Source organism: Symplocastrum torsivum (genome assembly GCF_059505465.1).
On the sequence record NZ_JCACKQ010000035.1, the window covers coordinates 1 to 57,671 of the forward strand.

Annotated in this window: 57 protein-coding genes and 2 pseudogenes (1 of these 59 running past the window's edge); 36 read left to right on the forward strand and 23 right to left on the reverse strand. The window is 45.8% G+C overall.

The window, feature by feature from the left end; translation table 11 throughout:
- Positions 1-22 precede the first annotated feature (22 nt).
- Together AC5JL3_RS11345 and AC5JL3_RS11350 are read left to right on the forward strand one after the other, a co-directional pair.
- Positions 23-214: a hypothetical protein gene (locus AC5JL3_RS11345; RefSeq protein WP_496074592.1), complete on the forward strand. Its 192-nt coding sequence runs from the start codon at positions 23-25 to the stop codon at positions 212-214.
- A 198-nt stretch (positions 215-412) separates the two neighbouring features.
- Entirely contained in the window at positions 413-967 is a 555-nt protein-coding gene (locus AC5JL3_RS11350) for a hypothetical protein (RefSeq protein WP_496074593.1), read from the forward strand.
- Between the two features lie 190 nt (positions 968-1,157).
- On the opposite strand, the gene vapC is transcribed toward AC5JL3_RS11350, so the two are convergent.
- From vapC to AC5JL3_RS11370, 4 genes are read right to left on the reverse strand one after another with little or no spacing between them, the layout of a single operon-like run.
- On the reverse strand, positions 1,158-1,556 hold the full coding sequence (gene vapC / locus AC5JL3_RS11355; protein WP_496074594.1) for a type II toxin-antitoxin system VapC family toxin: 399 nt from the start codon (positions 1,554-1,556) through the stop codon (positions 1,158-1,160).
- Complete coding sequence (locus tag AC5JL3_RS11360; RefSeq protein WP_496074595.1) at positions 1,553-1,753, reverse strand: type II toxin-antitoxin system VapB family antitoxin; 201 nt, start codon at positions 1,751-1,753, stop codon at positions 1,553-1,555. The genes vapC and AC5JL3_RS11360 overlap by 4 nt, the downstream gene beginning before the upstream one ends.
- On the reverse strand, positions 1,695-1,973 hold the full coding sequence (locus AC5JL3_RS11365; protein WP_496074596.1) for a DUF5615 family PIN-like protein: 279 nt from the start codon (positions 1,971-1,973) through the stop codon (positions 1,695-1,697). The genes AC5JL3_RS11360 and AC5JL3_RS11365 overlap by 59 nt, the downstream gene beginning before the upstream one ends.
- Complete coding sequence (locus AC5JL3_RS11370; protein WP_496074597.1) at positions 1,970-2,203, reverse strand: DUF433 domain-containing protein; 234 nt, start codon at positions 2,201-2,203, stop codon at positions 1,970-1,972. The genes AC5JL3_RS11365 and AC5JL3_RS11370 overlap by 4 nt, the downstream gene beginning before the upstream one ends.
- Positions 2,204-2,393: 190 nt before the next feature.
- On the opposite strand from AC5JL3_RS11370, the gene AC5JL3_RS11375 reads away from it, so the two are divergent.
- Together AC5JL3_RS11375 and AC5JL3_RS11380 are read left to right on the forward strand one after the other, a co-directional pair.
- On the forward strand, positions 2,394-2,768 hold the full coding sequence (locus AC5JL3_RS11375) for a DUF433 domain-containing protein (RefSeq protein WP_496074598.1): 375 nt from the start codon (positions 2,394-2,396) through the stop codon (positions 2,766-2,768).
- A complete protein-coding gene (locus AC5JL3_RS11380) occupies positions 2,765-3,160 on the forward strand; it encodes a DUF5615 family PIN-like protein (RefSeq protein WP_496074599.1) in 396 nt (131 codons plus the stop codon). Before AC5JL3_RS11375 ends, AC5JL3_RS11380 begins: the two co-directional genes overlap by 4 nt.
- 252 nt (positions 3,161-3,412) lie before the next feature.
- Here the strand turns inward: AC5JL3_RS11380 and AC5JL3_RS11385 are convergent, their stop codons facing one another.
- A complete protein-coding gene (locus AC5JL3_RS11385) occupies positions 3,413-3,760 on the reverse strand; it encodes a DUF5615 family PIN-like protein (protein WP_496074600.1) in 348 nt (115 codons plus the stop codon).
- Between the two features lie 3 nt (positions 3,761-3,763).
- Positions 3,764-4,105 carry a DUF433 domain-containing protein gene (locus AC5JL3_RS11390; RefSeq protein ID WP_496074601.1) on the reverse strand — a complete coding sequence of 114 codons (342 nt, stop codon included), beginning with the start codon at positions 4,103-4,105 and terminating at the stop codon, positions 3,764-3,766.
- A gap of 279 nt (positions 4,106-4,384) precedes the next feature.
- Here AC5JL3_RS11390 and AC5JL3_RS11395 point away from each other — a divergent pair, with 279 nt between their 5' ends.
- A complete protein-coding gene (locus tag AC5JL3_RS11395) occupies positions 4,385-4,816 on the forward strand; it encodes a nucleoside deaminase (RefSeq protein WP_496074602.1) in 432 nt (143 codons plus the stop codon).
- 48 nt (positions 4,817-4,864) lie between these two features.
- On the opposite strand, the gene AC5JL3_RS11400 is transcribed toward AC5JL3_RS11395, so the two are convergent.
- The 6 genes and pseudogenes from AC5JL3_RS11400 to acs form a co-directional block, all read right to left on the reverse strand.
- Entirely contained in the window at positions 4,865-6,238 is a 1,374-nt protein-coding gene (locus AC5JL3_RS11400; protein WP_496074603.1) for a cytochrome P450, read from the reverse strand.
- Between the two features lie 208 nt (positions 6,239-6,446).
- Complete coding sequence (gene rbsK, locus AC5JL3_RS11405; protein ID WP_496074604.1) at positions 6,447-7,382, reverse strand: ribokinase; 936 nt, start codon at positions 7,380-7,382, stop codon at positions 6,447-6,449.
- Positions 7,383-7,426: 44 nt separating this feature from the next.
- Positions 7,427-7,627 (reverse strand): annotated as a pseudogene (locus AC5JL3_RS11410) (Uma2 family endonuclease); the annotation flags it as partial.
- Between the two features lie 227 nt (positions 7,628-7,854).
- Entirely contained in the window at positions 7,855-8,946 is a 1,092-nt protein-coding gene (locus AC5JL3_RS11415; RefSeq protein ID WP_496074605.1) for a phosphotransacetylase family protein, read from the reverse strand.
- A gap of 33 nt (positions 8,947-8,979) precedes the next feature.
- Positions 8,980-9,354: a type IV pilus biogenesis protein EbsA gene (gene ebsA, locus AC5JL3_RS11420; protein ID WP_192222327.1), complete on the reverse strand. Its 375-nt coding sequence runs from the start codon at positions 9,352-9,354 to the stop codon at positions 8,980-8,982.
- A gap of 394 nt (positions 9,355-9,748) precedes the next feature.
- Positions 9,749-11,719 carry an acetate--CoA ligase gene (acs, locus tag AC5JL3_RS11425; RefSeq protein ID WP_496074606.1) on the reverse strand — a complete coding sequence of 657 codons (1,971 nt, stop codon included), beginning with the start codon at positions 11,717-11,719 and terminating at the stop codon, positions 9,749-9,751.
- Between the two features lie 886 nt (positions 11,720-12,605).
- On the opposite strand from acs, the gene AC5JL3_RS11430 reads away from it, so the two are divergent.
- On the forward strand, positions 12,606-15,353 hold the full coding sequence (locus AC5JL3_RS11430) for an ATP-binding protein (protein ID WP_496074607.1): 2,748 nt from the start codon (positions 12,606-12,608) through the stop codon (positions 15,351-15,353).
- Positions 15,354-15,501: 148 nt separating this feature from the next.
- Here the strand turns inward: AC5JL3_RS11430 and AC5JL3_RS11435 are convergent, their stop codons facing one another.
- Both AC5JL3_RS11435 and AC5JL3_RS11440 read right to left on the reverse strand, forming a co-directional pair.
- Complete coding sequence (locus AC5JL3_RS11435; protein WP_192222324.1) at positions 15,502-15,684, reverse strand: hypothetical protein; 183 nt, start codon at positions 15,682-15,684, stop codon at positions 15,502-15,504.
- 127 nt (positions 15,685-15,811) lie between these two features.
- Complete coding sequence (locus tag AC5JL3_RS11440) at positions 15,812-15,946, reverse strand: hypothetical protein (RefSeq protein ID WP_496074608.1); 135 nt, start codon at positions 15,944-15,946, stop codon at positions 15,812-15,814.
- A gap of 494 nt (positions 15,947-16,440) precedes the next feature.
- Between AC5JL3_RS11440 and AC5JL3_RS11445 the strand changes: the two genes are divergently transcribed.
- From AC5JL3_RS11445 to AC5JL3_RS11455, 3 genes are all read left to right on the forward strand, one after another.
- Complete coding sequence (locus tag AC5JL3_RS11445) at positions 16,441-17,928, forward strand: helix-turn-helix domain-containing protein (protein WP_496074609.1); 1,488 nt, start codon at positions 16,441-16,443, stop codon at positions 17,926-17,928.
- A gap of 2 nt (positions 17,929-17,930) precedes the next feature.
- Positions 17,931-19,289, forward strand: coding sequence for a DUF1822 family protein (locus AC5JL3_RS11450; protein ID WP_496074610.1), 1,359 nt, complete (start codon positions 17,931-17,933; stop codon positions 19,287-19,289).
- Between the two features lie 526 nt (positions 19,290-19,815).
- Positions 19,816-20,211 (forward strand): hypothetical protein, encoded by a 396-nt coding sequence (locus AC5JL3_RS11455; protein ID WP_496074611.1) that lies wholly within the window; start codon positions 19,816-19,818, stop codon positions 20,209-20,211.
- A 170-nt stretch (positions 20,212-20,381) separates the two neighbouring features.
- On the opposite strand, the gene AC5JL3_RS11460 is transcribed toward AC5JL3_RS11455, so the two are convergent.
- Complete coding sequence (locus AC5JL3_RS11460; RefSeq protein WP_496074612.1) at positions 20,382-20,981, reverse strand: Uma2 family endonuclease; 600 nt, start codon at positions 20,979-20,981, stop codon at positions 20,382-20,384.
- 215 nt (positions 20,982-21,196) lie between these two features.
- On the opposite strand from AC5JL3_RS11460, the gene glpK reads away from it, so the two are divergent.
- From glpK to mnmG, 3 genes are all read left to right on the forward strand, one after another.
- The gene (gene glpK, locus AC5JL3_RS11465; protein ID WP_496074613.1) at positions 21,197-22,714 is read left to right on the forward strand and encodes a glycerol kinase GlpK; all 1,518 of its coding nucleotides are present in this window, start codon (positions 21,197-21,199) and stop codon (positions 22,712-22,714) included.
- 208 nt (positions 22,715-22,922) lie between these two features.
- Entirely contained in the window at positions 22,923-23,621 is a 699-nt protein-coding gene (locus tag AC5JL3_RS11470; protein ID WP_496074614.1) for a GntR family transcriptional regulator, read from the forward strand.
- 172 nt (positions 23,622-23,793) lie between these two features.
- The gene (mnmG, locus tag AC5JL3_RS11475) at positions 23,794-25,743 is read left to right on the forward strand and encodes a tRNA uridine-5-carboxymethylaminomethyl(34) synthesis enzyme MnmG (RefSeq protein WP_496074615.1); all 1,950 of its coding nucleotides are present in this window, start codon (positions 23,794-23,796) and stop codon (positions 25,741-25,743) included.
- Between the two features lie 83 nt (positions 25,744-25,826).
- Here mnmG and AC5JL3_RS11480 read toward each other — a convergent pair whose 3' ends face one another.
- A complete protein-coding gene (locus AC5JL3_RS11480) occupies positions 25,827-25,982 on the reverse strand; it encodes a Rieske 2Fe-2S domain-containing protein (protein WP_496074643.1) in 156 nt (51 codons plus the stop codon).
- A 187-nt stretch (positions 25,983-26,169) separates the two neighbouring features.
- On the opposite strand from AC5JL3_RS11480, the gene AC5JL3_RS11485 reads away from it, so the two are divergent.
- The 5 genes from AC5JL3_RS11485 to AC5JL3_RS11505 all read left to right on the forward strand — a co-directional run bounded on the left by AC5JL3_RS11485 (position 26,170) and on the right by AC5JL3_RS11505 (position 31,922).
- Complete coding sequence (locus tag AC5JL3_RS11485) at positions 26,170-26,463, forward strand: hypothetical protein (RefSeq protein ID WP_496074616.1); 294 nt, start codon at positions 26,170-26,172, stop codon at positions 26,461-26,463.
- 194 nt (positions 26,464-26,657) lie between these two features.
- Positions 26,658-27,098: an Hsp20/alpha crystallin family protein gene (locus tag AC5JL3_RS11490; RefSeq protein ID WP_496074617.1), complete on the forward strand. Its 441-nt coding sequence runs from the start codon at positions 26,658-26,660 to the stop codon at positions 27,096-27,098.
- Between the two features lie 279 nt (positions 27,099-27,377).
- Positions 27,378-27,521 (forward strand): TPR end-of-group domain-containing protein, encoded by a 144-nt coding sequence (locus AC5JL3_RS11495; RefSeq protein ID WP_496074618.1) that lies wholly within the window; start codon positions 27,378-27,380, stop codon positions 27,519-27,521.
- Positions 27,522-27,866: 345 nt separating this feature from the next.
- Positions 27,867-29,390 carry a carboxypeptidase M32 gene (locus AC5JL3_RS11500; RefSeq protein ID WP_496074619.1) on the forward strand — a complete coding sequence of 508 codons (1,524 nt, stop codon included), beginning with the start codon at positions 27,867-27,869 and terminating at the stop codon, positions 29,388-29,390.
- Positions 29,391-29,501: 111 nt separating this feature from the next.
- The gene (locus tag AC5JL3_RS11505) at positions 29,502-31,922 is read left to right on the forward strand and encodes a sucrose synthase (protein ID WP_496074620.1); all 2,421 of its coding nucleotides are present in this window, start codon (positions 29,502-29,504) and stop codon (positions 31,920-31,922) included.
- On the opposite strand, the gene AC5JL3_RS11510 is transcribed toward AC5JL3_RS11505, so the two are convergent.
- Genes AC5JL3_RS11510 through AC5JL3_RS11520 form a run of 3 tightly spaced genes read right to left on the reverse strand, consistent with a single transcriptional unit; the run spans position 31,869 to position 33,699 of the window.
- Positions 31,869-32,096, reverse strand: coding sequence for a hypothetical protein (locus tag AC5JL3_RS11510; RefSeq protein ID WP_496074621.1), 228 nt, complete (start codon positions 32,094-32,096; stop codon positions 31,869-31,871). The genes AC5JL3_RS11505 and AC5JL3_RS11510 overlap by 54 nt on opposite strands.
- Before the next feature lie 13 nt (positions 32,097-32,109).
- Positions 32,110-32,694 carry a DUF1517 domain-containing protein gene (locus AC5JL3_RS11515; RefSeq protein ID WP_496074622.1) on the reverse strand — a complete coding sequence of 195 codons (585 nt, stop codon included), beginning with the start codon at positions 32,692-32,694 and terminating at the stop codon, positions 32,110-32,112.
- Between the two features lie 42 nt (positions 32,695-32,736).
- Positions 32,737-33,699: a DUF1517 domain-containing protein gene (locus AC5JL3_RS11520; protein WP_496074623.1), complete on the reverse strand. Its 963-nt coding sequence runs from the start codon at positions 33,697-33,699 to the stop codon at positions 32,737-32,739.
- 10 nt (positions 33,700-33,709) lie between these two features.
- On the opposite strand from AC5JL3_RS11520, the gene AC5JL3_RS11525 reads away from it, so the two are divergent.
- Positions 33,710-34,054 carry a hypothetical protein gene (locus AC5JL3_RS11525; RefSeq protein WP_496074624.1) on the forward strand — a complete coding sequence of 115 codons (345 nt, stop codon included), beginning with the start codon at positions 33,710-33,712 and terminating at the stop codon, positions 34,052-34,054.
- A gap of 485 nt (positions 34,055-34,539) precedes the next feature.
- Here the strand turns inward: AC5JL3_RS11525 and AC5JL3_RS11530 are convergent, their stop codons facing one another.
- Entirely contained in the window at positions 34,540-35,580 is a 1,041-nt protein-coding gene (locus tag AC5JL3_RS11530; protein ID WP_496074625.1) for a DUF1517 domain-containing protein, read from the reverse strand.
- Between the two features lie 116 nt (positions 35,581-35,696).
- Positions 35,697-36,401 (reverse strand): tRNA (guanosine(37)-N1)-methyltransferase TrmD, encoded by a 705-nt coding sequence (gene trmD / locus AC5JL3_RS11535; RefSeq protein ID WP_496074626.1) that lies wholly within the window; start codon positions 36,399-36,401, stop codon positions 35,697-35,699.
- Between the two features lie 622 nt (positions 36,402-37,023).
- On the opposite strand from trmD, the gene AC5JL3_RS11540 reads away from it, so the two are divergent.
- The 4 genes from AC5JL3_RS11540 to AC5JL3_RS11555 all read left to right on the forward strand — a co-directional run bounded on the left by AC5JL3_RS11540 (position 37,024) and on the right by AC5JL3_RS11555 (position 42,665).
- A complete protein-coding gene (locus tag AC5JL3_RS11540) occupies positions 37,024-37,875 on the forward strand; it encodes a cyanophycinase (RefSeq protein ID WP_496074644.1) in 852 nt (283 codons plus the stop codon).
- A 217-nt stretch (positions 37,876-38,092) separates the two neighbouring features.
- The gene (locus AC5JL3_RS11545; protein WP_496074627.1) at positions 38,093-38,275 is read left to right on the forward strand and encodes a hypothetical protein; all 183 of its coding nucleotides are present in this window, start codon (positions 38,093-38,095) and stop codon (positions 38,273-38,275) included.
- A gap of 225 nt (positions 38,276-38,500) precedes the next feature.
- Positions 38,501-41,185 (forward strand): cyanophycin synthetase, encoded by a 2,685-nt coding sequence (cphA, locus tag AC5JL3_RS11550; protein ID WP_496074628.1) that lies wholly within the window; start codon positions 38,501-38,503, stop codon positions 41,183-41,185.
- A 262-nt stretch (positions 41,186-41,447) separates the two neighbouring features.
- Positions 41,448-42,665: a hypothetical protein gene (locus AC5JL3_RS11555; protein ID WP_496074629.1), complete on the forward strand. Its 1,218-nt coding sequence runs from the start codon at positions 41,448-41,450 to the stop codon at positions 42,663-42,665.
- 90 nt (positions 42,666-42,755) lie between these two features.
- On the opposite strand, the gene AC5JL3_RS11560 is transcribed toward AC5JL3_RS11555, so the two are convergent.
- The gene (locus AC5JL3_RS11560) at positions 42,756-43,787 is read right to left on the reverse strand and encodes a YdcF family protein (protein ID WP_496074630.1); all 1,032 of its coding nucleotides are present in this window, start codon (positions 43,785-43,787) and stop codon (positions 42,756-42,758) included.
- 294 nt (positions 43,788-44,081) lie between these two features.
- Between AC5JL3_RS11560 and AC5JL3_RS11565 the strand changes: the two are divergent.
- The 10 genes and pseudogenes from AC5JL3_RS11565 to AC5JL3_RS11610 form a co-directional block, all read left to right on the forward strand.
- Positions 44,082-44,315: pseudogene (locus AC5JL3_RS11565) on the forward strand (UDP-glucose 4-epimerase GalE); the annotation flags it as partial.
- 208 nt (positions 44,316-44,523) lie between these two features.
- The gene (locus AC5JL3_RS11570; protein WP_496074631.1) at positions 44,524-44,808 is read left to right on the forward strand and encodes a hypothetical protein; all 285 of its coding nucleotides are present in this window, start codon (positions 44,524-44,526) and stop codon (positions 44,806-44,808) included.
- 67 nt (positions 44,809-44,875) lie between these two features.
- Positions 44,876-45,316 carry a hypothetical protein gene (locus AC5JL3_RS11575; RefSeq protein WP_496074632.1) on the forward strand — a complete coding sequence of 147 codons (441 nt, stop codon included), beginning with the start codon at positions 44,876-44,878 and terminating at the stop codon, positions 45,314-45,316.
- Positions 45,317-45,483: 167 nt separating this feature from the next.
- A complete protein-coding gene (locus AC5JL3_RS11580) occupies positions 45,484-46,626 on the forward strand; it encodes a glycosyltransferase (RefSeq protein ID WP_496074633.1) in 1,143 nt (380 codons plus the stop codon).
- Positions 46,627-46,720: 94 nt separating this feature from the next.
- Complete coding sequence (locus tag AC5JL3_RS11585; protein ID WP_496074634.1) at positions 46,721-47,452, forward strand: undecaprenyl-phosphate galactose phosphotransferase family protein; 732 nt, start codon at positions 46,721-46,723, stop codon at positions 47,450-47,452.
- 377 nt (positions 47,453-47,829) lie between these two features.
- Positions 47,830-48,909, forward strand: a complete 1,080-nt coding sequence (gene gmd / locus AC5JL3_RS11590; RefSeq protein ID WP_496074635.1) for a GDP-mannose 4,6-dehydratase — start codon at positions 47,830-47,832, stop codon at positions 48,907-48,909.
- Positions 48,910-49,017: 108 nt separating this feature from the next.
- The gene (locus AC5JL3_RS11595; RefSeq protein ID WP_496074636.1) at positions 49,018-49,962 is read left to right on the forward strand and encodes a GDP-L-fucose synthase family protein; all 945 of its coding nucleotides are present in this window, start codon (positions 49,018-49,020) and stop codon (positions 49,960-49,962) included.
- A 215-nt stretch (positions 49,963-50,177) separates the two neighbouring features.
- Entirely contained in the window at positions 50,178-50,354 is a 177-nt protein-coding gene (tatA, locus tag AC5JL3_RS11600) for a twin-arginine translocase TatA/TatE family subunit (RefSeq protein WP_192222290.1), read from the forward strand.
- Positions 50,355-50,536: 182 nt separating this feature from the next.
- Positions 50,537-52,282: an ABC transporter ATP-binding protein gene (locus tag AC5JL3_RS11605; RefSeq protein WP_496074637.1), complete on the forward strand. Its 1,746-nt coding sequence runs from the start codon at positions 50,537-50,539 to the stop codon at positions 52,280-52,282.
- Positions 52,283-52,534: 252 nt separating this feature from the next.
- Complete coding sequence (locus AC5JL3_RS11610; protein WP_192222288.1) at positions 52,535-52,960, forward strand: allophanate hydrolase-related protein; 426 nt, start codon at positions 52,535-52,537, stop codon at positions 52,958-52,960.
- Between the two features lie 119 nt (positions 52,961-53,079).
- On the opposite strand, the gene AC5JL3_RS11615 is transcribed toward AC5JL3_RS11610, so the two are convergent.
- The gene (locus AC5JL3_RS11615) at positions 53,080-53,676 is read right to left on the reverse strand and encodes an HNH endonuclease signature motif containing protein (protein WP_496074638.1); all 597 of its coding nucleotides are present in this window, start codon (positions 53,674-53,676) and stop codon (positions 53,080-53,082) included.
- 472 nt (positions 53,677-54,148) lie between these two features.
- On the opposite strand from AC5JL3_RS11615, the gene AC5JL3_RS11620 reads away from it, so the two are divergent.
- The 4 genes from AC5JL3_RS11620 to AC5JL3_RS11635 form a co-directional block, all read left to right on the forward strand.
- Entirely contained in the window at positions 54,149-55,036 is an 888-nt protein-coding gene (locus AC5JL3_RS11620; RefSeq protein WP_496074639.1) for an ABC transporter permease, read from the forward strand.
- Positions 55,037-55,044: 8 nt separating this feature from the next.
- Positions 55,045-55,950, forward strand: coding sequence for an ABC transporter permease (locus AC5JL3_RS11625; RefSeq protein WP_496074645.1), 906 nt, complete (start codon positions 55,045-55,047; stop codon positions 55,948-55,950).
- 27 nt (positions 55,951-55,977) lie between these two features.
- Positions 55,978-57,066: an ABC transporter substrate-binding protein gene (locus AC5JL3_RS11630; RefSeq protein ID WP_496074640.1), complete on the forward strand. Its 1,089-nt coding sequence runs from the start codon at positions 55,978-55,980 to the stop codon at positions 57,064-57,066.
- A gap of 108 nt (positions 57,067-57,174) precedes the next feature.
- Positions 57,175-57,671, forward strand: partial view of an ABC transporter ATP-binding protein gene (locus tag AC5JL3_RS11635; protein ID WP_496074641.1) — the 5' portion only. The gene runs 679 nt beyond the window's last position; the window shows 497 of its 1,176 coding nt (coding positions 1-497); its start codon is at positions 57,175-57,177; its stop codon lies off the right edge, out of view.

The following is a 57,671-nucleotide window of genomic DNA, read 5'->3' on the forward strand; positions in this document are numbered from 1 at the left end:
AGGGTAAGGCTTTGGCGGCATAATGGCAGGTAGACTTCCGCCGAAGTCTACTAGTCGTATCCGCACGGCTCACAGTGCACAAAACTTTGCTTTGCTACGACGCATTGCTTTAAATCAGCTTCAGCGAGAAACCAGCGTCAAAAGTAGTATCCGCCAGAAACGCTATCGGGCGGCACTAGATAATCAGTATGCCATTAAAGTACTTCTTGCTTGATTAATTCGGGTGGCTCCCAAACATTTTGGATGATAGTTTTGAGAAAAGGCTGGCTTCAAGTGAGAGTCCTTTGTTCCAGCTACAGCTTTCACTTTGTTGACCTGCCTACTGCCGTCTACTCAACCTTTGAACTGTGAGAGTTATTTGTTGATTTAATCACTGACAATTTAGCCAAGCTGCTATTGCTCCAGCCTGATTATGGCGCTCGTAAAATCCAATTTTTCTGGTATGAGAATATTGGTTATAGTTCGGCATTCGTTTTTTTATAACTCTATACATCGGAGTTTTGTCAATAATATTAAGATGCGTTTACCCTGGAAAATCAACACTGAGCTAGCTGAGGACTCACGTTTTTCTTTTTTCTTTAAGCCAATTGAGCGATTAGGCGGAGCTTCGGATGAGAAGATTAGCATATTCACAACACAAGAAGCGCGAGAAGATGCAATTAGATTTCTACAAAGCCACTTGAAATATCAAAAAACAGCTTCTACTCTCAACTCGATGAATGATTATGTGTGTTATGCCTCAAAAGCTAACTCTCTAGCAATCCGCTCTAACGGCGATATTGCGAAGTGTACAGTTGCATTATCTGATGAGCGTAATAGGATAGGTCACCTTAACAAAGATGGAACTGTAGAAATTGATAAAACTCTCTTTCGTCTCTGGCTGAAGGGATTGCAGTCGGGTAATGATATGGAGTTAGCTTGTCCCTATGCTGCAATGGAAACTTTGGTGAATCTTTCAAGTAAGTAGTATAGCAGTCCTATTTGAGCTGGTAGGTTAGAACGCTCTCGCACCTCCTACTATTACATGAATGAGAGATGCTTGTACGGGGGCGATCGCTTGACTCAAAACAAAGAGCGATCGTACCTCCAACAATTACATGAATGAGAGATGCTTGTACGGATGCGATATCACCATCAAAAGAAAGAGCGATCGCACCTCATAGCAATGTAACTGGAATATGCAATCGGAAATTCTCAAAATCTTTATCAGAGGTGAAAATACTGTAGCCCCGACGATGAGCGACTGCACATAGCAGAAAATCACTATTAGAACCCTGAACACCATTGCTGCGGCAGGTGTTGAAAAACTCTGCCGCTAGTTCATAGTCTTCAGATGTTAATTCTAGGTCAGGAAAAGCACGAAGATAGTCTCGCAATCGAATGAACTGTTCTGAATAGCGAACGCCAGAAAGCACTTCCTGACGAATCACTCCCAGTAAAACGACTCGTCCGTCTGCAATCAAATCACGCAGTATATTAACGATTGAGAGCGCATCATTTGGCGTGTTGCGCCGCAATGCCAGCGACCAAACAGAAGTATCAACAACAACATTCATATTATTTGTCGCTGTTGCTTGTAGTTATACCCTTCCTCGTAGTCAATAGTACCGAACAATTCCAATACTTTCAGTTGTTTGCGACGTTGGATGTACTCGCGTAAAGCGGCTTCGATCAATGCAGTAGCTGTTGGATGGTTACTCAAAGCAAGGGCTTCTTGAAGCAGAGTTTGGTCTATCTGGAGGGGAGTTACCATGTATTTTCTTCCTAAACCTAATAGGTGTAAACTTAGCTCTATGGTAAGTGATCGCACTTCCTACAATTTCCTTATTTGCAACTTGCGCCGCCTCAAAGATCTCGATATCCTTGGCATCTATTAATCCAAAATCTCGCAGCGCCATCGCATTTACTTCAAATGAATTGTTCAGCAAGCTAGCCAATGTTGGAGGTAACTGAGCGTCAATCCAAATGTTCATGCAGTCAACTGAGGAAAGTCAGTGCGCCGTGCAGCAAATAGCAAGCAAGCTTGAATGTCTTCAGGCTCTAGATCAGGAAAATCTTCCAAGATTTCTTTAACATTGACATTTTCAGCTAACATCTCTAAAATATCACTCACTCGAATTCTCATCCCTCGAATGCAAGGGCGACCGCCACACTGACCGGGAGTTTGAGTGATACGAGTTAACAAGTTAGATAACTGGTTCATTATTAGGATGTAGATAATGGGTTAGAGTTGCTGTCTTCATAATAGAAGTCGGCGCTTATTATTCATGCTTAGTGGAACTATCGCACTCTTACAATTCCCCTTTGAGAGATGCTTGTACAGGTGTGATCGCCTAAAAAGAAACAGCGATCGCCTAGGGTAGTATGAAGTTAGTTTTTAAGAGGCTACAGCTATGACTTTAGCTCCTGATGAACAAGCTGCCATCATTCGTACAGAGCGAGGACTAACGATCGCAGGAACGCGCATCACTTTGTATGACGTAATGGACTACGTAACAGAACAGTACCCGCCTAAGTTTATCCGAGGCTTGTTCGATCTGACAGAAGAACAAATTAATGCTGCTCTAGCTTACATCGGGGCAAACCGTGCCGATGTTGAAGCTGAGTATCAAATGGTTCTAAAGGAAGCTGAAGAACTTCAGCAGTACTATGAACAGAAAAATCGCGATCTCATTGCCCGGATTGCAGTAAAGCCTCCAAAGCCTGGAACTGAAGCTGCTTGGAAAAAACTTCAGGCAGCCAGGGCAAAGCGTGAATCTAAAGCATGATTTTTTTGATCGATCACAATCTCAAGGGATATGCTCTAGTTTTGTTTGGTACCATTGCTAGTCAAGGTTGGCTTGATACAGTCTCGATTCAATTTGTCACATTTGCTGAGATAGAGTTGCCAATCAATAGTGATGACAGGGTAGTTTGGCGACTAGCTCAGGAAAACCAGATGATTTTGCTCACAGCCAATCGCAGCATGAAAGGAAAAAATTCATTAGAGCAAGTCATGCGTGAAGAAAACACAGCGATATCTTTGCCCGTGATTACGATTGGAAATGCCGACCGACTGCTGAATGACTCTAAATATCGTGAACGGTGCGTTGAACGTTTGATTGAGATTGTGCTTAATATTGACGACTATAGAGGTTCGATGCGGATTTTTATTCCGTAAAGTGTTCAGTAGTGAGTGATCGCCGAGCTTGTAGGTTGGGTTGACGCAAGTAAACCCAACATCATTTTGCACTTACAATCTTACCCATTTCCACCATGCCAATGGGAGCGTACCTCCTACAATTACTTTTTGATAGATGCTTGTACGGATGTGATCGCACCATCACAAGAAAAAGCGATCGCACCTCCTACAATTAAATGAATGAGAGATGCTTGTACGGGTAGCGATCGCATGGTTATACCTTGCTTGATTCTATGGTGACATAGCAGGACGCACAACACGAATCAACTTGCCTTGCAAAGGTTCCTCTGCTGTAATTGCAGTTTGGATTCGGTTAGCTAACGCTTCCCAATTGCGATCATTCGTGCAAGCGATAATGCCAGCATGATCTGGCTGTATACGGTGCAACTGAAAGAAATCTTTACGATTTTGGGTAAGGACAGCACGGTTCTCACTAGTTGCGAAAGCTAATACATCCAGGTCAGGAATTCCCTGATTTGCTCTGCCTGCTTCTTGAACAGTTAAAACATCATGCCCCAAAGCTCTTAGGAATTCTACAACAGGATATGGGTATTGCTCATCGGCATAGAGACGCGCCACGAGCTACAAATCCTCATGCATCACTTCATCGTTTTCCCGAATTTCTGTTTCAATTTCGCCGGGGAAAGCTTCAGCATATGCCCAGGCGTTAGCAATATCAGTAGCAGATAGTGATGGATAACTTTTAAGTAAGTCAGCTTCGCTGTAACCAATGCGACGAGCTTCTACAAGTCCCCAAACGGTGATGCGAGTTCCCGCAATACAGGCACTTCCACCGCAAACACTCGGTGTTTTTTGAATACCGCGCCCCTGGATGATTTTGCCTTGGCATAGGAGTTGAACAACTTGAGCTTTTTCGTCGTCAGACAGTGCCAGTAATTGAGGCTCTAATTCTTTCAGGGTCATTGCAGACAATGGAATTGCGGCTACTTACTATTCTATCGAACCCCATCCAGCCATCTACCCCATCACTGTATTACCCCACCAGGGATAAAGAGCGATCGCACCTTACAAAAATATCAAACAGGACGAGGCTTGCACTCCAAGCGCAATCCCAACAGCGACAGGGGAATCTTGCCCAAATTCAACGCTTCCTACGGTGCGATCGCTCCCCCAAACCTTGCGGGAGTAAAAAGTGCTTCATTGAGGGGTATTGTAAAACTGATGTGTTGAGGAGAAGGTGTTATGGATGATTTCATGGAAGCTGCGATCGCTGAAGCCAAACAAGGACTCAGTGAAGGCGGGGTTCCCATTGGTTCAGTCATTATCAAAGATGGACAGATTGTTGGTAGAGGACACAACAAGCGTGTCCAAGATAATGACCCTGTTACTCATGCTGAGATTGACTGCCTACGCAACGCTGGCAGAATCGGCAATTACAAAGGGACAACGCTTTATTCTACCTTGATGCCCTGCTATCTCTGTGCGGGTGCTGTTGTTCAATTTGGCATCAAAAAAGTAATTGCTGGTGAATCAGAAACCTTCTCTGGGGCAAAGGAATTTATGGAATCCCACGGCGTTGAAGTTATTGATTTAAACCTAGATGAATGTAAGCAACTGATGAGCGATTTTATCCAGAACAATCCAACGCTATGGAATGAAGATATAGGAAAATAAATAGCCTCCCTATGTTTTAGGTTATAAATTCTATGAATTGCTCCTTTCTCAGAGCGAAACAAGGGTATTTTTGCGCTGACGCTGGTTGACGACCATTCGCATATTACCAGGAGGGGCAATAGTGAACCCACGGCGGGCAGGCTTGATGGGACGGCTATCTGCCAGCATTAGGTTGTACCGAGACAGAATGGTGGCTAGTACCAACTTCATTTCATACTGGGCAAAAGCCATCCCGATACAGAGACGATTTCCGCCACCAAAAGGTAGATACTCGTAGGGTGAAAATTGCCTTTCTAGGAAGCGCTCAGGTTTAAACCGCTTAGGTTCCGGGTATATATCCTCTCGATGATGGGTCAAATAAATAGAGATTAGCAGGTTTGTTCCAGGCTCGAACTGGTACCCCATTATCTCCATCGGTGCTTTCAAGGTTCGAGGGAAGGGATTGATTGCGATTGGGTAGATACGCAGTGTCTCTTGACAAACGGCGCTGAGATAGGGAAGTCGGGCAATGGTAGTTGGGTCGGTGTCAGGAGAGAGGGTATCGAGTTCGCTCAAAAGGCGATCGCGCACTGCTGGTAGATGGTCAGTCCAGTACAAAGCCCATGATAAGGCGGAAGCCGTAGTCTCATGACCTGCAAATAGCAGTGTCAGCAGTTCATCCCGTAACTCCTCATCCGTCATCGGCTGACCCGCTTCGTCACGAGCAGACAATAGCAAGCTGAGGATATCATCACCACAAGGATCGGCTTGCTCTCGACGTTGCTGAATTTCGTCATAGAGGAGTTGGTTAATTTGCTGCTTTTGGCGAAGAAACCGTCCCCAAGGACTCCAAGAGCCTAAATCCTTCTGGAGTGAAGGAAAAAACAGGAAGCTGGAGGTCAAGGGAGAGCCAATCACATCCAACAGTGAAGAGAGGAGTTGCCTGAGTTGGTCGAAACGCTGTCCCTTGTCCAGTCCAAAAACAGCACTCAGGATTACTCGTAGAGAAATCTCTTGCATCGCCGAGCGAACGTAGAAAGCTTCGCCAATCTTCCACTGACTCATTACTTGTTCCGTAATGTCACAGATCAGCTTGCCATAGGCTCGCATCCGTTCCCCATGAAAAGGGGGCATCAATAGCCGTCGCTGGCGCTGATGCTTCTTGCCGTCGAGTAAGATCAGTGAGTTTTCTCCCAGCAAAAACTGGAGAGGTTTGTTTGCACGACCACTCTCAAACATTTCTGGGTCAGCCGTCAAGATTTGCCGAATCGCCTCCGGGTTACTCACATATACGAGTGGGGTTGATGTGTTTTTCCCCAAGGCGAAGGTGTCACCATAACGCTGGGCACGTTCCTCTAGTACGTCCAAGGGCTGAAAAATCCACTGGAGCGTCCGTAGTATTCGTAGATAGCGTGGAGTTGTCGGACCATCAGGCAGTTTCATTAGGGCTTCTCTTTCAGAATTTGCTTTTTATTCTCGCTGCATGTAGCAGAAAGCCGTCAGCTATCAGCTATCAGCTTCTTGGTTTTCCTTGTTCTCTACGCAAGTTTCACACATATCGACGCTGTACCTCATCCAACTGAAAACTGCTGTATAAAGATGCGATCGCGCTTTAGGAGGTTCAACTACCTCTTGTGGTTAAAGACAAACCTCACCCTATCTCCACATCCCTTTCCTTGAGAAACCTCTCAAACGTCTCCCGATCAGGTAGAGAAGGCTGCGCTCCTACTTTCGTCGCCGAAAGTGCCCCAGTCGCCGCTCCCCAGAGGATAGCTTGCCGTAAAGGTAGTCCCTCCGCCAATGCGGCCGCTAACCCTCCATTAAAAGCATCCCCAGCCGCAACTGTATCAACAGATTGGACTGAAAAGGCTGGAACAAAGAATGTTTCAGAGCCAGTGGCACAGAAGACACCTTGAGCGCCCAACTTTATAATCACAGTACCGATACCCCGTTGCCGTAACTCGGCTGCTGCTTGGCTAGCTGTCTCTTGTCGATCTACAGGAAAGCCTACAAGTTGAGTGGCTTCCACTTCATTTGGTGTGATAATGTCTACCAACAGGTAAAGTTCTGGTGGAATATCCCCTCTAGCAGGTGCCGGGTCAAGTATTACCGGAACACCAGCCTTTTGTGCTGCCTGAGCGGCTGCCAAAACTGTAGATATTGGAACCTCAAGCTGTAAAAGTAGCGCCGCCGCATTTGGTAATAAATTAGTAAGACGCTCTACATCATCCTGATTTACCCGCCCATTAGCACCCGCAACAATAATGATGTTGTTTTCTCCCACATCATCTACGGCAATCACCGCAACACCAGAACTTGCGCTATCGTCCAACAAAACATTGTCGATATGAACACCTGCTGCTTGTAACCCACCTCGCAGTTGATGCCCAAAATTATCATTACCCACACGGCCTACCATTTGCGTGGAGATTCCGAGCCGCGCTGCTGCTACGGCTTGATTTGCTCCTTTCCCACCAGCAGCCGTGAAAAATTCATAACCTTGCAGTGTTTCACCAGCTAGTGGCAACCGAGGTGTCCTGGTTACCAAATCCATGTTGATGCTACCGAAAACAATCACTGGTTTCATTAGAGTTCAGGCTAATGCCTCGACTTCAGTCTTGAGAATAAAAGTTACTCGAACTCAACAGACCATAGTTCAGAAATAGGAACCTCCCAGCCAGGAAATAGTTCTGGAATTGTGAGGATATCTGCATCCGTCAACACGACTGGCTCAGTTGTTGAACGGTAGATAGTGACAGTCTGCTTATCTGGGTCAATTAATATCCCTACTCTTGCACCCAGTTCTAGGAATGACTGGATTTTCTCTCGAATCTTTGACAGTCAGGGACATGGGAGGACACATAGAAATATCTCTTTCTATGCTATGTCAAACCAGAGTTTCAGGGCTTGAGCGATGGCGTGCGATCGCGGAATATATGATGAAAAACTCCACCCACGAGAGGATGGAGTTTTCGGGAATATTGAGAACAAGCTTAAATCTTTAGAAAATAAAACTCCGTCTCTAAAATACAAACAACCAACAACCAACAACCAACAACTCAATGTGCTGGCACGGCGGGTTCTAAACCAAGCTGACTCATCAACCGCTCAATGTCGAAATGCCGATCCATCATCTGCCGGATACACTGCACCTTAATCGCTTCGTTTAGGCGCACCTGACCAAAGGCATCATCAACAATTTCCACTGTTGTCAGGGTGTCCAAGTCAACTGACAGAACTGGGATTTCCAATTCTTCAGCACGACTAAGGATAAAGGGTTGCGGTGGCAATTGACCTGTAAGGATGAGGCAATGAGTTGAGGTTTCTAGCGCTGCCATCTGAATGTCTGCGCGATCGCCTCCTGTCACTACTGCCATGTTTCTTCCCTTGCGGAAATACTTCAGTGCTGAATTAACATTCATCGCACCAATTTTCAAGGTTTCTACCATCAAGTCCAGCCGATCCGAACGGCAAAGCACTTCAGCATTCAACTGACGCACGAGTTCCCGAACGCTGACACTCCGCAACAAATCACTTCTCGGCATCATTGCTAATACTGGAATTCCTTGCTGTTCCAGAAAAGGGCGCACTGTCGATTCTGCTATGGATAGTTGTTCAGCGGGAATATCGTTAATCAAAACTCCCAGCAAATGATCACCGAGAAGTTGTTTTGCCGACAGCAGCGTTTCCACGAGTAACACGGAGTGAAAACGGGTGACAAGTAGGACAGCCGCATCAGCCGCTTGAGCGACTTCTAGTAACGATAAGTTAAACAGGCTTCCTTCACAGAGAGTTCCTGGCCCTTCTAGCAACATTAAATCGCCATCGGGTTGTTGGAGATATTGCAAGAGCGATTGGCGATAATTCGTTGAATCCTCTCCCCGCAGTCGCTTTTGAATCGTTTCATCATCTAGAGACAGCAGAGGCGATCGCACCCGTCTTTCCGGCAAGTTAAGGGTTTGGCTCATAAACCGAATATCTTCTTCCATCGCCTCAGAGGGATTGGTACTTAGACGGGTTCCCAACGGTTTACCGTAGGCGATATCCAACCCTTTTTCTTGCAGTTGATAGGCGACTCCTAAAATCGTTGCTGACTTACCGCTGTAAGCTTCTGTTGACCCGATTTGCAAATACTTCGCGGATTTTGCCACCCCTTTTTTCACTCCTATTATTTCAACTTGTGCTTACTCGTCGATGCGTAACAGCTTTCGGTAGAAGGCTTGGGAAAAATCCGTTAAACGCGATCGCCTGAAATTCATGATTACGTCGATTAAGTAATTCATAAACTCAGAATTTGGCATCGTCACTTCGTAACTGAGTTCCGCATTTCCATCAAACTGTAATCGGCAACGGGTTAACTCCGCAGGAAGTTTTGATACAAACCAAGTCGCAACAAAGGGAATACTGTCACTGCCTTCAATTCGGCGCTGACCTTCCAAGGAACCCTGTTGGTAGAGGCTAATTGCCAGGGGGAGCATATTTCGCTTAGCACCCTGGTAGTAAGGCATATAAACACCGACGGCACCCTTGTCGGCAGGCTGAAGTTTTTCGATTGACATATGCTGTTTTTCCTCAATGTCCGTTGATAAAAGCGGTTCAGGCTATTGTTTGGTAGTTAAGACCAGCGGTTAGAAACGGGTTTGGCTGAGGTTGTTGATTCAAAAAAATTATTCATCGTTATGATTTTAGGCTCTTTCATTGAGCGCATCTAGCCTCATTTAAGCATTTATACTGAGTAGGACTTGATTGAATCTAGTCTAGCTGAACAGTTTGAGAAGCCTCATACTACTATCGGCTAGAGTTTTTTGTAGAAGGGATGTATAGTTTAGCAAAATATTCCTTCATCTTTCTTAAAATTAATTCTTCTCATATGAAACAAAACCCGCCTAAGCGGGTTTAAGACGAAGTTCACTGATTATGTTGATAGAGAAAAATGTGTCAGATCAATAGTGATTAGGCTCCTTCCCGCAACTTATCGAGAACACCCAGATCTTCGAGAGTGGAGGTATCACCAGCGACTTCCTGACCTGCCGCCAGTGACCTGAGTAACCGCCGCATAATTTTCCCCGATCGCGTCTTGGGCAAAGCATCGGTAAAGCGGATTTCACCAGGACGTGCGAGTGCCCCAATTTCCTGAACGACGTGCTTCTTCAGTTCTTTCTGTAACTCCTCACTAGGGCTTTGGTTGCCTTCTAGGGTGACAAACGCGAAGACTTCTTCTCCTTTCAAGTCATCCGGCTTACCAACTACAGCAGCTTCAGCAACAGCAGGGTGAGATACCAGTGCTGACTCAATTTCCATCGTGCCGAGTCTGTGGCCAGAGACATTAATCACATCATCAACTCGACCCATTACCCAGAAGTACCCATCTTCATCTCGACGCGCACCATCCCCTGCAAAATAGACATATTTTCCATCTTTCGGGGGAATATGTTCCCAATAGGTGCGACGGAAGCGGTCTGGATCGCCATAAACGGTTCGCATCATCCCAGGCCAAGGATGCTGAATGATTAGGTAGCCGCCTTCATTCGCTCCAAGCGAATTGCCTTCTAAATCGACAATATCTGCCAAAATTCCAGGGAAAGGCAACGTAGCAGAACCCGGCTTCGTCGGAATTGCTCCTGGTAGTGGCGTAATCATAAATCCACCCGTTTCCGTCTGCCACCAGGTATCAACAATTGGACACTTGTCGCCCCCGATATACTGCTGATACCACATCCAAGCTCTAGGATTAATTGGCTCACCCACAGTTCCTAGCAATCTTAAAGACGACAAATTTCGAGCTTGAGGGTGCTGTTCACCTATTTTCATAAAAGCGCGAATCGCAGTAGGGGCAGTATAGAAGATGTTGACACCGTGTTTTTCAATCACATCCCAAAAAGCGCCAGGATTAGAAGCACGGGGCGCACCTTCATACATCAGCGTCGTTGCCCCATTGGAAAGTGGTCCATAGACGATGTAGCTGTGACCTGTAATCCAACCAACATCTGCTGTACACCAGTAGACATCAGTATCCTGGATGTCGAATGCCCATTTCAGGGTCATGTGGGTGTAGAGGTTGTAACCTGCTGTGGTGTGGACAACGCCTTTGGGTTTACCCGTGGTGCCACTGGTGTAGAGAATGAACAGCATATCTTCACTGTCCATTGGTTCAGCGGGACAATCGGCAGAGGCTTTGAGTTGTAATTCATGCCACCAGTGGTCACGTCCCTCTTCCATGTGAACGTCTTGCTTAGTGCGCTGAACTACGAGGACGTTTTCAACACTCGGCGCACCGTTATTGGCTAAGGCTTTATCAACCTGATTTTTGAGAGCAACGATCGCATCTTTGCGCCACCCCCCATCAGCAGTGACAACGACTTTCACTTGAGCATCAACCATTCGATCTTTTAAGGCTTCCGCACTGAATCCGCCAAAGACAACTGTATGAGCCGCCCCAATTCTTGCACAAGCCAGCATTGCGATCGCGGCTTCGGGAATCATCGGCATATAGATACCAACGCGATCGCCTTTTTGCACACCTAACTGCTTTAAGACATTGGCAAACTGGCAGACTTCCCGATGCAACTGAGCATAAGTCAGAGTCCGCGAGTCTCCCGGTTCCCCTTCCCAAATTAATGCCGCCTTATTGCGACGCCAGGTAGTTAGATGTCTATCAAGGCAGTTGTAAGAAATATTAATCTTGCCACCGACGAACCACTTCGCAAACGGGGGTTGCCAATCGAGTACTGTATCCCACTTCTGGAACCAGTCCAACTCTGTTTCTGCCAAATCTGCCCAAAACTTCTGTGGATCAGCTTTCGCTTTTTCATAAAGTTGCTGATACTCTTCCAGACTCTTGATCTGAGCCTTTTGTGAAAATTCAGCAGGCGGCGGGAATATACGCTTTTCTTGAAGGATTGATTCTATGGTGGGCTGAGACATAGGACTAAACTCTGGATCTAAATCAAAAACTCTTGCGCTCGTGGGAATTATCCCTTCCAAACAATACTTTGTTCTTTATGCAGATTAACGCCTGACTATTTTGAGTTTCTTTAAGCGTATGGCAAATGCTTGAAACTGTAGCAGAGTTGCCACAACTCAGACCGGGCGAAGATGGCTCATCCTATTGTGGATTTTAAGGTTTGACTTGTAAATAGCTCATTGAGTAAGGAGATTAAGGGAAGTCAGAGGATTTTTAGGGTGGCAAAACAAGAGTCTTTTTATTAGTAGCGATCGCACCTTTCCTGACCCAATACCCAACTATCTGTATTTATTTGATAATGTAAAGTAATCGAAACCTAAATAAACTTCTAAAGTTTCTGGTGGTAAATTATCTTTATTAGGCAACAAAGCTTGCCCTAAAAAGAATTAAAATCCACCCTTCCTGAGATTAGCCACTGTCATTAATTCAGAACGGCTGTAGAGCAAAGGAACTTGCATGACGCTACTTTAACCTTGGCTGAATGCTTGCGCCTGTCTACTGCAAGGGGGAGCATAATCACTCACTAGTGCAGTATGGCGGAAATAACTATTCAGTTGAAAAAGGTTAAAAGGCTTACCTTACAAGCAATATTCATAAAAGCCTTGTGCCTCCTGCCTCCTGCCTTCTTGCACTAGTGAGCCAGCCCTACCAACGCAAAGCAAGTCTAGACGTTGTTCAATCGTCCCCTAACCTCTTGTTTCGTCAATTAGTAGAAATCCCCTCAGAAAAAACCTGGTGCAGTTAGGAATACGGGAATACTGTAGTAAGCCATCTCGCTTGGCTCAGTCAACTTCTAAGCTCATATCCCTTAGCAACCACACTCAACACTGGTGTTCTAACTCCGTAATGCTCCTGAAATATTTAACCAATCAGGTTTCAAAGGTTTCTGAGAAAATACCGCTGCGTATCTTGCTTGTGGTGCCGTTCGTGCTTCAAATCTTTGTGGTAGTTGGGTTTACAGGCTGGCTATCCCTACGCAACGGGCAAAAGGCAGTTCAGAGCGTGACAACTCAGTTACATAGCGAAATCACCGAGCGCCTTGAACAACACCTCAATGTTTATCTCAAGGTTCCTCATGTTGTCAATCAGCTTAATGCTGATGCAATTAATTTGGGTTTATTAGATGTACAAAATATTCCTACCCTAGAGCGCTACTTCTGGCATCAACTCCATACCTTCAAGTCACTGGAACACATTGCCTTAGGTAATACAAACGGAGATTATATTGAGGTTTTGCGCCAGAAAGATGGTCAATTTATTGTCAAGGTTAAAGATAATACAACTAGCCCATCGCGCCACACCTATAGGCTCTCCAGCCAGGGGAAACGAACCCAGCTTTTACAAAGTGAACCAAACTACGACCCTCGATTTCGCCCCTTTTATCAGGTAGCTGTAAAAGCCGCAAGTCCTATTTGGACAGATGTTTATTTAGGGTTTTCTACTCAAGAACTCCATACTGATGCCGTTCGACCCATCTACGAGCAAACTGGAGCGCTTAAAGGAGTTTTGGATGCGGGTTCAAATCTTTCCCAAATCAGTGAATTTTTACAGAGCTTAAAAATTGGTCAAACAGGGCAAACATTCATCATTGAACGCTCTGGTATGTTAGTTGCAAGTTCTACGGCTGAGAAACCATTTGTTGTCACAGATGGTAACGCTACTCGGATTAAAGCTTTAGAAAGCCGCGATTCTTTAACTCGTTCAACAGCAGACTATTTAACTAAATACTTTGGTAACTTCACCCAAATTAACAGTAGCCAACAGCTTACCTTTAATATCAATAACCGCCGACAATTTTTACAGATAACGCCCCTACGTGAAGGAAATAGCCCTGAAACTGACACTTTACTGCTTCCAGATTGGCTAATTGTCGTAGTCGTGCCTGAAGCAGACTTTCAAGAACACATTGATGTGAATACCCGCTCTACTATTCTCTTGTGTTTAGCTGCTTTAGCAATCGCTACGTTATTTGGAATTCTGACCTATCGCTGGATTACTCAACCAATATTACATCTAACGGCTGCGGCTACTGCTCTTTCTAGAGGAGAATGGAACCAAGTTGTATCAGTTGAGCGTTCTGATGAACTGGGTGTTCTTGCCAAAGCATTTAATCAGATGGCACTTCAGTTGAAAAAGTCCTTCCTTACACTTTCTCAGCGTCAAGCCTCCCTTGCTGAAGCCCAAAAGCTGGCTCATGTTGGTAACTGGGAACTAGATTTAGCCACTTATACGATTACGGGTTCCGATGAACTCTTCCGCATCTTTGGTTGGGAACCAAGTGAAATCGGGCATAGATATCTTAAGTACACTGACTATCTCAAACGAATTCATCCCGAAGATGCAAAGGTTTATAGGGAAATAATTTCCGAAGCCATTTATCAAGGCAAACCTTATGAGTTTGATTGCCGAATCCAAATTCCTAATGGTTCAATTCGGCATATTTCGACCAAAGGGGAACCGAATCTTGATCACAAGGGTGAAGTGATTCGATGTTTTGGAACGGTGATGGATATCACTGATCGAAAATTAGCGGCTCAAGCCTTGGAACAAGCCAAGTTAGACTTAGAAATTCGAGTCGAAGAACGAACAGCAGAATTGAGCCAAGCATTAGAGCAATTGCAGCAATCAGAAGTCCAACTCAAGAAAAAAGCCTTTCAACTCAAAAAAACCTTACGCGAACTGCAACAAACTCAAACTCAGCTTGTTCATACTGAAAAGATGTCTTCGCTTGGTCAACTTGTTGCTGGTGTTGCTCATGAAATTAACAATCCAGTTAGCTTTATTTACGGCAATCTTACTTATGCCAGAGCTTATATGAGCGACTTGTTTGAACTGCTGCAACTTTATCAAGAACATTATTCATCACCACCAGCCACGATCCAGAATCAAACAGAAGCAATTGAATTGGATTTCTTGATGGAAGATTTTCCAAAACTACTTGACTCAATGCAAGTTGGGGCAGAACGTATCAGCGAAATCGTTCACTCCTTAAAGAACTTCTCTCGTTTTGACCAGGCTCAAATGAAAGAAGTCAATATCCATGAGGGGATAGACAGTACCTTAATGCTTTTGCAAAGCCGCCTCTCAGAAACTGTTAGTCACTGTGGAATTAAGGTGATTAAGGAGTATGGCGACTTGCCAATGGTACAGTGCTACGCTGGTCAGATGAATCAGGTGTTTATGAATATCCTGAGCAATGCGATCGATGCTTTAGAGGAGAAGAGAATTAGGATTAAGGAAACGGGAGATAGAAGTTGGCAGGAAAAAGACTATCCCCCAGTATTTATTAAAATTCGCACTCGCCTTCAGGACATGGCAAGTCATAAAAATACTCATCAGCCCTCAGCCTTAACCCCTCACCTCCTCATTCAAATTTCAGATAATGGATGTGGGATGATTGAGCCGATACGCTCTCGGATTTTTGACCCCTTTTTTACAACTAAGCCGATTGGTTCTGGTACTGGATTGGGTTTAACGATTAGCTACCAAATTGTCGTGCAATCTCACAAAGGTAAGCTAAACGTTACATCAACAGAGGGACACGGCACTGAGTTTGCAATTGAGTTGCCTTTACGACAAACTATCCTTCCGTGAACTACTTACGCTTCTCTTCGAGTAAGCGTGAGCTTCCCAAATCTCTAAGAAATCTGAGAACTTCCCTTGCGGTACTATGGGTGTCTAAATCATTACAAGAGACAGCCTTAGATTATTTCCCAGTCCCCAGCCCCCAATCCCCAGACAGTTAGCCAAAAGCGATCGCAAACGCTTGCACAAGCTTAACAATTTCAAAGGTTACAAAGATACTGAGAATAACTGTCACCAAGTTATTCAGGATGGGGATGTTGCCATAGCCGAACATCGAAGCGGCAAACTTAAGCACAACAATTACAAGCCCAATAATGACGGCAATTTGTAGGGGTGTCATAGTTCTCTTCTCGATCAACGATCAACCTTGAGGGTATACCGTTTTGTGACACCTTGGGAATAGGCATTACATTAACAATTGTGGCTCTTTGTTACCACTTCAGTATTGCCTAAGTAACCTCTATCGCTTAGCGCATCAGATTTAATGCCAGGTGAAGCGGATGGTTAGAGGTTGTGCCTGGTGGTTGATGCCGGGAATCCGAAAGATTTGCTATTGCCCACAAACAACCAGTTAGGAAGATGCTAGAGACAAGACGTTTCATCGTTTCTACCTCCAAACAGATGGTCTTAGGGACTTATCTCTCTACGAGCCGAGTCGTTATGCACCATATTAAATAATTCATGCCTTTTAACAGATGAAGAATTTTTTCTAGCTCTCTAATCTAGATTTGTACTCTCTAGAGCCAGTAGCACGAATTCCCTAGCTGTCTCGTTAACCTACAAGGGTCAGAGTTCTCCTACAGAAATTAAGCGAAACTGCATAAGCTGAATTTGACGAGAGTTAATTAATGCTGACAGGCTCTGATGCCACTGACTTAAATCTCGATTAGGGAGGTGAACAACCTTGGGAGGATGAATTAAAACGATATGGCGGTGACAGAGGCTATAGCTTCCCTTTCGTTAGTAGAACCGTTAATCGCTCTAGAAAACATAGTCCAGCACCACAGCCAGCCAATCATCCATCAGGCGACTCGGTTATCAGGATTTCTGCGACACTTCATAGATAAACAGTAAATTGCCTCAGCTGTAACATTCGATGATTTCTTCCCCTGTCAGAATTGCTATGGGTGCTGCCTTAAGATACTGGAGACTTGTGAGAATTGATGCTACCGGAAAACGCAGAATTAAGGAAATTCCTGAAGCCCAAGAGTTTTTCTTGCTATCCTTTCCGGAATTCATGGCTCAAAGCGATGTCCCGGATACCCTCATCCAACGTCAACTCCTGCACTGGATGAAACAGGCTAACCAAGGAAGCCTTCAAGCAACATCCCGTCAAGAAGAACAGCAAGGTTTTTTGGCTCAACGTTGTCTACAGTGCTTTATTTCTCATCAAATCGAGCGAGTTTGCCTGAAATTGGAAGCGCAGTTTGGCGCAGATCATGGCTTCACCTGCAATGATTTACTACCTTTTGTCTTAGATGATGACGGGATAAGACAACAGCGAAACCCAACTCGCTCAGTTGCGACTCCCTATCAATCGCTAATAAGCGATATTTTACAAACCTTCGAACCAGAGCAGAGCAGCCTAGCGACTTGGGCAACGCGGCGAGTAAAACACCACAAAGAGCTGAATGCTTTCTTGCTGGAACACGGGGTTTACCTGGTCAGTGACTGGGCAATCCTTAACGATACCCGCCCCAAGCAGTTGCAACGGATTTTCACGCAGTTTCACGGCTTAACGCCTGTTGAAGTCCAGCAGGCGACACGACTTCTAGAAAACTATCACGCTGTTTATCGCGCTCAACGCTTGCTTGCACGTCAGACAGGAACCCAAGGACAGTGCCTACCACCGACGACCGAACAACTCCAGCAAATGGCACAACGCTTATTCAACCAAACTCACGAGATGCTTGCTCCCGAAATCCTGATGACACAATTACAAGAAATTGGTTCTCGTCTGCGGGAGTACCGAATTTACGTCCGGGGTGGCTCTCTGCCAACAGAATCTCTGGATGCCAAAGTGAATGACACTAACACGTTGAGTGAGCGTCTTCCAGCTCTTGAGGGGGATAACCAGGATACTGACGAGCAAACAGAATTTTTAAGCTTCTATCGCCAACAACTCGTGGAATGTTTAGACCAAGCTGTAGCGCAGGTAACGGACGACCAAGTTAGGAAGTTAAAACGTAAAGATCCCGATAAAGCAGAAAAATTTCTGGCGGCATTGCAGTTGTTCCACTGTCAGGAATTGTCGATGAGTGAAATTGCGCCCCTAGTGAATTTGCAAGCGCAGTTTCAAGTCAGCCGCTTGCTCAAGCTGAAGTCTCTTCGTGCAGATATCCGACAGCGATTGCTCTTGCAATTACGCGATCGCATTTTTGAGCAAGCCAAAGTCTACACAACCCCAGAACGCCTTCAGACACTCAATCAACAGCTCGAAGAGGTACTCAGTGAACAAATTGACACCGTAATCCAAGAGGCACTAACGGAAGCCAGTACAGCAACAACCGCAAGAAAACAAACCCTACCAAGCAGTCTTTTTGCCCAAAGACTCTGCCGCTATCTTGATTCTAGGAGAAACTAACTATGAATTATTCCTTAGATCGTACCGCCCAAATTTGGCTCGACTTTGAACCCTTAGCTACAGAATCGGTTAACCTCTCACCAGAGGTTGTAGACCAAGCTGTAGCACTGAGCCTAAATATTCCTAATGAAGAACGACAGTGGCAGACGTATCTAAACGCCTTAGCCCTATTTGGTTTCGAGGAATGGCTGGAGGGACGCTCGGCTGATGTAACGATCAATCGGGAGCATTGCTCAGTCTTACAACCCTCTCTTGCCAATGCCATTGAAGCCGTATGTAACCTGAAGGTTAATGGGTTCAACATTTGCTTAATTGCTACTGGTAGCCTGAGTGATGAAGAAGTCATGTTACCCAGGGCAGTTGTAGATTTACCAGAATTTGTCCCTCATTTTTACGTGTTGGTGGAGGTTGAAGAAGAATTTTCAAGTGTTACGGTTCAGAGTTTCCTCTCTCACGCACAGTTAACCAATCGACTAAGACAAGTCAATTTAGAAGCTGAGGACGATTGGACTTATCAGCTACCTTTAACCTGGTTTGAGGGTGAGCCAGATCGTTTGTTGTTAAATCTGTCCGGATTGGAACCGACAGCAGTGTCTCTACCTCAACGCGATCGCATTCGTTCCTTATCCTCAATTCGCTCGGAACTAGAAACACAGTTATCTCAATTACACTCATCAGAACGCCAACTCTCTTCAATTTTGACTTGGGAACAAGGAGCGGTTGTCCTCACTAGTCCAGAGTTACTCGATTGGGTGTATCAAGTAGAACGACAGGAGCGTTCCGCGCCAAACTCACCCAGTTTACTGACTCAATCTCGCCAGCATCTTGCAGATATCCTACAGCTTTTAACACAACCTGCTGTGAATGTAGGGCGCTGGTTGTGGAACGAGTTGGATGAGTTCGCACAGGAACTCTCTTGGGTACTACTGCCAACCTTTGCTGCCAATGCCCCGGTGCGATCGCCTGTGGAAGAATTTGAAGCGATCGTGACACGACTGGAGCAAACAGGCGTAGAAATTCCTGTGGAAGCGCGTGGTGCTTATCGTGACTTGCGGTTAGGGGGAATGCCATTACGGCTGTATGCCGTTACCTGGTCTGTGCTATCAAATCCGATTCCTGAATGGACATTGTTACTAATATTGGGGGCCACGCCTGGTACGAGTCTACCTCTAGGTTTGCAGTTACGAGTCAGTGACCAGACAGGCGTTTTGGTAGAACAAGTATTGGATGCTGGACAGCGTGATTCCTACTTCTTTACCAGTGTCGTTGGTACGTGGGATGAGAAATTTATCGTGTCAGTGGGCTTACCTTCTGGGATTCAACAGACTTTTCCCCCCTTTAGCTTTAACCCAGAGCGATAAATTTTAGCAAAAGGCAGAAGGCAGAAGGCAGAGGGTTTTTATGTTTATTACTAGTACGTGTTGTTTGGGTCGTTATCGAAAAATTGGGTAACGCTCACCTCAACCCAAACTACAAAGGTGTCAATGTGGCTTATGTCAGTGCCATTCCGCTTAAATAAGCGATCGCTTTTCTTAGGGTTCTTTAAGACGGCAAGATATAGAATACGTTTTTCTTAAAAATAGATAAAATAATCGCGATTGATACAAAATCCATGATTACTAAAAAAGTGTAATGTGTATCACACTAGCGTTTGGATTTCTCTTGATGAGATAAAGAATGGTTCGATTAGTTACAGAATTGGTAGCTAATATCTTATATAGATAAAAATACTTCTTGACTTATTCAGTAGCTTTGTAACGTGCTTCATAAAAACTATTGCTATATCTAGCGATAGAGGTAAAATTCTCATCAATATCAACACACTATAAGTAAAGAGAAAGCTTGAAGTAAAAGTTTAAAACAAAATAAAACCAGGGAGTAAAGTTAATGCTACGCAGATCGCTTGTTGTCTTAGGAATCGGAGCAGTAGTTGTTGGCTTCGCACCAGTTACCCTTGCACAGACAGCTACCCCATCTCGCGCAAACGATAATTCAGTCACTCTGTCTGGTGAATCTCTCCAGATTGAGAGTCGTACAATCTCTGACTTCCAAAATTTCTTTGATGATGGAACACCACAAGTCACTCAGCCGAATTCTGCAACTAGTATTGGTAGACTCACTCGCTCTCAATCAAGCCTTTCAATTGGCGAAGACTTGGGAATAAACGAACAAGTTGACGTTGTTGTTGGGGATACTCTAAATGGTTCAACTAGTCCAGCAACGTTCCGTGCGGGAGAACTAGACAATGAACGGGTAAGAGTGCAACTTCAGCTAGGGCAATAAACTATAGGGAGCAAGACGCTGCACAATTCCATAATAATGATTTCGTAGAAGCGATAGCATGGGCAGCCGCTTCCTTCGTTTTAGGGGCAATCTCTAAGGTTTGCGCCTGCTTTTATTTGTCGCTATAAAATCCAGAACAAACGGATGCCACGGTTGATAGTGAGCAGTGGCTAATTGGGCTTGCGGGCGTTGCGAAATGCGGTTGCTGCCTCTAGCCGAGACATTTGGGCAATCAACACGCAACGGGTGAGCAAATCTATATCGAGGGTTGCGAGTTCTGGAATCTCGCTGCGGGAGATTTTTTCGTAGTGATTCTCCCGCAAGCGATAGAGGCTGAATAGCCCATCTTGCCAAAACCACACTTCGGGCACTCCAATCGCCTGATATCGCTGAAGTTTGTTGGGACCACCGCTAGTAAATACGACTTCGATGGCGAGATCGGGGGTTGGCTTTGATTGCCCAAAGCAGTAAGATTCATCCGCCTGGACTGAGACTTCCCCTTCTCGCTCTTGAGTCATTGAGCCTGTAGGTTCAAATTCGATATTATTTTCCAGGCAGAACAACCCAATCAAAAAGCCGATGAGCCGACTAAAAACTTCGTGTTCACGTCCCGGCATAAGAATTTCGATCGCGTCATTGTAGTAGAACAACCTGACACCCGGAGACTCGGCAAAACCTGCCTGAATCAGCTTGAACTGTTGCCAGGTAATGCCACCATAAATGAGGCGTTGATCGGTGGAGGGCTGATTGAGAAGGGGAGTTTGTGTCATCGCCTTAGCTCATAATTGCGCTGCATCGCACCTTGATTTTAACTATTGGAGAGTTTGAGGGGATACGTCCAAAATATCTTGCAAATAGTCTTCAATCTGGGGTGAGATCACAGGTAGATGACCTTCTTATTCATTTCTACCTACTTACCAGGTTTCTGCAAGTCTCAACATACAGCAAAATGGTATAAGAACTAACAATTGCTTTTCCTTAAGCCATGACTGCTGATGCTTCTGCGTATGTTCTAGCCCTAGACCTTGGTACTACAGGCAACCGGGCAATTTTGTTTGACAACGGTGGGGCAATTGTTAGTCAAGCGTATAAAGAACTCACGCAGTACTATCCTCAACCCGGTTGGTTAGAGCATGACCCAAGAGAGATTTGGCAAGATACCTTGTGGGTAATGCAGACTACATTGGAGAAAGCAGGGGTCAAGGCTTCGGAGATTGCTGCAATTGGAATGAGTGTGCAGCGAGAAACCTGTTTGCTATGGGACAAAGATACAGGGCGACCTCTACATAATGCTATTGTTTGGCAAGACCGCCGCACTGCTCCCTTATGTAATCAGTTGACCGAAGAGGGTTATGCCGCCAAAATAAGCGATCGCACAGGCTTAGTACTGGATGCCTACTTCTCTGCAACTAAGTTGGCGTGGATATTAGAGCATATTCAACAACAAGACCCTCCCATCGACCTAGATAATGTTTTGGCAGGTACCATTGATACCTGGATTCTCTGGAACCTAACTGGAGGAGAGGTTCACGCAACAGAACCTAGCAATGCTAGCCGCACGATGTTGTTAAATCTAAGAAAGCAGCAGTGGGATGGCAAACTATTAGACTTATTTGGCATTCCGGCGCATTTCATGCCAAGTATTCAGCCAAGTCTAGGCTTATTTGGTCATACCAAGTCAGAGTTATTAGGGGATTCAGTGCCGATTACAGCAATTTTGGGTGATCAACAATCATCACTGTTTGCCCACGGATGCGATCGCCCTGGCTTATTAAAATGTACCTATGGCACTGGCTGCTTTTTAATTGCTCACACTGGCGACCAATTAAAGCGATCGCAAAATCAACTACTCTCCACAATTGCCTGGACACAAACCGATTCCTCATCCCATCACAAAGTTGGTTATGCCCTAGAGGGTAGTATGTTCACGGCTGGAGCCTGCATTCAGTGGTTGCGAGATGGCATCAAAATTATTACAGCCGCCGCAGATACCGAACCGATGGCAACACGAGTCGCCGATAACGGTGGCGTTTATTTTGTTCCAGCATTAAGTGGCTTAGGTGCGCCCCATTGGGATATGAGTGCAAGAGGGGCATTCTTTGGCATAACTGGCGGAGTTCAGCGCGAACATATGGTGCGCTCAGTTTTAGAAGCGATCGCTTATCAAGTTAAGGAAGTTGTACAAGCCATCAACCAAGACTCAAATACCGAAATTGCCCGATTAAAGGTCGATGGAGGAGCTTGCCAGAATAACTTCTTAATGCAATTCCAAGCCGATGTTTTAGGCATCCCCGTAGAACGTCCACAGGTACTTGAGGCCTCCGCACAAGGAGCCGCCTTTGCCGCAGGCTTAGCCGTAGGATTTTGGCAGGACTACGCCACCCTCACCGCCAGCCGTCAAGTTGACCATGTTTTTGAGCCAAGTGCCAATGCCACCCAAGCACAGGAGAATTTCCAAATCTGGCTCAAAGCTGTCGGGAGAGCTAAGCATTGGGTCAGCTAAAATGCTGATTCTAAGCAACTCAACCCCAATTGTAGTAAACCACCTCGGTTGAACTCTTGGTGAAATCTACGCTGGATTAATAAGCCTTCCTCACTAGAAAGACTCTTCGGTTAAATTTGTATTCTGTATGCAGAAATTGTACTGTATTAGGGTTACAGGCAGTACTGATCTGCCCCAGAGAAGCCATTAAATGCAAGGAGATTGAGCTTTGGTCTTATCGGCAAAAAACGTACAACGGAGCAAATCGCTGCACGAACAAACCTATCAAGCTCTCCGGGACAGTATTCTCTGCGGAGAACTTGCTCCGGGCGATCGCTTAATCGAGACACAGATTGCTGAACAGTTGCAAGTTAGTCGAACCCCTATTCGTGAAGCGATCCGCCAACTTCAACGAGAAGAGTTAATCACAGCAGATGAACTGGGTTGGTTACGAGTGGCAACTGTTTCCCCAAACGAGGCAATGCATCTTTACGATTGCCGCATTGCCTTGGAAACCTTGTCTGTAACGGGCGCTTGTGAAAATGCTAGCGACTTTCAGCTCAAGAAACTAAAGGAACTTGTCACGCAGGCAGAGAAGCTACTCAAACGAAAAGCGTCTAATCCCGATAGTAACCAGCTTTTAGAATTAGATTATCAGTTTCATCGCACTATCGCCCAAAGTTCTGGCAACACCTGTCTGGTGTCTCTCCTCGACCAAGTGTTTGGCAAAATGGCACTTTTGCGAGTACAAACCACTCGTTATAACCCAAGAGTGTTGGAGATCCGAACTGAACACCTGCAAATTTATGAAGCGATCGCCCAACACAATATCGAAGCTGCAACACAAGCCATCCGTTGCCACTTGACGGCTAGCCAAGAAAGGGTTGTTCAGGAGTTAGAAAATCTTCCGCAACAAAGAATAAAGTAAGATTTTAATTTACTATTAGCGTCAAGCGATCGCATTTTCTTCATCCAGAAACGCATTGCTTTGTAGTGAGCTTGGTTAACCTCCTGGTAATCTTTACACCTAAGGGAGTAGAGCCATTTCTACCCGTTAAAATTAAGCAGGAGTCTTTGTTACTCAAACGCTTACGCTTACCATGACCTCACCCTCCCTAGTAGAATTTCAAGACGCTTTTGATGTCATTGTTGTCGGTGCCGGACACGCGGGTTGTGAAGCAGCCCTCGCGGCAGCACGGTTAGGCTGTCGCACCCTACTCTTAACGCTTAACCTTGACAAAATCGGTTGGCAACCGTGTAACCCAGCCGTAGGGGCACCCGCAAAGTCGCAGTTGACTCATGAGGTGGATGCTTTGGGGGGAGAGATTGGCAAAATGGCCGATCGCACTTACTTGCAAAAGCGGGTACTCAATTCCTCACGAGGCCCAGCGGTTTGGGCTTTACGGGCGCAGACGGATAAGCGGGAATATGCATCTCTAATGAAGGGGATTGTCGAAAACCAAGAAAACTTGTCAATCCGCGAAGCGATGGCGACAAATTTAGTCTTGGGTGCCAATGATGAGGTTATTGGTGTTGAAACCTACTTTGGTGTAGCCTTCCAAGCACCTGCTGTCGTTCTGACAACTGGCACCTTCCTCGGTGGGTGCATTTGGGTAGGGAATAAGTCGATGCCAGCCGGACGTGCTGGAGAATTTGCGGCGGTTGGTTTGACGGAAACCCTGAATCGGCTGGGATTTGAAACAGGACGGCTAAAGACAGGAACCCCAGCGCGAGTAGACAAGCGCTCAGTAGACTATAGCAATCTGGAACCTCAGCCGGGTGATGCAGAGGTGCGTTGGTTCAGTTTTGACCCTGAAGTGTGGGTGGAACGGGAACAGATGAATTGCTATCTTACCCGCACTACGACCGAGACTCATCGGCTGATTCGAGAAAATCTGCACCTGTCACCTGTTTATGGGGGTTGGGTGGATGCTAAGGGGCCGCGTTATTGTCCCAGTATTGAAGATAAGATTGTGCGCTTTGCGGATAAGGAAAGCCACCAGATTTTTATTGAGCCAGAAGGACGAGATATTCCTGAACTTTATATCCAGGGATTTTCAACAGGATTACCAGAGAATTTGCAGTTGCAGATGTTGCGATCGCTTCCTGGATTGGAAAACTGTACAATGCTACGTCCTGCCTATGCGGTGGAGTACGACTACTTACCCGCAACGCAGTGTTACCCTACCCTGATGACGAAGAAGGTTGAAGGACTTTTCTGTGCAGGGCAAATTAATGGCACCACGGGCTACGAAGAAGCAGCGGCTCAAGGTATCGTCGCAGGAATTAATGCTGTACGGTATGTACGGCATCAGGAAATGATTGTACTTCCCCGCGAGGAGAGCTATATTGGCACGTTAATTGATGACCTGTGTACGAAGGATCTACGAGAACCTTACCGGATGCTCACCAGTCGTTCTGAGTATCGCCTGCTACTACGTTCAGATAATGCTGACAGGCGTCTGACGCCCTTAGGGCGAGAGTTGGGGCTAATTGATGACCGACGCTGGAATCTCTACACGCAAAAGCAATCGAAGATTGCAGCAGAAAAAGAGCGATTGCAGGAAGTTCGGGTCAAAGAACATGATGAGTTAGGAAAAGCGATCGCATCTGATACTCAGCAAAAAATTAAAGGTTCCATTACCTTAGCTGATTTGTTGCGGCGACCAGGCTTTCACTATGTCAATCTTGACCAGTATGGACTCGGTAACCCAACACTAAACCAAGCGGAACGCGAAGGTGCTGAAATTGACATTAAGTATTCAGGTTATCTCCAACGTCAGCAAAACCAAATTGATCTAGTTTCCCGCCAAGCGCACCGACATCTACCGCCTGATTTAGATTATGCAACGATTGACACCCTATCGAAGGAGTCTCGTGAAAAACTCACTAAGATAAAACCTTTAACAATTGGTCAAGCCTCCCGAATTGGTGGTGTCAACCCAGCAGACATTAATGCTTTGCTAATTTATCTAGAAATGCGTACACGGACTGAGACTCCAAGTAGCGTTCGGCAAGAACCCTCAGCAGAAGCAGGTGTTCCCGCCTAATGTTTCTAGCTGTTAACGAGTGTTGCGATAAATTCCACCCGATTTTTCCCACTCGAAATGTTATCACTGTGTAAACCTCTGTCTCATTTGTTCCCCTTTGATAGCGGTGTATTACGATGAGCGCAGCGGTCTTCCAATGCTGCTACTTGATTAGATTCCGTGCGAAATACAACAAGATTGGTTACTGCAATTGTGGCAGCCAAAGGTGTTTTCTTAAGTGCTTGAGAGTGGCAAACAATGTGCCAGTGAAGATGGTGCTGTCAGGACTTGTTTATGAGTAAGTTTCACGGACTTTAACCAAGATTCTTAATGGAGATTTAAGTTTTCTCACATCTTCAGTCATAGGAAGCGATCGCCTCTATTGTAGAAAGTGGCAAGTTTTAATGAAGGTACCTACGTCCCTCAACCTGTAGTCCAATGCAATTTATGAGCATTTTGCCTAACTTTCTCCGTTCCGTTGTACTAACCATCCTGCTGAGCTTTGTTGCTCCGATCCTACTGCTGACAGTGTTGTTAGCCACTCTCTCAGTAATCGGTTGGGTTCCTGGCTTGGAAGCAATAGGTCAAGCCGGAACAACACAACTCCTCAAGTTTCTCGCTGTCTTTGGCAGTGGCAGTCCCTTTGAGGGAATCACAGTCATTGGCTTCACCTGTAGCCTTGTCGGAGCCTTATTTGATGCTTACAGCTTTTACCGTTATCAAAACCTCAACGATCATTAAATTGAATGTACGGTTGTTAGCCTAATCCTTTGGTGCGGAACCGAACCCCTCGACTTTGGTGTCTTTGATACTTTAATAGAAGGTTCAGGAAATCAAAGTGATTCATTAATAGATGACTCAGCTTTGTCACTTTGAAATTGAACCCAAAAAGTGATCTAAACCGTAAGGAAATTTCACTATCGGAGGGATAAATTATGGCACTCATTCGTTGGGAACCGTTCCGGGAAGTTGAAAGTTTACAACGAGAAATGAATCGGCTGTTTGAGAGCCTCACCTCTACAGAAGAAGGTGGTAATAATGCTATTGCTTTCATGCCAGCCGCAGAAATGCACGAGACATCAAACACCATTGAATTGAGATTAGAAATTCCTGGCATGAAAGCCAAGGATATCGATATTCGAGTAACCGAGCAAGCCGTTGCCGTTACTGAAGAGCGTCAGTCTAAAACCAAGACAGAACAAAGTGGTATGACTCGCTCAGAATTCCATTATGGTAAGTTTCAGCGAGTGATTCCTTTACCAGCGCGAGTTCAAAACGACCAGGTAAAGGCTGATTACAAGAATGGTGTCTTGAGCCTGAGTATGCCCAAGGCAGAAGACGAAAAGAACAAAGTCTTCAAAGTTAACCTTGGCTAATCTTCTTGCTCATTTTCCTTGTTAGTTAGCCATTGAGCTACAGACTAAATCAACACCTTGTTGCTGATGGCTCAAACACTTAAGAACTCCTAAATCAAACCCACTAGGGTTGGCAGAAACATCCGAAGTAAACGGATTTCCTGACAACCCTTTTGTTTGTCATGATAAAAACCTCGCCTTCTCTATCCCCAGTCACTAATCTCTGCTCGTAACTATCTAGTCCAACGCTCACTCTACTTGATAAAACGAAGCTTGCTGTTATGCTTGGCATAGATAAGATTGACCAAACAAGTTTTGGAAAGAGAACACGCTATCGACCTGAATCCTGATGAATACCGAAAGAAGGCAAGAACAGACTCAGATTTTGGCAGGCTTCCGGGTAATGAGCAGTTTCAGGCTTTAATTCAGGGTGGAAGAGATTAATACTCGTCCGGGTGCAGGATTTCCTCTCTTAGTGGCACAATAATAGTTTCCAATAATTTCCGGATGTCCAAGCACTTAGCCGAGTTCCCTTGTTGTGGAAGATTCTGGCAGTGAGCCAGTTAGCCAACGGCGAACCTCGTCAGGGTTAGTCATCTCCCTACTGGATAAAGCTTTGCAGCGTCGCGTCAAATTAATAGGCTCACTCTAAGAGCTTAGTTGTCAACCCAGCTGCAAGCACCTTCAGTGTCGGGGAGATTTTCCTTTTCGGTTGTCAGGTGTACATTTACTAATTTACGAAACACGACACACAACATAAAACCAGTATTTAAGCCTCAATCCCCAACCATGCAGACTACCGAAAAGACCGAACCGAAGCTTTCAGAACTCAAAACCCGCCTGAGTGAGATTAATGACATCGAAGCCGCTGCCTCGCTTTTGTACTGGGATCAGGCAACTTATATGCCTCCCGGTGGTGCAGCGGCGCGTGGACGGCAACTGGCTACTTTACAACAAATATCTCATAGCAAATTTACTGAGCCGTCAATTGGTCAGTTATTAGAAGATTTACGTCCCTTAGAAGAAAGTCTTCCTTATGACTCAGATGAAGCTAGTCTGATCCGTATTACGAGGATAAAGTACGAGACAGCGGTGCGGGTGCCAGCGGAATTTATGGCAAAGTTCTCAATGCATCGGACCCAATCCTATGAAGCTTGGGCAATGGCGAGACCTCGCAATGACTTCGCGCTTGTGCAGCCTCATTTGGAAAAAACGCTTGACCTCAGCCGCGAACTGGCAAACTTTTTCCCTGGTTATGAGCATATCGCTGACCCCTTAATTGACTTTGCTGACTACGGCATGAAAGCTTCATTTTTGCGATCGCTTTTTGCCGAATTGCGTCTGGAACTGGTGCCAATTGTTGAAGCGATTACGTCCCAAAAACCCTTTGATGATAGCTTCTTATCCCAGTTCTACCCAGAAGCTCAGCAACTCGAATTTAGCCTCAAACTGATTGAGCAATTAGGTTATGACTTCCATCGGGGACGGCAAGACAAAACTCACCACCCCTTCATGACCAATTTTTCGATCGGTGATGTGCGAATTACTACCCGTGTCTACGAGAATGACTTGAGTCAGGCACTCTTTAGCACGATCCATGAGATGGGTCATGCCTTATATGAACAGGGGATTAATCAGAACTATGAAGGCACACTTCTCGCCGCTGGTACCTCTTCAGGTGTCCACGAGAGCCAATCACGGCTTTGGGAAAACATGGTGGGACGAAGTATCGGCTTCTGGAAATTCTTCTACTCCCAACTGCAAAGCACCTTCCCCAAGCAATTAGGTGATGTATCGCTTGATACCTTCTACCGAGCGATCAATAAAGTTGGGCGATCGCTAATTCGTACCGATGCTGATGAGGTAACCTACAACCTCCACGTCATGATTCGCTTCGACTTGGAATTGCAAATGCTAGAAGGAAGTCTGGATGTAAAAGACCTCCCAGAAGCTTGGAACGAACGCTATCGCTCTGACTTAGGAATTGTTCCAGAAAGTGACACTGATGGTGTATTACAGGATGTTCATTGGTACACTGGTCAAATAGGGGGGATGTTCCAAGGCTACACCCTTGGTAACTTAATGAGCGCACAGTTTTTTGAAGCGGCACTCCAATCTCATTCAGAAATCTTAACGGAGATAGAGCAGGGACACTGTATTACACTACATAATTGGTTGAAAGATAAAATCTATCAACACGGTTGCAAATATACGGCAACTGAACTGATCAGGGGCGTCACTGGTGCTAATCTACGCATCGAGCCATTCATTCGTTACATCCGACAAAAATACGGGCAACTTTACACTTTGTAAGCGTTGTCCGTGTTGACGTGTGCCTATCTACACCTCAGGGAATAAATCTTCCTGACAACAGGTTCTAAAAATTGTTGTCAGTACCGTTCAATTTACTTTTTGGGAGTTGCAATGATCAATCTGATCCAGGATGTTATTGATAGTGACGAGAGAAGTGATTTACGGCAATTTGCCAGACAGTTACGCAACTCGGAAACCAAGTATCTACTGCGAAACGACATTATTACCGCTTTTTCTGAATACTGCACCAGCCACAAGAAACCGGAATATTTTTATCAGTCGTCTCATCTAGGACAACTGGTGTATTACACCCAGGAAATCATTAAGGAGGACGAAACCCTCTACTTGATCATCCGACCCAAAATTGCCTCCCAGGAAGTTTTCCGAGTCTTTGAAGACTTGACAGTTGAGCCAGTGAGCGTGCAAGAACTGTTAGATTTACGCGATCGCTTGGTCAACCGTCACCATCCCAATGAAGGTGATCTCCTCGAACTTGATTTCCGTCCCTTTTACGACTACACCCCAACCATTCGCGATCCCAAAAATATCGGTAAAGGAGTCCGCTTCCTCAACCGCTTTCTCTCCAGTAAATTATTTCAAGACCCTCGCGAGTGGCTGGAGTCTTTGTATAACTTCTTAAGTCTCCATCAGTTTCACGGTACTCAGCTACTGATTAACGGGCGGATTAAGAACCAGCAGCAACTCTCAGATCAGGTAAAACGGGCTTTGGCGTTTGTCAGCGATCGCCCAGAACAGGAACCTTACGAAGAATTTCGCTACAAGCTGCAAGAAATGGGCTTTGAAGCAGGCTGGGGTAATACTGCCTATCGAGTCAGGGAAACTTTGGAAATTCTTGATGAACTGATCGACTCCCCTGCTGACGAGGGGCTTGAACGATTCATCTCCCGCATCCCGATGATCTTTCGGATTGTCCTCGTCTCAATCCACGGTTGGTTTGGGCAAGAAGGTGTCTTAGGGCGTCCGGATACGGGCGGCCAGGTTGTCTACGTCCTTGACCAAGCACGGAGTTTAGAAAAGCAACTGCAAGAGGACATTAAACTCGCGGGATTGGAAGGATTGGGAGTTGAACCCAAGGTCATTATCCTTAGCCGTCTCATTGCCAACAGTGATGGCACACGCTGTAACGAACGCCTGGAAAAAGTACACGGCACTGATAATGCTTGGATTTTGCGGGTACCATTCCGAGAATTTAATCCCAAAATGACCCAGGAGTGGATTTCACGATTTGAGATTTGGCCATATCTGGAAACCTACGCGATCGATGCAGAAAAAGAACTCCTAGCAGAATTCCAAGGTCAACCTGACTTAATTGTCGGTAACTATTCTGATGGCAACTTGGTTGCCTTCCTGCTTGCCCGCCGATTGAAGGTGACCCAGTGTAATGTTGCCCATGCTTTGGAAAAATCCAAATACCTGTTCAGTAACCTCTACTGGCAAGATTTAGAAGACAAATACCACTTCTCGCTGCACTTCACCGCTGACTTGATTGCGATGAATGCAGCGAATTTCGTCATCAGCAGTACCTATCAAGAAATTGTCGGAACGCCGGACAGCATTGGTCAGTATGAGTCCTACAAGTGTTTCACAATGCCAGAGCTTTATCATGTTGTGGATGGAATTGAACTGTTCTCTCCCAAGTTCAACGTTGTGCCACCAGGAGTAAATGAGACTGTTTACTTCCCCTACACTCGTGAAGAAGATCGGATACCGGATGCTCGTGAACGGCTTGAAGAACTGCTCTTTACGTTAGAAGACCCATCTCAGGTTTATGGCACCCTCGATGATCCTAGCAAGCGCCCTATCTTCTCAATGGCGCGTCTTGACCGGATTAAGAACCTAACAGGTTTAGTAGAATGCTTTGGTAAGAGCGAAGCCTTGCAGGAGCGTTGTAACCTAATTATCGTCGCCGGGAAGTTGCGTGTTGAGGAATCAACTGACAACGAAGAAAAAGACGAAATTGTCAAGCTCTATCGCTTGCTTGAACAATACGATCTAAATGGTAAATTCCGCTGGCTGGGTGTCCGTCTAGCTAAGAGTGATTCAGGCGAAATTTATCGCGTCATTGCTGACCATCAAGGTGTTTTCGTTCAACCCGCACTGTTTGAAGCGTTCGGTCTAACAATTTTGGAGGCAATGATTTCTGGTGTACCAACCTTCGGTACGCAGTTTGGTGGACCATTGGAGATTATTCAAGACAAGAAGAACGGCTTCTTAATCAACCCCACTCAGTTGGAAGAGATGGCTCAGAAGATTCTGGATTTTGTCTCCAAGTGTGACCAAAATCCGAGTTACTGGGAAGAAATTGCTCATCAGGGAATAGAGCGGGTCTACAGTACTTACACCTGGAAGATTCACACAACCCGACTACTGTCGTTGGCGCGGATTTATGGATTCTGGAACTACAATTCCAAGGAAAACCGTGAAGATATCATGCGTTACATTGAGACGTTGTTCCATCTAATCTATAAGCCACGGGCGCAGAAGATTCTGGAGGAACACGCACATCGGTAGGTAGGTTTCGAGCGAAAGTGATGCGTCGGTGTAGCGCTTTCGCTCATTGCTGATGAAATGCGATCGCCTCTTACCCGTTCTACAGTAGAAGTTTCCTTCTGTTGTACAGAGCGATCGCACCAAGACAAAGGGGAAAGAAGCCATGCACTCCTTTCCCCTGAAGGAATCAGTCACTAACTTGATTCCTTCAGATTGCCACTAAATCAGCGTACTCTGTCGCTAGCTCTGCTTCAGTGAGTGTATCGGTTTCTACTTGAGGAGTCCAAAGCAACTCAAACACCATCAAATAGTCAGTTCGCATCGATGCTAATTTCTTCAGCACATCCTGCACGGCTTGTGCCGAGTCAAGTTGAGCAAATAACGGTCGATCATCCGCTGTCCCAACCAGTAACGTTACCACAATGTAAGCGGCTGGCCCTTCAGTGGGGTCAGGTTCGACTACGGGGTGCTGCCGGATTTCGCCACCCACGTTAGTCAGTGTTTCAGCGCTGAACTTACTGCGTTCCTCAAGAGAAAGCTTGTTAAATACGATTTCGGCTTCCTCACGACTGGGAATCGTATGCGATCGCCCCAAGACATGAGTCCAGCTCTCAGAATAGTTTAATAGTACTTGTGCAGAAGCTTCTAGTAACTGCCTTAACCCTTCTATCGTTTCTGTATCAGCTTTCAAAGTGAGTTCAGATAGTTCAGATTGAAGAGAACGAGCAGAACTACGCAAGGCAATCTGGAGCTTGCTGACAGTGACAATATTGTTATCGAGTTCATTTTCCATGAAATAGGCGGCTCCTGTTGCCAAACTCCAATCCAAGTCTCTTCACACAATCTGAATCATATCTGTATAGTGGCTCAATAAGTCATCGTAGCTCAGGCTGTCTTCCTCTGCCTGAGGACTCCAGAGCAACTCAAACACCATCAGATAGTCAGATGGCATTGAGCCTAATTTTTCCAAAGCTTCCTTCAGTGTCTCTACCGAGCGGACATCACCAAATAAAGGTTTGTCATCTGCCGTACCGACTAGTAACGTCACGACAATATAATCCGCTGAAGCCTCATAACGATCAAAGTTAACTGCATCCCTACGGTTCACTCGTCCACCCACATTTGTAAGGGTTTCCGCACTGAATTTACTCCGCTTCTGGAGCGAGAGTTTCTTAAATAGAACTTCCGCTTCCTCCCGACTTTGAACAGTTTGTGAACTCGCTAGAACATGCGTCCAGCTCTCAGAGTTCCGTAGCAGTACCAACGCTGATTCTTGTAATAACTGTATTAGTCCGAGAGTAGTCTCAGTATCAGCCGTAAGCGTCAGTTCAGATAGCTCCGATTGAAGCCCTTGGGTTGTCCCCAAAAGCGCCACCTGTAACGTGCTAACAGTTACAACATCATTGTCTTGCTCATTAGCAGCAGTACTCCGTTTTTTCTGCTTCAGGATGAAATAAACCAAAAGGACAATTCCTGCTGATAGCCCTAGGATCATGAAACCGATGATTCCCCATCCCACAACTACCGACCAAAAATCATCAGATGAGCCATTCGAGTTGGATAAATTACTAGAATTGCTGTCCGAATTTGACTCGGATAAATTACTAGAATTGCTGTTGGAATTTGACTCAGAAGACGGAGCTGTATTAGTTGTTGAACCTGCTGTTGAGGGATTTGGCGCAATTTGATTCGGGTTGTAGTCTTCGTCTTCGTTCTCTATCTCAATATCAACATCGACGTGTCTTGGCACAATCACAGGTTGTTGCCTAACAGGGCTGATGGGTTTATTTTGAGGCAAGCTAGTCTGTTTGGGATTAGTTGTTATACTAGAGCGCACCGGAGCCTGGGACGGTGTTGGTTTCTGGAATGAACCGCCGCTTGCTCTTCCTCCTGTACGTCCGGCGCTTGCCCGACTAGGAGTCGTACTGGAGCTTGAAGAGGAATCCTTCGGAGTTGAACGGCTGGAACTTGAGCTGGAAGCGGATGAAGGTTTTCCAGATGAACTGCTGCTGGAACTGCGGGAACTAGAGCTTGAAGAGGACGAACGGCTAGAACTACTAGAACTACTGGAGCGCGAAGAAGATGAGCTACTTTTTGCAAAAACTTCGTTGCTGATATCCAGCAGTGCTTCTGAATTATTACTAGATAACTGAATATTGATACTATTAATTAATGCAAAAGAAAGAGCTGCAGCGAAGAGGAACTTATAGTTAATTTTGGCTAACATTTTACATCTTTAGGAATACTTGGGTGTTCCAAACCTAGCCTTTAAACCTCAACCCTGTCGAGTAAAATGACAATTATTTTATATTTGTTTTAAATTTTTCTTGATAATTTTAAAATCAAGCTTCTCCTCTGGCTAAGTATGAATGTTCCTTTACAAAACTGCTAATAAAATTACAGTTAAATTGCGTTGAAAGGATGGGAGAATAGAGGAACTGGCTGGAGTCCAGAAGGCATTTGAGAAAGGGATTCTCATCCTACCTCAATAGCAGCCCCTGAATACTCCATGGGGATTGCGACCAAGAACTCCCCTCGAATGGTTGATCTTATCTATCCTCAGTTCATCCAAAGTTTAGGCTTCTCATGAACACAGCCACTCCTGAACTTCTGTATTCTTCTTATTTAACGCTTCATCCTAAGCAATCTGAACCATATCTGTATACTCGGTCAGTAGTTCATCATAAGTCAGGCTATCTGCCTCTACTTGTGGACTCCAGAGGAGTTCAAATTTCATTAAATAGTCAGCTGGTACCGAAGCAATCTTTTCTAAAGCGCCCTTTAATTCTTCTATTGAACGAACATCTTTAAACAGGGGTTTGTCATTTGCTGTACCAACTAGCAACGTCACTACAATGTAAGCTCCTGGGTCTTCTTCTAAACCCGGAATTACAGCTTCTTTTTGTCTGACTGCACCCTTCACATTTGTAAGAGTTTCAGCACTAAATTTGCTACGCTCTTGCAGAGAAAGCTGATTAAAGATTGATTCCGCCTTATCTATATAGACGCTTTGTGAGTTTGCAAGAGCATGGCTCCAGTACTCAGAATTTCGTAACAGTGTCAGGGCTGATTCTTGCAAAAGTTCTAATAGTCCTTCGGGGGTATCGGTATCTACACTAAGTGTCAGTTGCGATAGCTCAGATTGAAGACCTTTAGTTTGAGCAAGTAGTGCTACCTGTAATTTACTGAGAGTTACTGTGTCGTTGTCTCGTTCACTAGTTTGAGTGGTCAATCCAGATGCAAAGTAGGAGTCATTGCTGTAACTTCTGTAAGATTGCAGCCGATTTGAAATTACAAATAGAGCAATCAGACCAAACATGCCCAGTATCAGGAGCATTGGGAAAATCCCACCTCCCGTACTATACCCACCGCCGTAGTAACCACCGCCTCCCGGAGCAATAATTACGGTATTGCCACCAGAACCATAACCAGGATTGCTGCGGTAGTAACCACCACCATCATTGGAACCAGAAGGACGGCTGCGAGAACCGCCTGAATTAGAAGGTCGGCTAAATCCACCGCCGCCACCACGCCCTCCACTACTTCTGGCAGAGGCTTCGTTACTAATATTGAGCCAACTCGCCAAATTGCTACTAGGTTTCGGCAATTCAATGCTGTTAATCAACACTAAAGACAAGGCTGTAGCGAAGAAGAATTTACCGTTTAGTGTTTTTAACATTTTAAAGATGACCTCGCGATCGCGTGCTACTGAGTAACGTCACGTCACCCCTCTAGCTTTCGTTCTGTCGCTTGGAGTGAATGAAAGTGAGACATCACACCTCACTTACCACTACTCTATTCGCGATCGCCTTTTGAATTCTTCACCCAATCGGTGTATAAATCAGGGCGGCGATCGCGTGTTCTTTGAATCTGCTGTTCTTTGCGCCAACGCTCAATTTTTGCATGATTTCCTGAGAGTAATACCTCCGGAACCTTCCACCCCCGAAACTCTGCGGGTCGTGTGTACTGGGGATAATCAAGCAATCCGGCTTCAAAGCTTTCTGCTTTGAGCGACTCAACTTTCCCAACCGTTCCCGGTCGCAACCGCACAACTCCATTAACTAACGCCAGTGCGGGAATTTCTCCACAAGTCAAGACAAAATCCCCTAAAGATACCTCCCGCGTTACCAAATGCAGTACCCGCTCATCAACACCTTCGTAATGCCCACAAATCACCACTAACTGATCGTAACCTGTTGCCAAGTCTACCAACAACCTCTGATTCATTGGTTGCCCTTGAGGTGTCATCAGGATGACCTCACGTCGGGGTAAAATCGGCAATGACTCCACAGCCGCAAAGATTGGCTCTGGTTTCATCAACATCCCCACACCGCCGCCATAGGGTTCATCATCGACTCGTCGGTGCTTGTCGGTAGTAAAATCGCGGGGATTGACTAAATTAACTTGGGCGATTTGTTTGGCTAACGCTTTACCGAGTAGCCCGGAACACAGAGGAGACGTAAAGAAATCGGGAAACAGCGTAACAATATCAAATCGCACAGGGGATTCATCGGGTGCCGAGCGTCGAGCGTTAGGAGAAATTGCCTAAAATTCTTGAATGACAACGGTCTGTGGCTCTCAAACAACAATAATTTGCCGTTGCTCAAGTCAGAGAACATTGAAGATATTATAACAAATTATTCACATTATCTGGCATTATGCATAGATAGTACTGCTTCAAAATAAGAAGATTGCCGACGTAAGCTGGCATTTCTTCATCAACTGGACAGTCAAAAGCTTAGATTGTTCAGGGAATTAGAGTAAAAGCTGCTAGTTACTGAAGCCGTCAAAGTTAATGGATAGAAGCTATTAGCATTTTTTCCACCCACAATCGACTGAGGAGTTGAGCCAGAATAAAAATTGCGATAGAGTGCCATTTCAATAAAAGGGGATTAGGGATTAGAGATTGGTGATTGGGGACTGGGTAACGTATGCAGGTACAGACTCTGTATTTTACAAACGCTCCGAACACGTCGGAGCATTCTCCACAGCGGAAGGTGGATGTCCCTCTATGAAGAGAAGAGAATGTCTTGTACAGTCCTCCCTCCTTAATCCTCATGCCCCTTGATAAGCAACACTCAATTATTTGACTTACCTCATTGATATGCCCAAAATCGACATTATGTTGCAGTTAGACTCTCAAGCCCACGAAACTAAGATGCCTCAATCGACTAAAACCGCGATTTTAGTGATCGGCGGTGCTGAAGACAAGGTTCATGGACGAGAGATCTTACATACGTTTTTTGGGCGTGCTGGGTCAGGTGATGCGCGAATTGGGATCATTCCGTCAGCTTCGCGAGAACCATCTGTGATTGGCGAACGCTATCAGCGGATTTTTGAGGATATGGGGGCAAAAGAAATCAAGGTATTAGACATCCGCGATCGCGTCCAAGCCGAAGATCCCCTGTTACAGGATTACGTTGAACAATGTACTGGTGTCTTCATGACGGGTGGTGACCAGTTGCGCTTGTGTGGGTTACTCGCAGACACACCCCTAATGGAAAAAGTGCGGCGACGAGTCCAACAAGGTGAAATTACCATAGCAGGCACCAGTGCAGGTGCAGCCGTCATGGGGCATCACATGATTGCTGGAGGCGGCAGTGGGGAGTCCCCGAATCGGTCTTTGGTAGACATGGCAACGGGACTCGGAATTATCCCAGAGGTAATTGTCGATCAGCATTTTCACAATCGCAATCGGATGGCACGTTTAATGAGTGCTGTAGCAGAACATCCAGAACGATTAGGAATTGGTATTGATGAAGATACCTGTGCCTTGTTCGAGAGAGATGGCTTATTACAGGTAATGGGCAAAGGCACTGTGACAATAATCGATCCAGGAGAAATGTCTTATACCAACCAACCTGATGTTAGTGCCACCGACCCAATTAGTCTCCATAATCTCCGGGTGCATATTCTTAGCTATGGCGATCGCTACCATTTACATAAACGTAGTCTCATCCCGCAGGACGGCTAAGTCCCATGGTTTCTATATCTTCCAGTTGGTTAGAGACCGTATAACAATACGAATGGCATCCTGTACGCTCCTATACCTCCTCCTGGAAAACATATCTGCTACTTTGGAGAAAACTGTTACTGGTGAACAGTTTAAGGGCTTTTTAAAGCTAGAAACTAGATAAGACTCGAAACCTCGTCCATGCCTGTAAGTCAGGGTTTAAGCAAGGTAACTTAGGATGAAGCCGTTACCCACCGATCAAAACTACACCTTTTGTGAAAAGAGCGTATTCATGCGAGGTCGGAACCACCAAGCAATAGACTTAACAGCGCTCGACGAGGTTTTTGCTGAGCGAGATAAAAATTTTCTCTATCCTTGTTGTTATGGAGGCACCCCTGCTCAAGCCAGCTCTCAAGTCTAGCTCTTTCGTAGCGTCTCCCATCGAGCCTCGCTATGTGATAGCTGGCTTGAGTGTGACGATTGGAAGAGCAAACCCCTCTTACGCTTGTTTAAGGATTTTGGCACATCTTGACGACGTGTCTTTCGCTCACACCCTACAGGAGTAAGGAGTAAAGGCGCATTTTTTGTAATTGCTTCTTGATACTTTCTTTCTGATCCCAATCGTGAATCACCCTCAAAAGTTGCTATGAGAATTCTGAAAATCCAGACGTTACGCGGACCCAACTATTGGAGCATTCGACGCCACAACCTCGTCGTCATGCGTCTCGATTTAGAGGAACTAGCAGAAAAACCCTCCAACGAGATTCCTGGCTTCTACGAGGGACTGATTGCTACACTACCTAGTCTGGAGGAACATTTCTGTTCCCCCGGTGTTCGGGGTGGTTTCCTCAGCCGTGTGAACAGAGGCACGATGATGGGGCACATCATTGAACACGTTGCCCTAGAACTGCAAACAATGGCAGGTATGCCAGTGGGATTTGGTCGCACCAGGGAGACAGCGACACCGGGAGTCTACCAGGTTGTGATTCAGTACATTGACGAACAAGCGGGTCGTTATGCCGCACGGGCAGCTGTACGGCTGTGTCAGAGCATTGTCAGTACTGGCAGCTATCCCAAAAGTGAATTAGCGCAAGATCTGAAAGACTTGCAAGACCTTGCTCGCGATGCCGCCCTCGGTCCAAGTACAGAAACGCTTGTCAAAGAAGCAGAAGCAAGAGATATTCCCTGGATGCCTCTGAGCGCTAGAGCGATGATTCAGCTCGGCTATGGTGTCCACCAGAAGCGAATTCAGGCAACATTGAGCAACTACTCTGGAATTTTAGGAGTTGAGCTAGCTAGTGATAAAGAAGGTACAAAACAAATTCTCCGGGATGCAGGTGTTCCTGTGCCACGCGGTACAGTAATTCAATATTTGGATGAGCTAGAAGGCGCGATCGAAGAAGTCGGTGGCTTCCCAATTGTTATTAAGCCCTTGGATGGCAATCATGGACGGGGCATCACAATTGATATTAATAGTTGGGATGAGGCGGAACAAGCCTACGATGTTGCCAGAGATATCTCACGAGCCGTCATTGTAGAACGCTTCTATAAGGGTCGCGACCACCGCGTGTTAGTGATTAATGGCAAAGTTGTGGCGGTGGCAGAACGAGTCCCAGCTCATGTAATTGGGGATGGTAAGTCCACCGTTGAGGAACTGATTGAGACAACAAATCGTGACCCGAATCGCGGTGAAGGTCATGATAACGTTCTCACTAAAATCATCGTAGACCGCACCAGTATGGATTTGTTGGTACGTCAGGGATACACCCTGGATACGGTACTAAACTCAGGGGAAATTTGTTACCTGCGGGCGACAGCTAACCTCAGTACAGGAGGGATCGCTGTAGACCGGACTGACGACATCCACCCAGAAAATATTTGGTTAGCGCAACGAGTTGCTAAAACAATTGGTCTGGATATTGCCGGAATTGATATTGTCACCCCTGATATTACCCAGCCTCTGCGGGACGTAGACGGCGTTATTGTGGAAGTGAACGCTGCCCCAGGGTTCCGAATGCACGTCTGTCCGAGCATTGGTCTTGCCAGGAATGTCGCTGCCCCAGTGATGGAAATGCTCTTTCCCAATGGTAAATCCGGTCGGATTCCCATGATTGCGATTACAGGGACAAACGGAAAAACGACAACGACACGCCTAATTGCTCATATTTATCGGCAAACTGGACAAGTTGTCGGCTACACCACCACGGATGGCATCTACATTGATGACCATGTTGTGGAAAAAGGTGATACAACCGGGCCTCAAAGCGCTCAGGTTATTCTCAAAGACCCAACGGTTGAGGTTGCTGTCCTGGAAACAGCGCGTGGTGGGTTACTACGTTCTGGCTTAGCATTTGAGAGCTGTGATGTTGGCGTTGTCTTGAATGTTGCGGCTGACCATCTGGGTATTGGGGACATCGACACGATTGAGCAGTTGGCTCACCTAAAAAGTGTTGTCGCAGAGGTTGTGAGTCCTAAGGGGTATGCTGTCCTTAACGCGGATGATCCCCTGGTTGCCGAGATGGCGAAGCGGGTGAAGGGTCAGGTGGCTTACTTCTCAATGAACCCAGGAAATGAGCTGGTGCAAAAACACACGCGAGGTGGTGGTCTAGCGGCGGTGTATGAGAATGGCTATTTGTCGATTCTGAAAGGTGATTGGACGCTGCGAATTGATCAGGCTGTGCATTTGCCAGTGACAATGGAGGGACGAGCGCCCTTCATGATTGCAAATGCGTTAGCGGCAAGTCTTGCTGCCTTTGCTCAAGGGGTGCCGATTGAGGCAATTCGAGCGGCGTTAACAACCTTCCGGGCTTCTGTCAATCAGACTCCAGGACGGATGAATTTGTTTAATCTTGGTAGCTACCATGCGCTTGTTGATTATGCCCACAATGCGGCAAGTTATGAAGCGCTAGGTAGTTTTGTCCGCAATTGGCCTGGAGAACGCATTGGGGTGATTGGTGGACCTGGCGATCGCCGCGATGAAGACTTCATTGAACTCGGCCGACTCTCAGCACAAATCTTTAACCGGATAATTATTAAAGAAGATGATGATCTGCGGGGGCGTTCGAGTGGGGAGGCGTCTGAGTTGATCGCTAAAGGGATTAATCAAGAAAAGCCAGATTGCCCTTATGAAACGATTCTCAAGGAAATCGAGGCAGTTAATACTGCATTGGATCAGGCGAAACCAGGCAGTTTGGTGGTGATTCTACCTGAAAGTGCCTCCAGAGCCATTAGTCTGGTTGAGGCACGTCACCCCATACCAGAGACTGTCTATCAGACAGTTGCCATAGATAGCCAAGTGAATTTGAGGACATCAGTGGTGAACAAGGTATAAGCAGGTAACAATAGTTCCTAGTCATAGGGTAGGGTGCGTTGTAACGTACCCTACTTAACTACTCGGCTACCTATGGAAAGGTGAGATGGAGTAAGGGACTGGCAAGAAAACAATAACTCGTTTCAGCCGTCTGACTCATATAAATCGATAACTGCCCGCTGTAGGTGTTGAGAATGCCAAAGAGAATTGCGCTTGGGGAACCTTGACTGAATATAATCTGTCCAACCCTCAAGCCAGTCGTCTTTGTAGAAATTTAGTGTGCATGATTATCCGTAAGTTTTTCAATCGAGTCGCTGCCACCGTTGTGGTTACCGGAATGATACTAGCGATCGCTGCTGATCTAGGCGCAGCAGCTACCCGGCTGAAGAACGGTGAGACGGTTAATGGGTTTATCCGGACTACCTCTCCCACCTTCCGCTATCGAAACGAATCTCTTCGGGATACTCCCTTGCAGATGGCTGCTGGTGAGGAATATTTATTTAACGCCCAGCGAGGCGATACTATCCAAGTTTCAGTTGATGTTGAAGAAGGTAGTAATCTCTCACCAATCTTAGTTCTGACTTCTTCACAGACGGGTAGCCAAGTGGCATATACTGACAAAACCAATTTTCTGCGGTATCAGGTGCCTGCGACTGGGGAATACAGACTCCTAGTTTTAGGTCAAACTAATACTAGGGGCAGGTATACGCTTTCCGTTTCAGGAAATAGCGAACAGACAACCGCTCAAACTCCCTCGAATCAGAATCAAACGAAAGATCCCAGACGACAACTGCTAGAAAATGACTATGGGTTGAGGGTTCTGGAGAACTGTCCCCCCGCTAGAGGTTCGTTAGTCGTCGTCTCTTTTCCAGAATCCGATCAAACCTATACCTACTGCGCCAACCCCAACCGCCTGCTTCAGGCAGGACAGTATACTTATGAGGCTAGAACAGATCGGTTAAACCCAGGAGCGCCCACTGCCCAAACTCGATCAACTCAAACGACAGATCCCAGACGACAACTGCTGCAAAATGAGTATGGCTTGATGGTTCTGGAGAACTGTCCTGCCGTAAGGACTTCTTTAGTGGTGGCTTACTTTCCAGAATACGGTCAAACTTACACCTACTGCGCCAACGCCAACCGTTTTGTCCGAGCAGGAGAATATACCTATGACCTGAGGGTTAGTGAATTAAAGCCGGGAGCACCTGCTGCTCAAACCCCATCCTCGCCAACTACACCAAGCCCAACCACAGATTCCAGAAAACAAACACTGCAAAGAGACTTTGGATTGACGGTTTTAGATAACTGTCCGGCATCAACCAGTTCTTTTGTTGTCGTGTCTTATCCCGAAGGGGGTCAAACCTATCGCTATTGCGCCAATCCTAACCGGGTTTTCCCAGCCGGAGAATACACCTATAACGCCAGCAACCGCAGATTGGAACAAGCTAAGAAACCACAGTCATGCACTGTAGAACTTGGTGGAATCTGTATTATTCGGTAATAGTAAAAACCTACCCTTGTGAGGTACTCCCTTCCCCAGCCTTAAATATTCTTTTATGGGGAAGGGAGTAAATATGATCGCGAGAGCGAGTTAAATGATTACCGGCGCTAGCCAGCCTCGTAAGTAGTAATAAAGCGAGGTCAGAAACTCCTCAACGATGCGTGTAGTAACGGTGAGTGCTTCAACAGTGGGGAGGAACGATTCGATCCGAAGGCGTAATCTCGGTGTTGCCCCAGCCTGAAATCCTACAAAGTCCGTAGGTCGAGAAATTACGTTGATTCCGACATCCGCAAAGGTTAGCCTCGCACGGCGGCTATTGAGTCCAGAGGTAACCAGGAGGACACGGCTGTTGCCGAGTTGCCGACTTCTTAAAATATTGTTTACCTCTATAGCACTGCTACGCAGATCTACCCCTCTGGGTTCAACCACAATCTGTTCACGGGGAACGCCTAGTTGCGTCAGTAAGGTGGCAATATCATTAGCCTCAGTTGTCTGGTCTTGATTGCCTTGCAAATCCGCTCTAGGACCAGCGCTAACAATTACTAGAGGTCGGGTACCTGCGGCAACCTGTTCCCGATAAAGCTGAGCGGCGTAAAGAATGCGATCGCCTGTATCGGTTAGCTGAATTTGTGTGCGGTAGGGTAGGTTAGCTTGGGTTGTTCCCCGTCCCAGCACCACAATCGCCCCAACAGGAGCGGTTCCTGTCGGTGTCACATCAGCCGGACACACCCCCTGGCAAAGCTCTTGGCGTCGTTGCTCAGCTTGAATTGCTCCGAGTTCAGTCCGTTGAGCCAGCTGATTCGCCAAGATTGGGGTACTAGAAACTAGCAAAATCAGTAGCGCTGCCGAAACCAGATTCCTTGATTTACCAAGCCCTTGGCGTAAGGCAATGATTAACAGCAAAATAGAAGCTCCCACTGGCTTCAGGGGAAATGCGAGAATGTTCCATGCTGCTGATACCAACCTATCGTTGGGAAAGAAAAACGCCAGCACGATGATTGCAAACAGAAACAACCCCCCAATCAGGGTAAGATACGCTCTAGGGATTACTTTCAGCAGCAGTTGGTAAAGAATAACTGTCAGCAGCAGCCACAGCAGTACTTGGGTAAGTAGTAGGAACATCGTTAAGAACCAGTGAGTGGTGAGTTGGTGGTCGTTGGTTGTTAATTGTCAGTCTGACCACTCAAAATAACAACTAACAATTAGTAGCTGGTAGTACCGTCGTTTCGGTGACGCCTGATCTCCCTAAACTAGGATTTGAATCGCTATTACACGGGCATTATACTCGCCATTGGAGCAATAATTGTCTATAAAATCAGCGTGGGTGCGTCAGGCTAGTCAATTGCTTCATGTCTTGTTACTTCCTGTTCCTGTGACTGTGCTTGATTATGAAGTTTTTCTAGGCAGGCTATATTGTTTAACTTAGGCAATGGCAACGGCTTCTCCGTTCGGCAAGTGATCGAAACTGCACGGCAAGTCACCAATCGGGACATCAACATCGTAGAATGCGATCGCCGCCCCGGAGACCCCCCGCTTTGGGTTGGCAGTTGCGACAAGGCACAAAAAATCCTTGGCTGGTATCCTCAATACTCAGACCTCAGTAAAATTATCAGCAATGCTTGGCATTGGCATCAACGGTGTCATCAATAAAGTCATTCGGGACAAGATGGATACCGTTTCGGCTCACGTTGTACCGTTGACTTTTCTCTCATAGACATGGCAATATGCCACTTTTCACACAAGAAGCGATTGTTGAGTTATTTTGCTTTTGGATCAGAAAAAATTGCCGGTGAATAGACACGCTCAGACAGGAGAGGCTCAAAGCAATTCAACTCCTACAAACAAGGAGGAACTTGGCGTGGAAACCCGAATCAATCGCTTGGAGTCAATTGTTGAACAAATTGGAGAGGCAGTCCTGGCAACTACTGAGACGATTGATCGTTTGGCTGACCGTGTGGATGCCCTTGCGATTCAGGTGCAGCACCAAGGGCACCAAGTTCAACAACAGGGCTATCAGCTCTTTGCTTTAAGTGACGCGGTGCAAACGCTTGCAGAAACTCAACATGATTCTCTCCAGCAACTGGGTCAACTAACAGAAACTTTGCAACGCATTGCTGCTGCACTCGAAGCAACAGAAAAGTAAAGCTTTCAAGCACAGAGAAAATATGCTAGGACAACGAGAGTGCCCAAAATTCATTAGGAGAGCATTAATGCATTTTCCGAAGCGGTACTTCGTCCTTTTTTCTTTAACTACCGCCATCAGCTTGTGGACTGTTAGCTGCACCCAGAGCAAAGTCTCTGAGTGTAAAAAGATTATGGAGGTTGCCAACAGGGCTGTTAGTGAAGCGAAATCTGTCACCAAGGGTGAAAAGGCGAATGACCCTAAATCTGTCATGCAAGCCGCTGATGCGATGGAAAAAGCTTCTCGTGCTATGGAAGCCATCAATGTTAAGGACGAAAAACTCCAAGACTATCAAGCTGGTTTTATTAATGTCTATCGCGATACCAGCAAAGCGACGCGCAACTTCATCGCCGCTTCACAAAAGAATGACCGTTCAGCAGCTGAAGCGGCTCGGCTTGGTGTGCAACAAGCCACGACCTTGGAAAAACAGATTGTCGCGGACTTTAACACCTACTGCTCCGGTAGCTAGACCTTCGCGACGAAAGTTTTTGTTTTAGCTCTCAGCTTTAGGAGAGTAAAGGCTTGGTACTTAGAGCCTTGAGTTTTATTTTCAAAACCGAAAGCTGACCGCTAAAAGCTGAGAGCCACCTGCCTCAGCTTGCGGTAAGCTCTTAGTCTGACAAGCATTATGGGTAAATGTCCTTGAAGTATGCCCTAGTTCATGAATGGTTGACACCCAAAGCAACTGGCGGGTCAGAACTAGTAGTTCAAGAAATCTTAAAGCATGTTGATGCCGATCTTTATGCCTTGATTGATTTTGAATCTACTAACCCCCAGAGTTATCTGTTTGGGCGTTCGATTGGCACCACATTTTTGCAACACTTACCCAATGCCTATAATGGTGTCCAAAAATATCTCCCACTACTCCCTCTAGCAATTGAACAGCTGGACTTACGCGAGTATGATGTCATCCTCTCTTCTTCCCACGCTGTCGCTAAAGGAATCCTAACCACACCGCAACAGCCCCATATCTGCTACTGCCACACCCCCATGCGCTACGCCTGGGATTTGACATTTGATTATCTCCGTAGTAGTCGCCTAGGCCGTGGTGTTCAAGGCTTTCTCACGCGGTATCTGCTGCATCGGCTACGTCAGTGGGATGTGCTTTCAGCCAACCGAGTGGATTACTTTATTGCTAACTCCCACCATACCGCACGTCGCATCTGGCGCTGCTACCGCCGTCAAGCTGAAGTCATTTACCCGCCAGTCAATATTGAACGCTTTCCCTTTCAGGCTCAAAAAGAAGATTTTTATCTCACGGTTTCCCGGCTAGTCAGTTATAAGAAAGTTTCGTTGATTGTCGAAGCCTTCAATCAACTAGAACGCCCACTCGTTGTGATTGGGGATGGACCAGAGTTGGAGACAATTCGTAATCTGGCACGACCAAATGTAAAAGTGCTGGGATTTCAGCCAGACTCGGTGGTTGAGCAGTATTTAGCTAAAGCCAAAGCTTTTGTGTACGCTGCAATTGAAGATTTTGGCATTGCTCTTGTGGAAGCTCAAGCCTGTGGAACGCCAGTTATTGCTTATGGCGCTGGTGGTGCGCTGGAAACGGTGCGGGATATTCGGCAACATTCAGACCGTGCAACGGGTCTATTTTTTCTAACTCAGAGTGCAGCAGCGTTAATCGAAGCCGTAAAAACCTTTGAGGAGTCAAAAGGAGTGTTTAGTCCCGAAATGAGCCGATTAAACGCTGCTGAATTTGCCCCAAACGTTTTTGGCGATCGCTATTTGAGTTTTCTGGAGCAGTGTCAAGAGGACTTTCAATCTCGACTTTGAACTAACAAATTCGTGTTTCCAGAGCGAAGAACACCTTAGCAAGCGTCTTCTGGCTTTATGATCATGACGGTGTGGTGTGAAGTGAAGGAGTAAGATGACTGCCGAAAGCCAACTTATCTCCGTCAAGATGTTGAGAACGTTCGTGAAGCGAGGATTTCAGCCACTCGCGGCGCGAAACAGACAGCGAGGTCTATCTCAACATCGCTTAGACGGAGATCTCGCCAAGCGGCTGTTTGATGTCATATTTGCGCTGTTGGTTCTGATTTTGTTTTTGCCGATTTACCTGATACTTGCCCTGTTGATTGCGCTCAGTTCACCTGGACCAATTTTCTATGTCCAAGAACGTGTCGGGAAAGATTACAAGGCTTTTGGTTGTATAAAATTCAGAACAATGGTAGAAAATGCCGATGAGATATTAGACGATATTATGGCAACATCCCCGCACTTGCGTAATGAGTTTGAGGATAATTTCAAGCTCAAGCAAGACCCTCGGATTACTGCCATTGGAAAATTTCTACGGATTACTAGCCTAGATGAGTTTCCTCAATTTTGGAATGTTTTGAAAGGAGATATGAGTGTTGTTGGTCCTCGACCGTTAGTACCAGAGGAACTACCAAAGTACGGTTGTCATATGGACAAAGTTCTGAAAATTCGACCAGGTCTTACTGGCTTATGGCAAGTTTCAGGGCGTAATGACATTCCTTATGAGCGTCGGGTTCAGATTGACGTTTACTATGTTAACTTCCGGAGTTTTTGGTTGGATTTATGGGTGATAGTGAGAACTCTTGGTGTAATCATTGCTCCCAAAAATAATGGCGCGTACTGAGGGAGATACCAGGAATGTTCAGGCATTCTATAAATGGCGGATAGCTTTGCTTGTTGGGAAGATCGGGGATAGGATGACGGGAGAATGTGTTGCAGGAACTTGCTTGATCTGCCGCTTCCCTGCCAATTATCTCCTCATTAGTTTGTCTAAATGTTTAAATGTAGACCCACCTATCCATTTATCCCTTATTCTTGGTGTTCCGTAGAGTTCGCTAAAACCAACGGCATAAGTTATGCTATTGCACACTTCGCAATGGGAGAATTTTAAGTAAATTTAAAGTTAATTGATTTAGCTCCCCACTACTCTAGTTGGAGTATCGATTCAACAAAGCAAGCAGTTGTCGTGGGTGCCCACATTTGTCACAGGAAGATTTTTAGATGACGCAACGAAAGAAAGCGCTGATCACCGGCATCACAGGACAAGACGGTTCCTATTTGAGTGAGTTGTTGCTGGAGAAAGATTATGAGGTTCACGGAATCATTCGGCGGACTTCCACGTTTAACACCGACCGAATCGATCACATCTATGTAGACCCTCACAATGAAAATGCACGGTTATTTCTCCACTACGGTGACTTGACCGATGGTGTTACCCTGCGCCGGATTTTAGAGGAAGTTAAGCCAGTAGAGATTTACAACCTCGGCGCTCAATCCCATGTGCGTGTGAGTTTTGACTCACCAGAATATACTGTTGATTCTGTGGGAATGGGAACGCTACGCCTGTTGGAAGCGATTCGAGACTATCGCCAGCGCACTGGCATTAATGTGCGTTTCTATCAGGCGGGTTCTTCTGAGATGTTTGGGAAAGTCCAGGATGTACCACAAAAGGAAACCACTCCGTTTTATCCAAGGAGTCCCTACGCTTGTGCCAAGGTTTATGCTCACTGGCAAACCGTGAATTATCGTGAGTCCTATGGGATGTTTGCTTCTAATGGGATACTGTTTAACCACGAATCGCCACGTCGGGGGGAAACCTTTGTTACGCGGAAAATCACGAGAGCGATCGCCCGAATTGTAGCAGGTCAGCAGAAAAAACTTTACCTAGGCAATCTCGACTCAAAGCGAGACTGGGGCTACGCCAAAGACTACGTCAAGGCAATGTGGCTGATGCTACAGCAAGATGAGCCGGATGATTACGTTGTCGCTACAGGCGAAACGCATTCGATTCAGGAATTCCTAGATATTTCCTTTAACTGCGTCAATCTGGATTGGCACGACTATGTGGAATTTGACAAACGCTATCTCCGTCCCGCTGAAGTGGATTTACTAATTGGTGACCCGACCAAGGCACGTCAGAAGCTTGGTTGGGAACCTTCCATAACATTTGAGCAATTAGTCGCCTTAATGGTGGAAGCGGACTTGCGAGCGCTGGGTTTGCCTTGGCTCAATGGCGAAGCTTCACAGCTAATGAGTGATAACGCTTATATTCGTCAGAGTGTGGGCAGTATGGTTGATTAAAGTACGTGAGGGGGCTTGCAGCAAGTCCGTTCGCAAAAAGTAACACTATCGAATCGCGACTGATTGAAGAGAAAAATTCAGCAGTGCTAGGCAAGGATGGCAACAGCAATGGCAAGTTTAGATTTGAGTAATAAAAGAATTCTTGTCACAGGTGGGGCAGGATTTCTAGGGCGTCAAGTAGTGGCGCAACTGTGTCAGGCAGGTGCTAAGCCAGACAAGATTAGCGTACCGCGATCGCATGACTATGACCTCCGTTCCCTAGAAAAGTGCCAACAAGCTGTTGAACAGCAGGATGTTGTCATTCACTTAGCCGCGCACGTTGGAGGTATAGGGCTAAATCAAGAAAAACCCGCTGAACTGTTCTACGACAATCTGATGATGGGAACACAGCTAATTCATGCTGCTTATCAAGCGGGTGTGGAAAAGTTTGTGTGTATCGGCACGATCTGTGCCTATCCCAAGTTCACGCCAGTTCCATTTAAAGAAGATGACCTCTGGAATGGCTACCCAGAGGAAACCAACGCGGCATACGGAGTAGCAAAGAAAGCCCTACTCGTTCAACTCCAATCCTATCGGCAGCAATATGGGTTTAATGGTATCTACTTGCTACCTGTGAACTTGTATGGGCCAGAAGACAACTTCGACCCCAAGAGTTCTCACGTCATCCCGGCATTGATTCGTAAGATACACGAAGCTCAGCTCATAGGAGAAAAGAAATTACCCGTGTGGGGAGACGGTAGCCCAACTCGTGAATTTCTCTACTCAACGGATGCCGCACGGGGGATTGTCATGGGGACGGCTGATTACAATGACCCAGAGCCAGTAAATTTAGGCACGGGTTATGAAATCTCTATTCGTGACCTGATCACCTTACTGTGTGAATTGATGGAATATGATGGCGAAATTGTCTGGGAAACCGATAAGCCCAACGGACAACCCCGTCGCTGTTTAGATACCGAACGGGCAAAGCAGACCTTTGGGTTTACGGCACAGGTGGACTTTCGACAAGGGCTAAAAAATACCATTGACTGGTATCGCCAAAACGCTGCCTAGTTTCTGTTTTGTTCACTGTTGAGACCCTTGACAGTTATAGCAGTAGCCACGACTGTTAGGAATTAACGGGAGCCAAGGAACATAGCTAGAGCTGATTTGACCCAAAGCTGACCGCTGAAAGCTGACTGCTATAACTGTTAACAAAGTTAGTTTCTCACTCTCGGTAGCCCTCTCCTGTCTATAGTTAGTGAAGGAGAATCTATAGGAAATTTATTATGTTTGGTTTAGGATGGCCCGAAGTCGGAATTATTGCGATCATAGCGCTGATCATTTTTGGTCCTAAGAAAATTCCAGAAGTGGGCAGCGCTTTGGGAAAAACTCTCAGAGGCTTTAAGGAAGAGATCAATAAGCCGACATCTGAGCAAGAGGATACAGATCAAGATCGCTCATAACGATTAGGACTTTTCCGAAAATAAGTTCGGGGTTTTTCACGGGGAAGCACTACGGGGTCTAACAAGTTGAGCGGATTACTGAAGCCAGAGCAACATAACCACAACACTTAGGTAATCTCACTTTTTGTGCAGGGAGCCAGTACTAGCCATCATCTACAATCGAAAATTGTTAGATTTGTAACATGGCTAACTCGCGTCTGCAAAAACTGCTAGCTTATCTGCGCCCTCACTGGCAGCAAGCTACACTAGGCATCGTTGCTCTACTAATTGTTAATGGAATCGGAGTCTATATCCCTCTACTAATTAGGGATAGTATTGACGAGTTGCGTCAAGCCGTCAGCTTTGACTACATCTGGCGATTTGTGTTGCTTATCCTAATTCTCTCAAGCGTAATGTGGGTGATTCGGATGGCATCACGGATTCTGCTGTTTGGATTGGGGCGTCAGGTGGAATTTGACCTGAAGCAGAAAATTTTTCAACACTTGCTGACGCTGGAGCCATCCTATTTTTCTACCAATACAGCCGGAGATTTAATCAACCGCGCTACCAGTGATGTTGATAATATTCGGCGTTTGCTGGGGTTTGCTGTATTGAGTCTGGCAAATACTGTGTTTGCCTATGCTCTAACACTACCAGTGATGATGTCGATTAGCTTACGGCTAACCGTATTGGCGATCGCAGTTTATCCGTTCATGTTGATTACTGTCCAGCTATTTAGTGAAAATCTACGCAACCAACAGCTAACGGTTCAGGAAGAACTCTCAAGCTTGAGTGAACTGATTCAGGAAGATATGAGCGGCATCTCCCTGATTAAGATTTATGCTCAGGAGCAAAACGAGCGCCGTGCTTTTCGACAGCTCAATGGACAGCTTTTGGGAGCAAATCTTAAGCTAGCAAGAACACGGAACATCTTGTTCCCTGTGATTGAAGCTCTTGCTTATGTCAGCTTGCTAGCGCTGCTGTGGGTTGGTTCTGGCTCGATCGCGTCTGGAGCAATTAGTATTGGGGACTTTATTGCGCTGGTTCTCTACGCTGAACGTTTAGTTTTCCCAACTGCGCTTCTCGGTTTCACGATTACTGCTTATCAACGGGGTGAAGTGAGTGTTGATCGTGTCGAATCAATTCTCATGGTCAAGCCACAGATTGCCGATGCTCCCGATGCGATTAGTCTACCTGAACCTGTGAAAGGTCAGCTTAAGGCGGTTAACCTAACTTACACTTTTCCTGGTTCAAAAACTCCAGCCCTTAAAGAGGTAACCTTCACGATTAATGCAGGTGAAACCGTAGCAATTGTGGGAGCAATTGGTTCAGGAAAATCTACGCTTGCCAATGCCTTACCCCGTCTGCTGGATATTGAGCCTCATCAGCTATTTTTAGATGGACAGGATATTACAAAAGTGCGTTTGCCTGACTTACGCAAAGCGATCGCTTATGTTCCCCAAGATAGCTTTCTCTTCAGTACCAGCATCAAAAACAATATCTGCTACGGTAATCCTTTAAGCGAACAGCCGGAAGTCGAACAGGCTGCTAAACAAGCGCAAATCCAGTCAGAAATTCTCAACTTTCCTCAACAATACGAGACAATCGTCGGTGAACGGGGAATTACCCTCTCTGGTGGACAGAGACAAAGAACGGCTTTAGCTAGAGCCTTGTTAATGGATGCACCTGTGCTGATTCTTGATGACGCTCTTTCGAGTGTTGATAATCAAACAGCGACTCAGATTTTGGAAAATCTCTCCCAAGGCGTTCAGCGCAAAACTGTAATTTTTATCTCTCATCAACTCTCGGCGGCGGCTACCGCTGACCGGATATTTGTCATGGAAGCCGGTCAAATTGTTCAAACAGGTACTCATGCTGAGCTTCTACAACAGCCGGGTTTGTATTACTCACTTTGGAATCAGCATCATCTCGAAGAAATACTCCGTTGACACTCCCCCTGCCAAAGGTGCGGGGATTCTTGGTTCAATCAGGTAAACTCCAATTTCCAGTCATTGTGGCACTCCTTCTTCAGTGGTTGGAATCAAAAAGGTGTGGTCAGTGGCTTGCTTGGACACATTAAATACTGTATACAAGATACAGAATACAAATGAAATCCAGCTTTAGCAGCAATTCAACTGTATACGAAAGCACAATTCTGCCTTCAACCTATTTATCCGCGTTACAGAGGAGTGAGAGACACTATGAGTCAAACAGAGATCACAACCACACGAGTATTCATCTGTGGTTCTGCCCTTCGGGGTCAACCTGACCACGGCAACCTTGGGGAAGCCAAGTTCATCAGAGAAGCCAAAACGCGCCCACTTTATCGCTTACACGCAGCAGAAAATGGTTGGCACCCGGCAATTTACCAAGTAGCTGAGGGCGGTATTTCTATTCCAGGGGAAGTGTATGAACTGAGTTTAGAACAGTTTGAACACCTTGCGGCAACAGAGCCACCCCATATGTATGCTAGTGATGTGGTCTTAGAGGATGGAGAAGTAGTGACGGCTTTCCTGTATCCCCGTGAGCTAGTTGAGAAGTACAACTGGGTTGATATTTCTCACTACGGTGGATGGGCCGCTTACAAAGCGGGTAGTGTAGCCAATGCATCACTCTCATTAAATTAAGGGGAATGGCACTGACTTAAGCGAAAAGTAATCATTCGTTGGAAAAACCTGCATTGGGGGATGTTGCTCCCCAAACCCCCCACTGGACAATGCTATTAAATTAAGGCGATCGCATCACGCTACCTTTTTAAATTCTCCAATCGAGTCTTCTCTGTGTGGGCTTTACGAGACAAGACTTGAAGATTCTTTAGCGTCGTTAAACCACCCTCCGACATCGGCTTGATGTGGTCAATTTGAAAATCTCTCCGCATCTGGCTCTTAAACCCACTCACGGCACAAGTGATGAATCCCTTCGCATCCGTGCATCTAGCAAACACATCATCCTTGATTTCTCTGTACTCGGCTGGCTCTCTCTCCCTAATTGCGAGAAGTGAGAGGCTTTCTAGCGGTACTTCGTCGAGAATCACGGTCGGTGGGCTTACTGTCAAGTCAGGATACACTCCGAGCAACTTATTCATTTCAATATCTACTTGCTTCTTGAAATACAGGTAGTTATATCCGAATAGAACTTGCCAAAAAGATTTGTCGTCATTCCACAGAGAGGCGAGATACTCAGTTTCTTGTTTACGAGTTAAGTCACTTTCATAAATATGCCTCGCAACAATGGACAAATCACATTTTCTACGTTCGCTAAATGCTATAAATTCTGGCTCAACCTGCTTCTGAGCATAGAAGCGTAGAATATTCTCGACATCAGCATCTCTGTAGCCAAGCAAGAATGGATGATCAGGAAAATAGATTTCCTTTGTGAGTTGCAGTAGATATTTTAGTTCTTCCTGCGTATGATTCTCTAGGATTTTTGCCTACATTGACTTGAATCTGACCTGAGTACTCAACTTGAACCGTTTGCATAGTACTGGAAAACTAAAACGACTATGGATGAGGATTGAAGGCTGAACCAAAGTTTTGTTCAACGGTCTACAGCCTTGTAGCACCCTTAGTCACAGTGTTCCCAAACTGAACGTGAGGTAAACACCAATCTCAGTGCAATTACCCTACCGATAGCCTTAAGCTAACAAATCTCCTATCCCAGCCAGAAAAGAAATTAACCTATAGTGTCGCAAGCAACATTTTGAGAGTGCCGCACAAGTTTTAATACACTTCAGTCAACAAATCCTGACGCTCAGAATACCGACAGCATCATAACTAGACGGCTGTCTCTTGTCCGTAACTAAGGACAAACGACAAATGACCATTTGGCAGCAACAGCAACACCAATCCACTTCAACCATTGAGACTCGTAAACGCACGAATCTATTCGTTTTCCTATTTCCCGCAACCGCTTGGCTGCTGCTGTTTTTCATCGTACCATTACTTATTGTGCTGCTGTATGGCTTCCTCGAACGCGGCACCTATGGCGGTATTACTTGGGAATTCACCCTACGAAACTATCAGCGCGTCACTAGTGGACTTTATTTAGGTGTAATCTGGCGGTCAATATGGCTAGCCTTAATCACCACTGTTGCTTGCTTGCTGATTGGCTACCCGTTAGCCTTCTTCATTGCCACGAGTTCAACCCGTTGGCGCAATGCCTTACTATTACTAGTCATTATTCCCTTCTGGACTAACTTCCTAGTGCGTACCTACGCCTGGATTGTTCTGCTGCGTACCGAAGGTGTTTTTAACGTTGCCCTCCAAAGTACGCAACTGATTGACGAACCACTCACTCTCCTGTTCACCCCCTTTGCCGTCACCGTTGGCTTAATTTACGGCTACCTCCCCTTCATGATTTTGCCCTTGTACGCCACAATGGAGCGCTTTAACTTCTCGTTAGTTGAAGCCGCGCAGGACTTGGGAGCAAATGACTTGCGTACCTTTTTTCGTGTAGTGTTGCCCTTAACAATGCGGGGAGTTATCGCGGGTTCGCTGCTCGTTTTTATCCCAGCAGTGGGGGCTTTCGTTACACCCGATATTCTTGGCGGTGCAAAAACGTTGATGGTAGGAAACCTTATCCAAAATCAGTTTCTTAAAGCGCGTAACTGGCCTTTTGGTTCGGCGCTTTCGATGTTGCTAATGGCAGTTGTGTTAGTTCCGGTGCTGATTTATTTCCGGACATCTGAGGAGGTGAAATCCTGATGGCAATTATGGCAACAGGTAAGGGGGGAGAGGCAAGAGGCGAGAGGCAAAAGATAAAAACTGATTTACTGATTCGCTCACTTGGAAGACAGGGGCTAAAGCTGGTTTCTTTATTAGGGTTTGCCTTCCTCTACCTGCCCATTTTCATCTTAGTGATTTACTCCTTCAATACTTCCCGCTTCAATGCCGTTTGGCGAGGCTTTACCTTGGACTGGTATCGCAGCCTATTGCAAGGAGTATCAGACGGAACTGCCAGTATTAGCGATGTCTTGATTTGGGATGCACTGAATAACAGTCTGCTAGTTGCAGCGATTTCTACGATATTGGCAACAATTTTCGGCACAATGATTGCGCTGGCATTGGAACGATTTCGGTTTCCAGGACGTGCGGCTGTGGAAGCGTTACTATTTCTGCCAATCATCATCCCTGAAATCACGATGGGCATTTCTTTACTCGTCTTCTTTAGCCTAGTATTTCAGTTGATTGAGAATCTAACGGGTATTCATTTAGTATTGGGCTTACCGACAGTAATTATTGGTCATGTAGCATTTAATATCTCATTTGTAGCAATTACAGTGAGGGCGCGGTTAGCTGATTTAAATCCAGCCATAGAAGAGGTGGCAATGGATTTAGGAGCGAATGAATGGCGGACGCTGTGGCGCATCACCCTACCTCTGATTTGGCCAGGTATTTTTAGCGCAGCATTGCTTGCCTTTACTCTATCTTTGGACGACTTTGTAGTAACCTTCTTTACATCGGGTGTAGGGTCAACCACTCTACCGCTTTTTGTCTACGGAATGATTAAATTTTCAGTAACACCAGCGATTAACGCTATTTCTACTTTAATGTTATTGGCTTCTATGCTACTGGTTGTGTCTTCACTAGTTGTTGGACAACGAGAGCGTTTGGGATAACACCATATTATTACTCTTGGAATAACTATGAGAAAACGATTACTTCTTTTCCTATCCTTATTTTTCCTCGCTGTCCTGTTACCACTCGGTTGTAGTGGTAATCGCCCAAATGTTTCAGAAACGGGGAGTGAAAATGCGAATAATGTCCTCAATGTCTATAATTGGACGACTTACATCGCAGAGGACGCTATTACCGAATTTGAGAAAAAGTTTGGAGCGAAAGTCAAGTACGACACCTTCGAGAGTAATGATGCTCTCTACGCTAAACTTAAGCCTGGAAATCCTGGTTATGATGTGGTTTTTCCAAGTGACTACATGGTGACAACCATGAGGGCGGAAGGGTTGCTGGAAGAACTAAATTTAGACAATATCCCGAACATCAAGAACGTTGATTCTAAGTTTATGAACCCCCCTTACGATCCAGGTAACAAATATAGTCTCCCTTACCAGTGGGGGACGATGGGAATTGGCTACAACATCAAGGCAACAAAGGGTGAGATAAATAGTTGGGGGCAACTATTTGAGCCGAAGTTTAAGGGCAGAGTCGCGCTGCAAGATGAGATGCGCGTTACCTTGGGTGGGATTTTAATGTATCTCGGCTACGACCCGAACACAACAAACCAGGATGAACTCAATAAAGCGCGGGATTTTTTAATCAAGAATAAAGATGCGATCGCATCTTTTGCTCCGGATACAGGTCAAGCACTACTCGATCAAGGCGAGGTCGATCTCACCCTTGAGTATAGCGGTGATATTTTCCAGTTAATGAAAGAAAACAAAGATATCCGCTACGCAATTCCCAAAGAAGGAACAATTGTCTGGACTGACACCATGGCAATTCCCAAAGGTGCGCCAAATAAAGAACTTGCTGAAAAATTTATTAACTTCATCCTTGAACCAGAAATTGGGTCAAAAATCTCTAACTTTATCCAATATGGGACACCGAATAAAGCAGCAATAGATAAGGGCTTAATCGAGAAAAAAGACTTTGAAAATTCTTCAATCTATCCAAAGCAGGAAGTATTTTCTAAGCTTAAATACATCCAAGATATCGGTGAAGTAACGCAGTTCTATGACGAAGCTTGGACAGAAGTGAAAGTTGGCATTGGTAAATAATCTGCTCAATAAACACTCTTTGGTAACCCGTTCGTAGGGGCGCACAGCCGTGCGCCCTTAAAATTTATCTGTAACTTAACCAACATTCCTCTAACGACAACGAAGCCAATGGAATCTTATGCAGTCGAATTAAAAAATGTTTTCAAAACGTTTAAAGACTCACAAAACAAAGACTTCCAAGCAGTTAATAACATCAATCTCCAAATTGCTGAAGGAGAATTTTTTTCCTTACTTGGGCCGTCTGGTTGTGGCAAGACGACAACGTTGCGGATGATTGCTGGCTTCGAGATACCAACCTCTGGCGAAATCTACATCCACGGCTTACCGATGCAGAATCGCCCACCATTTCATCGTCCAGTCAACACCGTATTCCAGAACTATGCTTTATTTCCCCATCTTACGGTGACTCAAAATGTCGCCTTTGGGCTAGAAATGGAAAATGTGCCACGAAAAGAAATTCAGCGACGGGTGGCAGAGGCTTTGGCACAGGTACAACTTACAGGTAGGGAAAAGCGCTATCCGCGCCAGTTATCGGGTGGACAGCAGCAGCGAGTTGCCTTGGCACGCGCCTTAGTCAAACAGCCAGCCGTACTACTTTTTGACGA

Coding starts and splice junctions, on each gene's coding strand:
- AC5JL3_RS11345 (WP_496074592.1), top strand. CDS start 23: ATGGCAGGTAGACTTCCGCCGAAGTCTACTAGTCGTATCCGCACGGCT.
- AC5JL3_RS11350 (WP_496074593.1), top strand. CDS start 413: ATGGCGCTCGTAAAATCCAATTTTTCTGGTATGAGAATATTGGTTATA.
- vapC (WP_496074594.1), bottom strand. CDS start 1,556: ATGAATGTTGTTGTTGATACTTCTGTTTGGTCGCTGGCATTGCGGCGC.
- AC5JL3_RS11360 (WP_496074595.1), bottom strand. CDS start 1,753: ATGGTAACTCCCCTCCAGATAGACCAAACTCTGCTTCAAGAAGCCCTT.
- AC5JL3_RS11365 (WP_496074596.1), bottom strand. CDS start 1,973: ATGAACATTTGGATTGACGCTCAGTTACCTCCAACATTGGCTAGCTTG.
- AC5JL3_RS11370 (WP_496074597.1), bottom strand. CDS start 2,203: ATGAACCAGTTATCTAACTTGTTAACTCGTATCACTCAAACTCCCGGT.
- AC5JL3_RS11375 (WP_496074598.1), top strand. CDS start 2,394: ATGACTTTAGCTCCTGATGAACAAGCTGCCATCATTCGTACAGAGCGA.
- AC5JL3_RS11380 (WP_496074599.1), top strand. CDS start 2,765: ATGATTTTTTTGATCGATCACAATCTCAAGGGATATGCTCTAGTTTTG.
- AC5JL3_RS11390 (WP_496074601.1), bottom strand. CDS start 4,105: ATGACCCTGAAAGAATTAGAGCCTCAATTACTGGCACTGTCTGACGAC.
- AC5JL3_RS11395 (WP_496074602.1), top strand. CDS start 4,385: ATGGATGATTTCATGGAAGCTGCGATCGCTGAAGCCAAACAAGGACTC.
- AC5JL3_RS11400 (WP_496074603.1), bottom strand. CDS start 6,238: ATGAAACTGCCTGATGGTCCGACAACTCCACGCTATCTACGAATACTA.
- rbsK (WP_496074604.1), bottom strand. CDS start 7,382: ATGAAACCAGTGATTGTTTTCGGTAGCATCAACATGGATTTGGTAACC.
- ebsA (WP_192222327.1), bottom strand. CDS start 9,354: ATGTCAATCGAAAAACTTCAGCCTGCCGACAAGGGTGCCGTCGGTGTT.
- acs (WP_496074606.1), bottom strand. CDS start 11,719: ATGTCTCAGCCCACCATAGAATCAATCCTTCAAGAAAAGCGTATATTC.
- AC5JL3_RS11430 (WP_496074607.1), top strand. CDS start 12,606: ATGCTCCTGAAATATTTAACCAATCAGGTTTCAAAGGTTTCTGAGAAA.
- AC5JL3_RS11435 (WP_192222324.1), bottom strand. CDS start 15,684: ATGACACCCCTACAAATTGCCGTCATTATTGGGCTTGTAATTGTTGTG.
- AC5JL3_RS11440 (WP_496074608.1), bottom strand. CDS start 15,946: ATGAAACGTCTTGTCTCTAGCATCTTCCTAACTGGTTGTTTGTGGGCA.
- AC5JL3_RS11445 (WP_496074609.1), top strand. CDS start 16,441: ATGATTTCTTCCCCTGTCAGAATTGCTATGGGTGCTGCCTTAAGATAC.
- AC5JL3_RS11450 (WP_496074610.1), top strand. CDS start 17,931: ATGAATTATTCCTTAGATCGTACCGCCCAAATTTGGCTCGACTTTGAA.
- AC5JL3_RS11455 (WP_496074611.1), top strand. CDS start 19,816: ATGCTACGCAGATCGCTTGTTGTCTTAGGAATCGGAGCAGTAGTTGTT.
- AC5JL3_RS11460 (WP_496074612.1), bottom strand. CDS start 20,981: ATGACACAAACTCCCCTTCTCAATCAGCCCTCCACCGATCAACGCCTC.
- glpK (WP_496074613.1), top strand. CDS start 21,197: ATGACTGCTGATGCTTCTGCGTATGTTCTAGCCCTAGACCTTGGTACT.
- mnmG (WP_496074615.1), top strand. CDS start 23,794: ATGACCTCACCCTCCCTAGTAGAATTTCAAGACGCTTTTGATGTCATT.
- AC5JL3_RS11485 (WP_496074616.1), top strand. CDS start 26,170: ATGAGCATTTTGCCTAACTTTCTCCGTTCCGTTGTACTAACCATCCTG.
- AC5JL3_RS11490 (WP_496074617.1), top strand. CDS start 26,658: ATGGCACTCATTCGTTGGGAACCGTTCCGGGAAGTTGAAAGTTTACAA.
- AC5JL3_RS11500 (WP_496074619.1), top strand. CDS start 27,867: ATGCAGACTACCGAAAAGACCGAACCGAAGCTTTCAGAACTCAAAACC.
- AC5JL3_RS11505 (WP_496074620.1), top strand. CDS start 29,502: ATGATCAATCTGATCCAGGATGTTATTGATAGTGACGAGAGAAGTGAT.
- AC5JL3_RS11515 (WP_496074622.1), bottom strand. CDS start 32,694: ATGGAAAATGAACTCGATAACAATATTGTCACTGTCAGCAAGCTCCAG.
- AC5JL3_RS11530 (WP_496074625.1), bottom strand. CDS start 35,580: ATGTTAAAAACACTAAACGGTAAATTCTTCTTCGCTACAGCCTTGTCT.
- AC5JL3_RS11540 (WP_496074644.1), top strand. CDS start 37,024: ATGTTGCAGTTAGACTCTCAAGCCCACGAAACTAAGATGCCTCAATCG.
- AC5JL3_RS11545 (WP_496074627.1), top strand. CDS start 38,093: ATGAAGCCGTTACCCACCGATCAAAACTACACCTTTTGTGAAAAGAGC.
- cphA (WP_496074628.1), top strand. CDS start 38,501: ATGAGAATTCTGAAAATCCAGACGTTACGCGGACCCAACTATTGGAGC.
- AC5JL3_RS11555 (WP_496074629.1), top strand. CDS start 41,448: ATGATTATCCGTAAGTTTTTCAATCGAGTCGCTGCCACCGTTGTGGTT.
- AC5JL3_RS11560 (WP_496074630.1), bottom strand. CDS start 43,787: ATGTTCCTACTACTTACCCAAGTACTGCTGTGGCTGCTGCTGACAGTT.
- AC5JL3_RS11575 (WP_496074632.1), top strand. CDS start 44,876: ATGCATTTTCCGAAGCGGTACTTCGTCCTTTTTTCTTTAACTACCGCC.
- AC5JL3_RS11580 (WP_496074633.1), top strand. CDS start 45,484: ATGTCCTTGAAGTATGCCCTAGTTCATGAATGGTTGACACCCAAAGCA.
- AC5JL3_RS11585 (WP_496074634.1), top strand. CDS start 46,721: ATGACTGCCGAAAGCCAACTTATCTCCGTCAAGATGTTGAGAACGTTC.
- gmd (WP_496074635.1), top strand. CDS start 47,830: ATGACGCAACGAAAGAAAGCGCTGATCACCGGCATCACAGGACAAGAC.
- AC5JL3_RS11595 (WP_496074636.1), top strand. CDS start 49,018: ATGGCAAGTTTAGATTTGAGTAATAAAAGAATTCTTGTCACAGGTGGG.
- tatA (WP_192222290.1), top strand. CDS start 50,178: ATGTTTGGTTTAGGATGGCCCGAAGTCGGAATTATTGCGATCATAGCG.
- AC5JL3_RS11605 (WP_496074637.1), top strand. CDS start 50,537: ATGGCTAACTCGCGTCTGCAAAAACTGCTAGCTTATCTGCGCCCTCAC.
- AC5JL3_RS11610 (WP_192222288.1), top strand. CDS start 52,535: ATGAGTCAAACAGAGATCACAACCACACGAGTATTCATCTGTGGTTCT.
- AC5JL3_RS11620 (WP_496074639.1), top strand. CDS start 54,149: ATGACCATTTGGCAGCAACAGCAACACCAATCCACTTCAACCATTGAG.
- AC5JL3_RS11625 (WP_496074645.1), top strand. CDS start 55,045: ATGGCAACAGGTAAGGGGGGAGAGGCAAGAGGCGAGAGGCAAAAGATA.
- AC5JL3_RS11630 (WP_496074640.1), top strand. CDS start 55,978: ATGAGAAAACGATTACTTCTTTTCCTATCCTTATTTTTCCTCGCTGTC.